Origin of the sequence: Arthrobacter sp. GMC3, assembly GCF_002929305.1 — a bacterium.
Lineage (GTDB): Bacteria > Actinomycetota > Actinomycetes > Actinomycetales > Micrococcaceae > Specibacter.
The window spans coordinates 57,672-113,481 of the sequence record NZ_PJIO01000010.1 but is presented as its reverse complement, the minus strand read 5'-3'; the positions used below and the strand labels follow the sequence as shown (position 1 = coordinate 113,481).

Annotated in this window: 54 protein-coding genes (2 of these 54 only partly in view); 29 read left to right on the top strand and 25 right to left on the bottom strand. The window is 62.4% G+C overall.

What is annotated here, in order from left to right; genetic code table 11:
* The 3 genes in view from CXQ94_RS16275 to hrpB are tightly spaced (at most 24 nt apart) and all read left to right on the top strand, a layout consistent with a single transcriptional unit that may run on beyond the window.
* A protein-coding gene (locus CXQ94_RS16275) for an MBL fold metallo-hydrolase (protein ID WP_104091621.1) crosses the window boundary here: on the top strand, positions 1–550 show its 3' portion. 128 nt of this gene lie to the left of the window's left edge; the window shows 550 of its 678 coding nt (coding positions 129–678); the start codon falls outside the window, past its left edge; the stop codon is at positions 548–550.
* A 24-nt stretch (positions 551–574) separates the two neighbouring features.
* Entirely contained in the window at positions 575–898 is a 324-nt protein-coding gene (locus tag CXQ94_RS16270; RefSeq protein ID WP_104091620.1) for a putative quinol monooxygenase, read from the top strand.
* Between the two features lie 6 nt (positions 899–904).
* Positions 905–3,559, top strand: a complete 2,655-nt coding sequence (hrpB, locus tag CXQ94_RS16265) for an ATP-dependent helicase HrpB (protein ID WP_104091619.1) — start codon at positions 905–907, stop codon at positions 3,557–3,559.
* A 10-nt stretch (positions 3,560–3,569) separates the two neighbouring features.
* On the opposite strand, the gene CXQ94_RS16260 is transcribed toward hrpB, so the two are convergent.
* The 3 genes from CXQ94_RS16260 to CXQ94_RS16250 form a co-directional block, all read right to left on the bottom strand.
* Positions 3,570–4,394 carry an SDR family oxidoreductase gene (locus CXQ94_RS16260; protein WP_104091618.1) on the bottom strand — a complete coding sequence of 275 codons (825 nt, stop codon included), beginning with the start codon at positions 4,392–4,394 and terminating at the stop codon, positions 3,570–3,572.
* A gap of 73 nt (positions 4,395–4,467) precedes the next feature.
* A complete protein-coding gene (locus CXQ94_RS16255) occupies positions 4,468–5,028 on the bottom strand; it encodes a Dps family protein (protein ID WP_104091617.1) in 561 nt (186 codons plus the stop codon).
* Positions 5,029–5,130: 102 nt separating this feature from the next.
* Complete coding sequence (locus CXQ94_RS16250; protein ID WP_104091649.1) at positions 5,131–5,751, bottom strand: L-threonylcarbamoyladenylate synthase; 621 nt, start codon at positions 5,749–5,751, stop codon at positions 5,131–5,133.
* A 254-nt stretch (positions 5,752–6,005) separates the two neighbouring features.
* Here CXQ94_RS16250 and CXQ94_RS16245 point away from each other — a divergent pair, with 254 nt between their 5' ends.
* Complete coding sequence (locus CXQ94_RS16245) at positions 6,006–8,288, top strand: transglycosylase domain-containing protein (protein ID WP_104091648.1); 2,283 nt, start codon at positions 6,006–6,008, stop codon at positions 8,286–8,288.
* Between the two features lie 35 nt (positions 8,289–8,323).
* On the opposite strand, the gene CXQ94_RS16240 is transcribed toward CXQ94_RS16245, so the two are convergent.
* The 5 genes from CXQ94_RS16240 to CXQ94_RS16220 form a co-directional block, all read right to left on the bottom strand.
* Positions 8,324–9,937, bottom strand: coding sequence for a protease pro-enzyme activation domain-containing protein (locus tag CXQ94_RS16240; protein ID WP_104091616.1), 1,614 nt, complete (start codon positions 9,935–9,937; stop codon positions 8,324–8,326).
* A gap of 87 nt (positions 9,938–10,024) precedes the next feature.
* Positions 10,025–10,585 carry a hypothetical protein gene (locus tag CXQ94_RS16235; RefSeq protein WP_104091615.1) on the bottom strand — a complete coding sequence of 187 codons (561 nt, stop codon included), beginning with the start codon at positions 10,583–10,585 and terminating at the stop codon, positions 10,025–10,027.
* Positions 10,586–10,649: 64 nt separating this feature from the next.
* The gene (locus tag CXQ94_RS16230; RefSeq protein ID WP_258067133.1) at positions 10,650–12,497 is read right to left on the bottom strand and encodes an MFS transporter; all 1,848 of its coding nucleotides are present in this window, start codon (positions 12,495–12,497) and stop codon (positions 10,650–10,652) included.
* Positions 12,498–12,752: 255 nt separating this feature from the next.
* A complete protein-coding gene (locus CXQ94_RS16225) occupies positions 12,753–13,124 on the bottom strand; it encodes a DoxX family protein (RefSeq protein ID WP_104091614.1) in 372 nt (123 codons plus the stop codon).
* A 156-nt stretch (positions 13,125–13,280) separates the two neighbouring features.
* Positions 13,281–14,309, bottom strand: a complete 1,029-nt coding sequence (locus CXQ94_RS16220; RefSeq protein WP_104091613.1) for a LacI family DNA-binding transcriptional regulator — start codon at positions 14,307–14,309, stop codon at positions 13,281–13,283.
* Positions 14,310–14,561: 252 nt separating this feature from the next.
* Between CXQ94_RS16220 and CXQ94_RS16215 the strand changes: the two genes are divergently transcribed.
* Genes CXQ94_RS16215 through CXQ94_RS16205 form a run of 3 tightly spaced genes read left to right on the top strand, consistent with a single transcriptional unit; the run spans position 14,562 to position 17,832 of the window.
* Positions 14,562–15,695 carry a Gfo/Idh/MocA family protein gene (locus CXQ94_RS16215; protein WP_104091646.1) on the top strand — a complete coding sequence of 378 codons (1,134 nt, stop codon included), beginning with the start codon at positions 14,562–14,564 and terminating at the stop codon, positions 15,693–15,695.
* 2 nt (positions 15,696–15,697) lie between these two features.
* Positions 15,698–16,927, top strand: a complete 1,230-nt coding sequence (locus tag CXQ94_RS16210) for a dihydrodipicolinate synthase family protein (protein WP_104091612.1) — start codon at positions 15,698–15,700, stop codon at positions 16,925–16,927.
* The gene (locus CXQ94_RS16205) at positions 16,924–17,832 is read left to right on the top strand and encodes a sugar phosphate isomerase/epimerase (protein WP_104091611.1); all 909 of its coding nucleotides are present in this window, start codon (positions 16,924–16,926) and stop codon (positions 17,830–17,832) included. Before CXQ94_RS16210 ends, CXQ94_RS16205 begins: the two co-directional genes overlap by 4 nt.
* A gap of 97 nt (positions 17,833–17,929) precedes the next feature.
* Here CXQ94_RS16205 and CXQ94_RS16200 read toward each other — a convergent pair whose 3' ends face one another.
* A complete protein-coding gene (locus CXQ94_RS16200) occupies positions 17,930–18,991 on the bottom strand; it encodes a sorbosone dehydrogenase family protein (RefSeq protein WP_258067132.1) in 1,062 nt (353 codons plus the stop codon).
* Between the two features lie 133 nt (positions 18,992–19,124).
* Positions 19,125–19,760 carry a hypothetical protein gene (locus CXQ94_RS16195; RefSeq protein ID WP_104091610.1) on the bottom strand — a complete coding sequence of 212 codons (636 nt, stop codon included), beginning with the start codon at positions 19,758–19,760 and terminating at the stop codon, positions 19,125–19,127.
* A 235-nt stretch (positions 19,761–19,995) separates the two neighbouring features.
* Here CXQ94_RS16195 and CXQ94_RS16190 point away from each other — a divergent pair, with 235 nt between their 5' ends.
* The 6 genes from CXQ94_RS16190 to CXQ94_RS16165 all read left to right on the top strand — a co-directional run bounded on the left by CXQ94_RS16190 (position 19,996) and on the right by CXQ94_RS16165 (position 25,792).
* The gene (locus CXQ94_RS16190; protein WP_104091609.1) at positions 19,996–20,373 is read left to right on the top strand and encodes a PadR family transcriptional regulator; all 378 of its coding nucleotides are present in this window, start codon (positions 19,996–19,998) and stop codon (positions 20,371–20,373) included.
* Complete coding sequence (locus CXQ94_RS16185; protein ID WP_104091608.1) at positions 20,370–21,281, top strand: permease prefix domain 1-containing protein; 912 nt, start codon at positions 20,370–20,372, stop codon at positions 21,279–21,281. Before CXQ94_RS16190 ends, CXQ94_RS16185 begins: the two co-directional genes overlap by 4 nt.
* A 165-nt stretch (positions 21,282–21,446) precedes the next feature.
* A complete protein-coding gene (locus tag CXQ94_RS16180; protein WP_104091607.1) occupies positions 21,447–22,487 on the top strand; it encodes an ATP-binding cassette domain-containing protein in 1,041 nt (346 codons plus the stop codon).
* On the top strand, positions 22,484–23,278 hold the full coding sequence (locus CXQ94_RS16175; protein WP_104091606.1) for an ABC transporter permease: 795 nt from the start codon (positions 22,484–22,486) through the stop codon (positions 23,276–23,278). Before CXQ94_RS16180 ends, CXQ94_RS16175 begins: the two co-directional genes overlap by 4 nt.
* A 105-nt stretch (positions 23,279–23,383) precedes the next feature.
* A complete protein-coding gene (locus tag CXQ94_RS16170; RefSeq protein WP_104091605.1) occupies positions 23,384–24,622 on the top strand; it encodes a pyridoxal phosphate-dependent aminotransferase in 1,239 nt (412 codons plus the stop codon).
* 126 nt (positions 24,623–24,748) lie between these two features.
* Positions 24,749–25,792 carry an LLM class flavin-dependent oxidoreductase gene (locus tag CXQ94_RS16165; protein WP_181034255.1) on the top strand — a complete coding sequence of 348 codons (1,044 nt, stop codon included), beginning with the start codon at positions 24,749–24,751 and terminating at the stop codon, positions 25,790–25,792.
* 98 nt (positions 25,793–25,890) lie between these two features.
* Here the strand turns inward: CXQ94_RS16165 and CXQ94_RS16160 are convergent, their stop codons facing one another.
* The gene (locus tag CXQ94_RS16160) at positions 25,891–26,895 is read right to left on the bottom strand and encodes a pirin family protein (protein WP_104091604.1); all 1,005 of its coding nucleotides are present in this window, start codon (positions 26,893–26,895) and stop codon (positions 25,891–25,893) included.
* Positions 26,896–27,205: 310 nt separating this feature from the next.
* On the opposite strand from CXQ94_RS16160, the gene CXQ94_RS16155 reads away from it, so the two are divergent.
* Both CXQ94_RS16155 and CXQ94_RS16150 read left to right on the top strand, forming a co-directional pair.
* Entirely contained in the window at positions 27,206–28,585 is a 1,380-nt protein-coding gene (locus tag CXQ94_RS16155; protein WP_104091603.1) for an inorganic phosphate transporter, read from the top strand.
* Entirely contained in the window at positions 28,582–28,836 is a 255-nt protein-coding gene (locus CXQ94_RS16150) for a hypothetical protein (RefSeq protein WP_104091602.1), read from the top strand. Before CXQ94_RS16155 ends, CXQ94_RS16150 begins: the two co-directional genes overlap by 4 nt.
* Before the next feature lie 75 nt (positions 28,837–28,911).
* Here CXQ94_RS16150 and CXQ94_RS16145 read toward each other — a convergent pair whose 3' ends face one another.
* On the bottom strand, positions 28,912–29,385 hold the full coding sequence (locus tag CXQ94_RS16145; RefSeq protein ID WP_104091601.1) for a hotdog fold thioesterase: 474 nt from the start codon (positions 29,383–29,385) through the stop codon (positions 28,912–28,914).
* Here CXQ94_RS16145 and polA point away from each other — a divergent pair.
* Together polA and CXQ94_RS16135 are read left to right on the top strand one after the other, a co-directional pair.
* Positions 29,384–32,146, top strand: coding sequence for a DNA polymerase I (gene polA / locus CXQ94_RS16140; RefSeq protein ID WP_104091600.1), 2,763 nt, complete (start codon positions 29,384–29,386; stop codon positions 32,144–32,146). The genes CXQ94_RS16145 and polA overlap by 2 nt on opposite strands.
* Before the next feature lie 76 nt (positions 32,147–32,222).
* Positions 32,223–33,554: a GNAT family N-acetyltransferase gene (locus CXQ94_RS16135; protein ID WP_104091599.1), complete on the top strand. Its 1,332-nt coding sequence runs from the start codon at positions 32,223–32,225 to the stop codon at positions 33,552–33,554.
* A 68-nt stretch (positions 33,555–33,622) separates the two neighbouring features.
* Here CXQ94_RS16135 and murQ read toward each other — a convergent pair whose 3' ends face one another.
* The 5 genes from murQ to CXQ94_RS16110 all read right to left on the bottom strand — a co-directional run bounded on the left by murQ (position 33,623) and on the right by CXQ94_RS16110 (position 38,846).
* Positions 33,623–34,531 (bottom strand): N-acetylmuramic acid 6-phosphate etherase, encoded by a 909-nt coding sequence (murQ, locus tag CXQ94_RS16130; protein WP_104091598.1) that lies wholly within the window; start codon positions 34,529–34,531, stop codon positions 33,623–33,625.
* Complete coding sequence (locus CXQ94_RS16125; protein ID WP_104091597.1) at positions 34,531–35,421, bottom strand: MurR/RpiR family transcriptional regulator; 891 nt, start codon at positions 35,419–35,421, stop codon at positions 34,531–34,533. The genes murQ and CXQ94_RS16125 overlap by 1 nt, the downstream gene beginning before the upstream one ends.
* Positions 35,418–36,623 carry an anhydro-N-acetylmuramic acid kinase gene (locus CXQ94_RS16120; RefSeq protein WP_258067131.1) on the bottom strand — a complete coding sequence of 402 codons (1,206 nt, stop codon included), beginning with the start codon at positions 36,621–36,623 and terminating at the stop codon, positions 35,418–35,420. Before CXQ94_RS16120 ends, CXQ94_RS16125 begins: the two co-directional genes overlap by 4 nt.
* Positions 36,624–37,940, bottom strand: a complete 1,317-nt coding sequence (locus CXQ94_RS16115; protein ID WP_104091596.1) for an MFS transporter — start codon at positions 37,938–37,940, stop codon at positions 36,624–36,626.
* 153 nt (positions 37,941–38,093) lie between these two features.
* Positions 38,094–38,846 carry an ABC transporter permease gene (locus CXQ94_RS16110; RefSeq protein WP_146070332.1) on the bottom strand — a complete coding sequence of 251 codons (753 nt, stop codon included), beginning with the start codon at positions 38,844–38,846 and terminating at the stop codon, positions 38,094–38,096.
* 248 nt (positions 38,847–39,094) lie between these two features.
* Here CXQ94_RS16110 and rpsA point away from each other — a divergent pair, with 248 nt between their 5' ends.
* A complete protein-coding gene (gene rpsA, locus CXQ94_RS16105) occupies positions 39,095–40,576 on the top strand; it encodes a 30S ribosomal protein S1 (protein ID WP_104091595.1) in 1,482 nt (493 codons plus the stop codon).
* Positions 40,577–40,739: 163 nt separating this feature from the next.
* Complete coding sequence (locus tag CXQ94_RS16100) at positions 40,740–41,411, top strand: DUF805 domain-containing protein (RefSeq protein ID WP_104091594.1); 672 nt, start codon at positions 40,740–40,742, stop codon at positions 41,409–41,411.
* 3 nt (positions 41,412–41,414) lie between these two features.
* Here CXQ94_RS16100 and CXQ94_RS16095 read toward each other — a convergent pair whose 3' ends face one another.
* Positions 41,415–42,146 carry a YigZ family protein gene (locus CXQ94_RS16095; protein ID WP_258067130.1) on the bottom strand — a complete coding sequence of 244 codons (732 nt, stop codon included), beginning with the start codon at positions 42,144–42,146 and terminating at the stop codon, positions 41,415–41,417.
* Between the two features lie 22 nt (positions 42,147–42,168).
* On the opposite strand from CXQ94_RS16095, the gene coaE reads away from it, so the two are divergent.
* The gene (gene coaE / locus CXQ94_RS16090; protein ID WP_104091593.1) at positions 42,169–43,386 is read left to right on the top strand and encodes a dephospho-CoA kinase; all 1,218 of its coding nucleotides are present in this window, start codon (positions 42,169–42,171) and stop codon (positions 43,384–43,386) included.
* A gap of 58 nt (positions 43,387–43,444) precedes the next feature.
* On the opposite strand, the gene CXQ94_RS16085 is transcribed toward coaE, so the two are convergent.
* Entirely contained in the window at positions 43,445–43,918 is a 474-nt protein-coding gene (locus tag CXQ94_RS16085) for a DUF4190 domain-containing protein (RefSeq protein WP_104091592.1), read from the bottom strand.
* Between the two features lie 150 nt (positions 43,919–44,068).
* Between CXQ94_RS16085 and uvrB the strand changes: the two genes are divergently transcribed.
* Complete coding sequence (uvrB, locus tag CXQ94_RS16080; protein WP_104091591.1) at positions 44,069–46,150, top strand: excinuclease ABC subunit UvrB; 2,082 nt, start codon at positions 44,069–44,071, stop codon at positions 46,148–46,150.
* 35 nt (positions 46,151–46,185) lie between these two features.
* Here the strand turns inward: uvrB and CXQ94_RS16075 are convergent, their stop codons facing one another.
* Positions 46,186–46,728, bottom strand: a complete 543-nt coding sequence (locus CXQ94_RS16075) for a CGNR zinc finger domain-containing protein (RefSeq protein WP_104091590.1) — start codon at positions 46,726–46,728, stop codon at positions 46,186–46,188.
* A gap of 26 nt (positions 46,729–46,754) precedes the next feature.
* On the opposite strand from CXQ94_RS16075, the gene CXQ94_RS16070 reads away from it, so the two are divergent.
* From CXQ94_RS16070 to CXQ94_RS22240, 4 genes are all read left to right on the top strand, one after another.
* Positions 46,755–46,973, top strand: coding sequence for a hypothetical protein (locus CXQ94_RS16070; protein WP_104091641.1), 219 nt, complete (start codon positions 46,755–46,757; stop codon positions 46,971–46,973).
* Positions 46,974–47,040: 67 nt separating this feature from the next.
* Positions 47,041–47,973: a hypothetical protein gene (locus CXQ94_RS16065; RefSeq protein WP_104091589.1), complete on the top strand. Its 933-nt coding sequence runs from the start codon at positions 47,041–47,043 to the stop codon at positions 47,971–47,973.
* On the top strand, positions 47,970–48,323 hold the full coding sequence (locus CXQ94_RS16060; protein WP_104091588.1) for a GntR family transcriptional regulator: 354 nt from the start codon (positions 47,970–47,972) through the stop codon (positions 48,321–48,323). Before CXQ94_RS16065 ends, CXQ94_RS16060 begins: the two co-directional genes overlap by 4 nt.
* A 67-nt stretch (positions 48,324–48,390) precedes the next feature.
* Positions 48,391–48,618: a hypothetical protein gene (locus CXQ94_RS22240; RefSeq protein WP_146070331.1), complete on the top strand. Its 228-nt coding sequence runs from the start codon at positions 48,391–48,393 to the stop codon at positions 48,616–48,618.
* 86 nt (positions 48,619–48,704) lie between these two features.
* Here the strand turns inward: CXQ94_RS22240 and CXQ94_RS16055 are convergent, their stop codons facing one another.
* The gene (locus tag CXQ94_RS16055) at positions 48,705–49,304 is read right to left on the bottom strand and encodes a phosphotransferase (RefSeq protein ID WP_306418913.1); all 600 of its coding nucleotides are present in this window, start codon (positions 49,302–49,304) and stop codon (positions 48,705–48,707) included.
* 291 nt (positions 49,305–49,595) lie between these two features.
* Here CXQ94_RS16055 and CXQ94_RS16050 point away from each other — a divergent pair, with 291 nt between their 5' ends.
* Both CXQ94_RS16050 and CXQ94_RS16045 read left to right on the top strand, forming a co-directional pair.
* The gene (locus CXQ94_RS16050; protein ID WP_219817070.1) at positions 49,596–50,039 is read left to right on the top strand and encodes a MarR family winged helix-turn-helix transcriptional regulator; all 444 of its coding nucleotides are present in this window, start codon (positions 49,596–49,598) and stop codon (positions 50,037–50,039) included.
* Positions 50,040–50,134: 95 nt separating this feature from the next.
* Positions 50,135–51,577: an MATE family efflux transporter gene (locus CXQ94_RS16045; protein ID WP_104091587.1), complete on the top strand. Its 1,443-nt coding sequence runs from the start codon at positions 50,135–50,137 to the stop codon at positions 51,575–51,577.
* Positions 51,578–51,694: 117 nt separating this feature from the next.
* On the opposite strand, the gene CXQ94_RS16040 is transcribed toward CXQ94_RS16045, so the two are convergent.
* From CXQ94_RS16040 to CXQ94_RS16030, 3 genes are all read right to left on the bottom strand, one after another.
* Complete coding sequence (locus CXQ94_RS16040) at positions 51,695–52,180, bottom strand: GNAT family N-acetyltransferase (RefSeq protein ID WP_181034254.1); 486 nt, start codon at positions 52,178–52,180, stop codon at positions 51,695–51,697.
* Between the two features lie 68 nt (positions 52,181–52,248).
* Positions 52,249–52,671, bottom strand: a complete 423-nt coding sequence (locus CXQ94_RS16035; RefSeq protein ID WP_258067129.1) for a GNAT family N-acetyltransferase — start codon at positions 52,669–52,671, stop codon at positions 52,249–52,251.
* 290 nt (positions 52,672–52,961) lie between these two features.
* Entirely contained in the window at positions 52,962–53,630 is a 669-nt protein-coding gene (locus CXQ94_RS16030; RefSeq protein WP_104091584.1) for a TetR/AcrR family transcriptional regulator, read from the bottom strand.
* Between the two features lie 103 nt (positions 53,631–53,733).
* On the opposite strand from CXQ94_RS16030, the gene CXQ94_RS16025 reads away from it, so the two are divergent.
* Together CXQ94_RS16025 and CXQ94_RS16020 are read left to right on the top strand one after the other, a co-directional pair.
* Positions 53,734–54,645 (top strand): SDR family oxidoreductase, encoded by a 912-nt coding sequence (locus CXQ94_RS16025; RefSeq protein ID WP_219817069.1) that lies wholly within the window; start codon positions 53,734–53,736, stop codon positions 54,643–54,645.
* Between the two features lie 59 nt (positions 54,646–54,704).
* Entirely contained in the window at positions 54,705–55,283 is a 579-nt protein-coding gene (locus tag CXQ94_RS16020) for a GNAT family N-acetyltransferase (RefSeq protein ID WP_104091638.1), read from the top strand.
* Between the two features lie 280 nt (positions 55,284–55,563).
* On the opposite strand, the gene CXQ94_RS16015 is transcribed toward CXQ94_RS16020, so the two are convergent.
* Positions 55,564–55,810 carry the end of an AAA family ATPase gene (locus CXQ94_RS16015; RefSeq protein WP_104091583.1) on the bottom strand. The gene runs 347 nt beyond the window's last position, so 247 of the gene's 594 nt are visible here — the last part of the coding sequence; its start codon lies beyond the right edge, outside the window — the gene reads right to left on this strand; it ends in the stop codon at positions 55,564–55,566.

The window sequence follows — 55,810 nt, the reverse complement described above, 5'->3', positions numbered from 1 at the left end:
CGCCGCCGACGACATCGCCGCCATCAACTCCCTGCTTCTTGACGGGGCCGCCGACGCCCAGGTGCCGGCAACACTGACAACCATTGCCACCACACACCAGCACTGGGACCATGTCCGGGCGCTCGCAGACCTGGTTAAGGCAAGCGGTGCCACGACTGTCTCAGGGGTGGAGGATGCCTCGGGTATCCAGGCCGGAACGGGCGTGGCCATAGACCAGACGGTGGTTGACGGCGACGAACTCACCGCTGCAGGCGGGAGCCTGCGGCTTTCCTGCATCGGGTTGCGCGGCCACACCCCGGGCTCGATCGCGTACGTTCTGGCCGACGTCGGCGGTGCCACCCTAATTTTCAGCGGAGACTCGCTCTTCCCGGGCGGGGTGGGAAACACCGAAGGCGACCCGGCACGGTTCACCTCCTTGCTCGATGACGTCCAGGAACGCCTTTTTGACCGCTATGACGACGACGCGGTGGTGCTGCCAGGGCACGGGGCCGAGACCACCCTGGGCGCCGAGCGCCCCTCCCTGGGGCAATGGCGGGAACGGGGCTGGTAACAGCGCTTGCCATAGACTGATGGCATGTACTTCATCGTCGTCAAATTCCAGACCAAGCCCGAATACACCGAACAGTTCATGGACCTTGTGGGCCCCTTCACCGCCGCGACCCGCTCAGAGCCTGGCAACCTGTGGTTTGACTGGTCCCGCAGCGTGGAGGACCCGCGCGAGTTTGTCCTGATTGAGGCGTTCCTTGACGACGACGCCGCCGGCGCACACGTCAACAGCGACCACTTCAAGGCCGGCCTGGAATCCATGCGCCCGGCGCTGGTGTCAACACCGAAGATCGTGTCCCGCAAGGTGGACGGCGATTCCTGGGGTGAGATGGGCGAACTGCAGATCGGCTGACCGCTCGTGACAAGCCGCCCCCCTTTTGATCTGCGCACCATTGGTGCCGGGTTGGTTTTTGCCGACTCCCTCGACGCCCTCACGCAGGCGCTTAGTGGGCCCGGGTCCTCGGGAGCTGCCGTGGTCCAGGCGCCTCCCGGCACCGGAAAAACCACGCTGGTGCCGCCGTTGCTGGCCAATGTCCTGGCCGCGAAAACTGGGCAGGGACCGCACCAGCGGATTGTTGTCACTCAGCCCCGCCGGGTTGCGGCCCGGTCCGCTGCACGGCGGCTGGCCTACCTTGACGGCAGTCCGCTGGGGGAGAAGGTGGGTTACACGGTCCGCGGGGAGAGTCACAGCGGCCCCCAAACCCTGGTCGAATTCGTCACCCCCGGCATCCTGCTCCGGCGCCTCCTGGGCGACCCTGGGCTGGAAGCCGTGAGCGCCGTGGTGCTCGATGAGGTCCACGAACGCGGCCTGGAAACCGATCTGCTGGTGGGCATGCTCACCGAGGTCCGCCAACTCCGGGAAGACCTGACCCTGGTGGCGATGTCGGCCACGCTGGACGCTCACCGTTTCGCGGCCTTGTTGGGAACGGCGCCCACGTCCGACGCCGGGTCCCCGGCACCCGTTATTGACTGCCCGTCCGCGCTGTTCCCCCTCTCGATTCAGTGGGCGCCAGCGCCGCGGCCCCGACTCACTGACCGGGGTGTAGACAGGAACTTTCTGGACCACATGGCGGACACTGCCACGGCCGCCCACACCGCCGCCCTAGTGGCGGATCCCGGCGTTGATGCGCTCGTTTTTGCCCCCGGAGCATGGGAGGTGGGGCACATAGCCGCCAGGCTTCGTAGCAAGAACGCGGTGGCGCCCGGGTACCCTGGCGTCGAAGTTTTGGAATTGCACGGCCAAGTTGCCCCGGCGGAGCAGGATAAGGCTGTATCCGGACTTCGCCCGGGCGGTCAGCCACGGATCATCGTCTCCACCTCGTTGGCAGAGTCCTCGCTCACGGTTCCCGGCGTGCGGCTGGTCATCGACTCCGGCCTTTCTCGCGAGCCTCGCCGTGACGCGGCCCGGGGCATGCAGGGCCTTGTCACCGTCTCATGCTCGCGGGCGTCTGCTGTGCAGCGAGCCGGGCGGGCCGCACGGCAGGGACCCGGAACGGTGGTGCGTTGCTATGACGAAAAGTCGTTCGCTGCAGCCCCCGCCCACCCAACACCAGAGATTGCCGTGGCAGACCTCAGCGCCGCCGCCCTTACCTTGGCTTGCTGGGGTGCGCCGGAAGGGGCCGGACTGGCGCTTCCTGATGCGCCTCCGAAGGCGGCCATGGCCGCTGCTGTGGAGGTCTTGCGCGAACTGGGTGCCGTCGCATCAGACGGCCACGCCACGGAACTGGGCAAGACGTTGTCCCGCATCCCCGCCGATCCGCGGCTGGCCAAGGCACTCCTTGCCGGCGCGGCCGCCGTCGGCCCGCAGAAGGCCGCAGAGGCCGTGGCCCTGGTGCTGGGGGACCACCGCGCGCCGGGTGCCGACCTCACCAAATTGCTGGCTGCCATGCGATCCGGAAGGGACCCCGGCTCGCGGCGCTGGACAGAGGATGTTAAGCGCCTGAAGGTAATCGCGGGCCGGGAAGTATCCGCTGCCCGGCCCGGCAAGCCATCCGTTGACCAGTCGGCGGACGTGCCCGCGGGCGAGTCGCTAGGGTACGTCGTCGCCCTGGCCTACCCCGACCGCGTGGCACGCCGTGTCCCCGGCGCCGGCAATCAGTATCTGTTGACGTCCGGCACCCGCGCGGGCCTGCCCGCCGGCAGCGCACTGGCGGGGCATGAGTGGCTGGCGGTGGCAGAAGTATCCCGCGCCCACGGCAGGGACGCTGCCGGGACGGGCGCCGTGATCCGATCCGCGGCGCCCACCAGTGAGGAGTCCGCCCACCAAGCCGCCATCCACCTGGCCACCGACTCCGTGGTGGCAACTTTTGCCCAGGGCCGGGTCACTGCACGGCAGGAGCGACGGCTCGGTGGCATCGTGCTGGCCTCAACCCCCGTCAAGGCCACCGCACAGCAAGGCCGCAGCGCTGTAGCGGCGGCCCTCACGGCGCAGGGTTTGGGGCTTCTGCACTGGTCTGCGGCTGCCGATTCCCTTCGACGCCGGCTGGCGCTTGTGCACCGTGAGCTGGGGGCGCCATGGCCCGACGTCAGCGATGCCGCCCTCTTGGGGCGCCTCCAAGACTGGTTGGCCCCCGAGCTCGAGGCGATTGCGGCGGGCAAGGCCGCCACCTCGGTGGACCTCACCGAGCCCCTGCGCAGGTTGCTGCCGTGGCCCGAGGCCAGCCGTCTGGGGGAATTGGTACCGGAGCGCCTGGCCGTGCCCAGCGGCTCGCACGTGCGCCTTGACTACCCTGAGCTGGGCGACGACGCCGGCCGCCCGGTGGTTGCCGTGAAGTTGCAGGAGTGCTTTGGCTGGGCGGACACGCCCCGGCTTGTCAATGGCAGGGTGCCCGTGCTGTTCCATCTGCTCTCACCGGCCGGGCGCACCTTGGCCGTCACCGGTGATCTGGCCTCGTTCTGGGCGGGTCCTTACGCGCAGGTTCGCGCCGAGATGCGTGGACGCTATCCCAAACACCCCTGGCCCGAGGACCCCTGGACGGCTAAGGCCACCGCAAAGGTCAAGTCCAAGATGTAACCCCGCCGTGTCAGCGGCCCGCGCTGGTGCCCTTCGCAGTGGCGGTACGCCAGGCGTTGTCGGGCAGGTGCGAGCTGGCCTGCGCCCCCATTTGGGACATGCCGCCGTCTACCGCCCAGCTGGCGCCAGTGACATAGCTTGCCGCTGGCGAGGCCAGGAACGCGATCACGTCTGCCACTTCTTGGGCTACTGCCGCATAGCCCAGGGGGAGCCCGGGGCGGGGGATCTGGTGTGCATGCCGGGTTTCCTCCGGCGGCAGGTGGGTGGCTATTTCGCCAGGGGCAACCGCGTTGACCGTGATCCCGTGCCCGGAGAGTTCAAGCGCCAGGGTCCGGGTGAGGCCCTCGAGCCCAAACTTTGAGGTGCTGTAGGCGCCGAAACCGAATCTGGGCTGCTGTGCGTGAATACTTGTCACCACCACAATCCGGCCACCGGTGTTCCCCGCAATCAGGAGTTTGGCGGCCGCCTGCAGGCACAAGAATGCGCCGTTGAGGTTGGTATCCAGGATCCGCTGCCAGTCGGCCAGCTCGGTGTCCACGACGGCGGCATTCAGGCCCACGCCCACGTTGTTGACGAAGACACCCAAACCGCCCAAGTCCCCGGCCAAAGTATTGACGGCCGGGGCGCAGGTGGGCAGTGCGGCGGTGTCCAGCCACACCGAAGGCGCTGCGTGTCCCAGCGCCTTGATCTGGCTGGCGGTGTCGGCGGCACCGGCTTCGTCGTCGTGCCAGGTGAAGCCGACGTCGAAGCCATCCCGGGCCAGTGCCAGGGCGGTGGCCTTGCCGATGCCACGATCGGCGCCGGTGACGATGGCAGTGCGCGGATAAGAGTTCATTGCCTCTCCAAGGTCATGAGGAACCGCGCACGGTCACCCCGTCGCAGGCAAAACCGGGTTCGTGCCGGGGAGACTACTTGGCCTTATTGGCCGCGGACCGCTCAGTCTTGGCACCCGCGGTCAGCAGGTCACCGTCGTCGTCCTCCAGGTGGGCGCGCATGAACCACTGGAACAATTCGAGCTTGCCACACTGGCCGATCAGCAGGTCTTCCGTGATGGGATCCAGGACCGACACCTCGGCCAGGGCCTTGCGGTGGCTGGAAAGGAAACCCGAGTAGACCACATCCAGGGCGGCAAGGTGGGCGGCCGTGCCGGCGCGCCCAATGGCGTAGTCGTCCCAAGACCGTGCGGTAACCAAGGCACCGGGCAAGCCGTTGGGGGACACTCCCAAGGTGGCGATGCGTTCGGCCGTCTCATCCACCATGGCACGCACAATGTCGATTTGGGGGTCGAGCATTTCGTGGACGCTGATGAAATCCCGACCCACCACATTCCAGTGCGCATGCTTGAGTGACAGTTGAAGGTCGTTGAGTGCGTGGAGGCGGGCCTGCAACAGGGCACCCACCTTGTGACCGTCCTGCAGCGTCAGGCCAGGAACTGTGTAGCCGGCGTGGTTGGTCCTTTTGACTGCCATGTGATGCTCCTTTGCCTGGTGGTCACCCGTGGCAGGTGACCCTGTCTACACGCTAGTCATTCAAGTGCACTTTGGTCTAGGGGCCAGCCGGGCCACGTACGTTTATTCGAAGCGGGAGGGATCGCCCATGCCGCGGCGCACCACTTCGGCGCTTCCACTGGAGAAATCGACCACGGTGGTGGGTTCGGCGCCAACTTCACCGCTGTCGATGACGGCGTCCACCACGTGATCCAGGGTTTCCTTGATTTCCCAACCCTGGGTCAGTGGCTCCTCCTCGCCCGGCAGCAACAGAGTGCTGGAGAGCAGCGGCTCGCCCAGCTCGGCCAGGATGGCGCTAATCAGGGTGCTGCTGGGAATACGCACGCCCACTGTCTTCTTCTTGGGATGCAGCAGGCGCTTGGGGACTTCCTTGGTGGCGGGCAGGATGAACGTGTAGGGGCCCGGGGTGACGGCTTTGATGCTGCGGAAAATGTCGTTGTCCACGGCCACAAACTGTCCCAGCTGCGCAAAATCCTTGCAGACAAGGGTGAAGTGGTGCTTGCTGTCCAGGTTGCGGATGCTGCGGATCCGCTCCAGCGCCTCCCTGTTGCCTATTTGCGCGCCCAGCGCGTAGCAAGAGTCGGTGGGGTAGGCGATCAAGCCGCCAGATTTCAATACCTCCACCACCTGGCTTATCAAACGCGGTTGCGGGTCATCGGGATGGATATCAAAGAATTTGGCCATGGTCGTAAGCATACGTCCGCGCCGTTCTGAGGGCACGCGCCGGGCAGACTCAAACGGGAATCATCCACATTTATGGGTTGTTGGCGGGCATCGTTCAGGTAATTCCCACCTTGGAGGCGCAAACTCTAGAAGTGCCTTGGTGGCATGAATCAGGACGGCGGCAACGCCACACTTACCAGGAAGGCACGCACCACATGCCCACGGGATCGCAAGGCGCAAAACCGAATTCAGGATGGCGGGACAGTGGCACTGCCATGGCAAACCTCGTCAAACTCTTTGTGATCTGTGGCCTGTGCGGGGTCCTTTTGGCGGCATTTTTGGTTCCCATGGGTGCCCTGGCCACGGCCGCCGTGGCAGGGACCAACACGGTGATGAACCAACTCCCCAGCACCCTTTCCACTGCCCCTCCGGCACAGACCACCAAGGTGTTGGCCTCGGATGGTTCCCTGATCGCTTCCTTTTACGCCCAGGACCGGCAGGACGTGAAACTCGCGGATATGTCCCCGTACATCAAGAACGGGATCGTCTCCATTGAGGACGCACGGTTTTACGAGCATGGCGGCATCGACATGACGGGCATCCTGCGGGCACTGGTGGCAACAGTGAAGGGCGGCCGCGAGGGTGCCTCCACCATCACCCAGCAGTACGTGAACAACATCATCATTGAACAGTTGGTGTCCAACGGAAAAACCGACGCCGTGAAACTTGGCCAGCAAAAGACACTGGGCGACAAGATCAATGAGATGAAGCTGGCCATCGGCATGGAAAAGGACATGTCCAAGGACGACATCCTTGCCGGCTACCTGAACATCATCTACTTCGGCAACGGCGCCTACGGGATCGAGGCCGCCGCGAAACTGTACTTCAACACCACCGCCAAGGACCTGACACTGGCCCAGGCAGCCGCGCTGGCGGGCGTGGTCAACAGCCCCAGCTACTACGACCCCATCACCGAGCCTGACCATGTGGTGACCCGCCGCAACGACGTCCTGGCCAACATGCTGACCCAAAAGAAGATTACCCAGAAGGAGTACGACGAAGCGGTGAAGGCGCCGCTGACCCTTGACGTCAACAAGCCAGCGCAGGGCTGCGTTGCAGCATCTACGGCCCCCTACTTCTGTGACTACGTGCAGCAGCTGATCCTCAACGACACCGCGTTCGGGGCCACCACGGAGGAGCGCACCAAGCTGTTGTTGCAGGGCGGACTGACCATCAAGACCACCCTGGATCCGGCCCTGCAGAACGTGGCCCAGGACCAGGTGAATGCCACCATTGCTCCCACAGACCCGTTGCAACGTGGTGCCGCCGTAGTCAGTGTCCAGCCGGGGACCGGCAAGGTCCTGACCATGGCCCAAAACACCATCTACAACCCGGCGGCGGCCCCCGGAAACTATATGGGCAATTTTGCCCTGCCCGTCAACGACGCCAATGGCCTGCCCCTCAACGGCGCCGGCGGCTTCCAACCCGGTTCCACCTTCAAGCCCATTGTCTTTGCCGAATGGCTTAATAGTGGTCACTCCATGATGACGGTGATCAATGGTGCCGTGCGGAAGTACCCGTTGGGCTATCCCTGGAAAAACTCCTGCGGCACCACGGGCGGGGCATACGACCCCGCGGCCGGCGGTGGGAGCTTGTTGCTGCCCAATGACGATCCCGACCACTACTACCCGATGACAGCCTTTGAAGGTCTGTACAACTCCATCAACACCATCACGTTCCAAACGGCTACGCAGCTGGATTTTTGCAACATCCAGAAAATGGCGACGGCCACCGGTATCAAGGACGGCCTCACCAACAAGCCCTATGACGTCTCCGATATCTCCAGTCTGATTGGTACCCACAACGTGGCACCCATCGACATGGCAACCATGATGGCAACCTTCGCCAGCGGCGGTACTCGTTGCGATCCCATCGCCTTGGTCTCGGTGACTGACGGTTCGGGCAAGGCGTACCCGGTTCCTGGCGCCAATTGTCAGCAAACCGTCAGTGCCAAAGTGGCGGCAGGAGTCACCTATGCGCTGCAGAACATGCTGGTGCGCGGTTCGGGCTACCAAATCCCGCTCAACGACAAGTCCAATTCCTTCGCCAAGACCGGCACCACCGACTACAACATCGACACCTGGACCGTCGGGGCGAACAGTGGGATCGCAACCGCTTCATGGTTTGGCAGCTACAAGGGCAATGGGCCCGCCTTCTATAACCAGAACATCACTATCAATGGCCACTACTGGGGTGTTGTGGACGGCGCCAACTTGGCCGGGACACAGTGGGCTGGCGTCATGAACGCCGCCGCCGGTCAACCGGGCATGGCACCGGGGTCGTTGACCCAACCACCGGCATCCATGCTCAGCCAGACGGCGCCACTGATCGCCGGTGTCAACAACCCGCTGGCGAATAGCGGTGCCGTAGCTCCCAGCCAGGTGCAGGCGCCAGCCCCGCAGGCTCCAGCTCAGCCTGCGCCCGTGGTTCCGCAGGCGCCTGCTGCCACGCAGGACCCGGCACCGGCGGCGACCTCCGAGCCCACCAGCGGCCCCTGACCGCAAGCTATGTGGCGGCCGCCACCTAGCTTGCGTTATGGGGTGGTAAGTCCCGTGAGCAGTGCCGTGCCCACCGGGACGCCAAGCCCGGTGCAGGCATCCCACCCAAGCGTGGCCTGGTAGCTGCCGTTGTTTCCCTTGGTGATGTCGCGGAACCCTGGCGCCGTGGCGCTGGCGGTCAGGCCCGCGTACAGGGCCGGTTGTATCAATCCCAGTCCGTGGCCCTGGTGCTGGGCCAGGCGGGCAATCAGGGCTGCCCACAAGGGGGCTACGGCACTGGTGCCGCCAATGACCATGTCCGTACCGTCCACCCTGACCTGGTAGCCGGTCTGGGGGTCGGCCACCGCCGCAACATCTGGCACGCCACGGCCCTTCGGGGCAGCTGGTGCTGTGCTGCCCGCCGCAACGGTGATGTGGTCCTGCCACGCCGGGAGCGGAAAGGTGTCGCTGACGCCGCCGCCGGTGGCGGAACTGGTGGAGTCGTTCCAGACGGTTTCGGCACTAACGGCGCCTGTTTTAGGGTTGGCCAACAGGCGGGTGCCGCCACACCCCACTGCGTGCGGGCTGGAGGCAGGAAAGTCCACGTGGTTCTTTCCGTCGGCCGTGGCGTCGGCGCTTCCGTTGTCTCCCGCGGCGACCGTCACCGTGACCCCCAGCAGGGTTGCATCGATGAAGGCGTTGTCCATGGCGGTGCGCGCCTGGGCCGTCCACTGGTCCTCGCTCTGCCCCCAGCTGATACTCATCGCGGCAGGGGTGGGCGTGTCATGGGCGGCTTGGTTGACGGCGTCCACAAACCCGGCGTCGGTGTTGGGGGCAAAATAGACTTTGATGGCGGCACGTGGGGCCAGAGCCCCCGCCACCTCAACGTCTAGGAGGACCTCGCCGTCGGCCCCTTGAGGGTCCCCTCCTGGCACATTGACCGCACCATCAACACCCACGGCGCTCACCGTGGGTGTGGTGATGCCCAGTTGCGCAAAGTAGGTGTCCAGATCGGCTTGGTCAAAGCCGCCGCCGAGTTCGATGATGGCGATGGTTTCGCCGCTCCCGTCGGTGCCCGCCGGGAAGCTGTAGATGCTGCCCAATTCCAGGGGCGTGTAGCTTACGTTGCCGGCCGCTGCGGGGGTGAGGTGAAACTGGGCCCGGCTGGCCGGCCTGTCGTCGAGGCCCAGCACGGCCGTGATCACCCCGTCCAGTGCTGCTGGCACGGTTAGCCCGCCGGTGCGTTCGCGGTGGGTGACGGTTTCCTTGTTGGGGGCAACGCTGGACACCCGTTGGAGGTGGGTGCCAAAGATGGCGGCGAGATCACCCGCACGCCCGGAGACCCGCAGGCGCCGTGTCAGTGGGTCTGCTTCGGTGACTGTGGCGCCCAGCGCCGTGAGAGTCGTGGTGACCAGCTTGATGTCTTCGGCACTGGCACCATAGCTGGCTGGGGTGGTGGTGGTTGGGGGACCGCCGGGCAGCTCCGCCTCCGGAACCTGCTGCTGGCGGCGCAGATAGACACTGATTTCCAACGTCTCATCTTCAACCGGGAGCGGGTGGCCCGTGGCGGCCGGTGAACTATGCGGGGCCGGCTGGCGTTCACTGCCGGCAAGTGGGACGTTGGCCGGGGAGTCCGCGGCAGGATGTGAGGGGCTGGTTGAACTGTTCATGGCATGCACCAATCAAGACGGCGTAAATGGATGGATACTTCCCCCGCAAGGTTCCATGGCAGCTCCGCGCCGTGTTGTTGGCTGGTGTCAGGTGGGATTGCTTGTCATGGCGGCCCGTTCGGCCCGCTCGAAGGCGAGCTCCAACAGTGTGATGGCTTCCTGGTACCCGGGTTCACCCAGTGTGTCGCGGCGTAGTTGTTCGGCCAGCGCGGCTGCTTTGACCAGGGCGGACGTCTCCGGAACCCGGACGTCACTCATGGCGGGGAAGTCGATGGCGGCCCCGGGATCCAGTTCGTAGTGGCTCCAGCGCGTCAGGATCTGGTGGTGCCGGGCGGTCAATGCGGCGTCCTCAGATGCCCGCAGTGAATATGCCACGGCGGCGATTCTGCTTGCCATGCTTCGCGAGACGATTTTGTTCGCCCAACAGCCGGTCACGACGGCGACAGCCGCCAGCGACGCCGCTGCCAAGGCGCTGGCTGAGGCAGTGATCAGGATGGTCGGCACCACGATGCACAGGCCTGCAAAGCCGTACCAAAATTTGCTGTCGGGATCCTGTTCTTGTGCAGGGCGGGTTTTGATAAGCCATACCGTAGCGCCAGTTGTCAGCGCCACGAGCACCACCAGAACGCCCAGGGTTGCAATGACCATGACGGCACCTCCCGATCAAACAGTCCGGGAACGTCCTGTCCGGGCGTTCACCGTGGGTCCGACATCAATCGAGCCGGTCCTCTACTTCCATTTCAGGCCCTTTGTGCGCAATGGTCAAGGGGTGGCTGGAAACACCGTGGGAATCGCTCCGTGCGTGTTTCCTGGCAGTGCTTGGCTGGGGGACTGTGACCGTTGCGGGTTCGGGGTAGGCGTACTTGCCACCGCGCAAGGCAGAGGCTGCCGCCGCCACCAGGCACGCAATGATCGCGAAGCCAAAAGCCACGGCGAGTCCGTCGGCGAACGGGCCGGAGATCAGCGTTGGGAAGAAGCCGCGGCCGGTGAGGTAGGCGGCGTCGGCCGGTGAAAGTTTGGCCAGTGCGGTGGGGCCAAGCAATGTTTGTACCGGGTTGTAGCCCAGCAGTGAAGAAAAGAGCACGGAGACTGGGGGCAGGTTAGCCACTCTTTCGGCGTCGACGGCGCTGACGCCATGGGCTGTCAGTCCAGAACTCAGGGTAGCTGGCAAGGATCGGGCCAGTCCGGTGATCATGAGTGAGAAGAAGATGCCGATGGAGAGCACCATGGCCGAATTTTGGAAGGTGGTGCTCATTCCGGCGCCCACCCCGCGACGGTTGGGGGGCAGGCTGTTCATGATTCCTGCCCGGTTGGGTGCCGCGAACAGGCCCATGCCAATACCGTTGAGCAGCAGCGCCAGGGCGAAGCTCCAGTAGTCGAAGTCCACCGGCAGCAGTAGCAGCCACACGAAGCTCAGGGCCGCCACCATCATGCCGCCGGTGGAGAGCAGCCTGGCGCCACGTCGATCGGAGATTGCCCCGGAGATGGGGCCGGCCACCAGGAACCCTGCGGTTAGCGGCAGCATGTAGATGCCGGCCCACAGGGGGGTGTCGGCAAAGCTGTAGCCGTGCCGGGGGAGCCAGATGCCCTGCAACCAGATGATCAGGATGAACATGAGCCCGCCGCGGCCGATGGCCGAGAGTAGGCTGGCAAGATTTCCCGCAGTGAACGCCCGTATGCGGAACAGGGAAAGCTCAAACATGGGCTCGGCAACACGGCTTTCCACAACCGCAAAAATCCCCAGGACCACGACGCCTCCCACCAGGGCGCCCAGCACCCACGGGTTCGTCCAGCCCATGGTGTGGTTCCCGTAGGGCTGGATACCGTAGGTGATGCCCACCAGAACGGAGACGAGTCCGGCAGCGAACGTTAGGTTTCCCCACCAGTCAAGCTTTGCCGGTTGCCGAATCCCGTTGTCGTGAAGGCGCAGGTACGCCCAGATGGTGCCGAAGAGACCCACAGGTACGGAGACCAGGAAGACCAGGCGCCAGTCGATGGGGCCCAGCAGCCCACCGATAATGAGACCCAGGAACGCGCCAGCAATGCCCGCCACCTGGTTCAGGCCCAGTGCCAGTCCACGTTGGTCAACGCTGAACGCGTCGGTGATGATGGCGTTGGAGTTGGCCATCAACATGGCCCCGCCCACCCCCTGCAGGATGCGCATCACGATCATCCACATCACCGCGGGGGTGCCTTGCATCCATGTCACGGCCAGCAGGATAGAAAACACCGTGAAGATAGCGAAGCCGGCGTTGTACATTTTGACCCGGCCGTACATGTCACCCAGCCGCCCAAAGCCGACAACTAGAACGGCAGTGGCCACCATGTAGCCCATGATGAGCCACAAAAGGAGGCTGGTATTACCGGGGGCCAGCGGATTGATGCCCACGCCGCGGAAAATATCGGGCAAGGCAATGAGCATGATCGAGGAATTGATCGAAGCCATCAGCACACCCAGTGTGGTGTTGGAAAGGACAATCCATTTGTAGTGCGGTTTGGCCAAGTCTCGAGTCCGTCGAATTGAGCCCTTCTCGCCAGCTTGTGCCCGTGCAAGGTTCACGCTTATCAGCCCCTTGGTAGATCATGGGGCAGGGGCATCTTGGTTACCTCTGTCAACTAACCATGCTAGTCCCGAAGCGGCACGGTGAGCCTGAAAGATTGCCACTTATGTTCGTTCGGCGGACCAAGCCGTGAGCCTCAAGGAAACCGACGCTTGTTCGAAGATATATTCGATCCATCCCCGAGGCGCTCCTCCCGGGGCGCGGCCACCACGCTGCAGCTATCCTCGCTGCGCTCGCAGGCCCCCGCGAAGGTCTTAGCCCGCGAGGCTCGCGAAGCGGCCCCAGGCCACAAAAACGGCCAGGACAAAAAGAACGGCGTTGATGCCGATGCCGCTGAACTCCTTGTGGATCAGGTGATAACGGGATGCGAGCACCATAACAACGGCAAGGGCCACGGCTGCAATAGGTGTGAGGATGGGGGCAATGCCTGTGGCCTGCGGCAGGATCAGACCGATGGCGCCCAGTGTTTCGGCGATTCCGACAAACCGCACCGTTCCGAGCTTGTAGTGGGTGACCCACGACATTTTTTCGGCCAGCCTCGCGACGGGCTGAGTGCACTTGATGAGTCCTGTCGAGAAAAACATGGCGGCCAGCAGGATTTGGACAATCCACAAAACAATGTTCACGGTGGCTTCTCTTTCATGGATCCAAGGCGGTAGGGCGGGCAGTCCACTTGTTGATACAGGGCTAACCTCCGCGGGGGACGATACATTCCACCGAGGCAACTATTGGAACGCCGAGGCGTGGAGCGGCATCCGGATATCCAGATGGTGCGGAGGGCGTCAAGGACGCGGTGGTGCTCCGGCGCTTTCGCGCAGAATAACTTCCCCGGTAACCTCAGCCCCTGCGCCGCCGTCGGGATTCAGGGCAAGTTCCGCCGCAAGCTGGCCAATCCGTTCCAGCGGAAGCCTGTAGGTGGTGAGTCCGGGTGCATGGTCGCGCAGTGTGGGGATGTCATCAAAGCCAGCCACCTGGACATCTTCGGGGATGCGTAGGCCCCGGGAACGCAGGGCCGTCATGGCACCCAATGCCATGACGTCATTGGCGGCCAGGAGGCATAGCGGTTCGGCGCCGGCCCCGGCCTCAATGCCCAGGGAATCTAGGCAGGCAAGAGTCGCCTCATAACCTCCCTGGCTGCCGAATGAACCATGAATGAGCGTGGCGGGAGACGAGCCAAGGTCCTGCAGGGCTGCAATGAATCCTTCCACGCGGGATCTGGCGGTGTTTCGTTCGGCCGGACCGGCCAGGATGGCAAAGCGGCCGATCCCACGTTGGGCCAGTGCATGGACCAATTGGCGTGCACCGGTGAAGTTGTCAACGTGGACAGATTTGGCACCCGGAATGCTTGTCTCGCCCAGGGTCACAACGCGCCCGCCGTTGGTTATGTACTGGGCCAGGGCCCTGCTGAGTCTGGGGTCCTCGGTCTCCAGCCGGGACGCCGCCAAGACAATGGCATCGGTGCGATAGGAGATGAACGCGTTGACGGCCGTCAGTTCCGCATCCTCGCCCATGTCGGTGCTGGCCAGCAGTACCTGGCGACGTGCGCCCAACGCCACCTTCTGCACCCCGTGGGCTATGGCGGAAAAGTAGGGGTCGGCAATGTCGTGCACCACCAGGCCGAAAAGTCCGGTGGTGGAGCGGGCGAGTGCCTGTGCCTGCGCGTTGGCCACATACCCGAGCTCAAGTGCCGCCGCCTGGACACGTTCGGAAATCCCGGCGGCAGGAGTGCGCGCGGAGCCGTTGAGTACGCGTGATGCCGTGGCCAGGGAAACGCCTGCATGGCGGGCGACTTCTGAGAGTTTGACGGGCACTTTGCAGTTCCTTGGGTTTGACGGTGGCAGGCATGACGGTGGTGTGGGGCGGATCACGAGCTGCCCTTGACCTGTGGTGAATCTTCAGCATATATTGGAAAGCGCTTTCCAAACGACAAACCACGCCGGGCTCCCTGGCACGCACTGACAACCACTTCGTAGGAGAAGACCGTGACTCTGACAGCCACCTCCGAGCAAACATCCGCTCAAGCCACTCCCGCAGCTGCCAAGCCTGCCGTCATCCGCATTGCCATGAACGGCATCACCGGGCGCATGGGCTACCGCCAGCACCTGCTGCGTTCCATCCTGCCCCTGCGCGATTCCGGCCTGACCCTGGAAGACGGCACCAAGGTTGCCATTGAACCGATCCTGATCGGCCGCAACGCAGCAAAGGTTCGCGAGCTGGCCGAACTGCACAACGTTGAGCACTGGTCCACTGACTTGGACGCCGTCATCGCCGACCCCACCGTCGACGTCGTTTTTGACGCATCGATGACAAGCCTGCGCGCCGCCACGCTGAAGAAGGCCATGGCTAACGGCAAGCACATCTTCACGGAGAAGCCCACGGCCGAAACCCTCGAAGAAGCCATCGAGTTGGCCCGCATCGCCCAAGACGCCGGCATCACGGCCGGCGTGGTGCACGACAAGCTGTACCTGCCGGGCCTGGTTAAGCTGCGCCGCCTCGTCGAGGAAGGCTTCTTCGGCCGCATCCTCTCGATCCGCGGCGAATTCGGCTACTGGGTGTTCGAAGGCGACCACCAAGCGGCCCAGCGCCCCTCCTGGAACTACCGCAAGGAAGATGGCGGCGGCATGACCACCGACATGTTCTGCCACTGGAACTATGTCCTTGAAGGCATCATCGGCAAGGTCAAAAGCGTCAACGCCAAGACCGCCACGCACATCCCGGCCCGCTGGGACGAGCAGGGCGTCGAGTACAAGGCAACGGCCGACGACGCCGCTTACGGCATCTTTGAGCTGGAGACCCCTGCCGGTGATCCCGTCATCGGCCAGATCAACTCCTCTTGGGCCGTGCGCGTCTACCGTGACGAGTTGGTGGAATTCCAGATCGACGGCACCCACGGTTCCGCCGTGGCCGGCTTGCGCAAGTGTGTCTCCCAGCAGCGTGCCAACACCCCCAAGCCCGTCTGGAACCCGGACCTGCCCGTCACCGAACCCTTCCGCGAGCAGTGGGCCGAGGTTCCCGCCAACGCCGATCTCGACAACGGCTTCAAGCTGCAGTGGGAAGAATTCCTGCGCGATGTCGTGGCCGGCCGCGAACACCGCTATGGCCTGCTTTCCGCAGCCCGCGGTGTGCAGCTTGCCGAGCTGGGCCTGCAGTCCTCCGCCGAGCGCCGCACCCTGGACATCCCGGAAATCGAGCTGTAACCATGACCATTACATTGACGCTCCCGCGCCTGGATGGGGAGCTGGAAACGCTCGCGCTGAACGCTACCGGCCCGTGGCGCAAGCCCACCGCACTGATCACCTCCCGCAAGGTATACGCCGCAGCCCACGTCACCCCCAAGGTTCTGGGTAACAATGTGCCGGGCGCCCCGGCTGACATCGACTGGGACTCCACCCTGGCGTTCCGCCGCGAACTATGGAGCTGGGGCGTGGGTATTGCCGACGCCATGGACACCGCCCAGCGTGGCATGGGCCTGGACTGGGCCGCCACACAGCAGCTCATCAACCGCAGCGCCGCCGAGGCCGCACTCATCGCGACCCCCGAGCGCACGGTCAGGGACCTGCTGGCCTGCGGTGCCGGCACAGATCAGCTGGACCCCGCGACGGTGGAGCCCGGTGAAGCTGGATTGGCTGCCGTCCTGGCCGCATACCGTGAGCAGATCGCCGTTGTCGAGGCTTCCGGAGCGAAGGTCATCATCATGGCTTCTCGCGCCCTGGCCAAGGTTGCCTCGGGCCCTGCCGACTACCTGGCGCTCTACGGTACTTTGCTGTCCGAGGTCACGGAACCCGTGGTCCTGCACTGGCTTGGCACCATGTTCGACCCCGCCCTGGCCGGCTACTGGGGCAGTGAGGACGTCGCCGCCGCTACGGCCACGTTCCAGCAGCTCATCGAAACCCACGCGGCGAAGGTTGACGGGGTGAAGGTTTCCCTGCTCGACGCCGGACACGAGGTTGCACTGCGCGCCTCACTTCCAGCGGGCGTGCGTCTGTACACCGGCGACGACTTCAACTACCCGGAGCTCATCGACGGCGACGGCGAAAACTACTCTGATGCCCTACTGGGGATCTTCGCCGCGATCGCACCCGCCGCGTCCACCGCGCTGCAGGCGTACGACGCCGGTCAGCCCGCCGAAGCCCGGGCCATCCTGGACTCCACCCGGGATCTGGGCCTGCACATCTTCGAGGCGCCAACGTACTACTACAAAACGGGCATTGCGTTTCTGGCGTGGCTCAACGGCTTCCAGCCCGGCTTCCAAATGATCGGCGGTCTGCACGCCGGACGCGACCTGAACCACCTGGCTAAGCTGTTCCGTCTGGCCAATACCGCCGGTCTGCTGCTTGACCCGGAGCTGGCCGCCACCCGCATGGCCGGCTTCCTCAACGCCTCAGGTATTCCCTCCCAGGTCACCGTCGCCGAAGAGGTCAACGCATGAGCAACTTTGACAAGCTCTCCATCAACACTGCCACGATCAAAAGGGCCTCACTCGCAGAGGCCCTGGCCGCAACAAAGGCTGCCGGCCTGTCCCATATCGGGCTGTGGCGGGACAAGGTGGCCGAGGTGGGGCTTGAGGCGGCCGTAAAGATGGTGAAGGCGTCCGGCCTGCAGGTCTCCAGCCTGTGCCGGGGCGGGTTTCTAACCGCAGCGGACGAGGCGGGACAGGCTGCCGCACTGGCCGACAACAAGGCCGCCATCCTTGAAGCCAAGGCCCTGGGCACCACCGAGATCATCATGGTGGTGGGCGGGTTGCCCGACTTCAGTGTTTCGCCCGGGGCCGTCGACGGTGGCGGCGCTGCGGTTGCCGTGGCTGGCGGAAAGGATCTGGTGCTGGCCCGCCAGCGCGTGGCGGACCGTCTCGCAGAACTGGTTCCGTTCGCGCTGGAACACGGCGTGCGGTTGGTTCTTGAGCCGCTGCACCCCATGTTCGCAGCAGACCGTGCCGTTCTCTCGACGCTGGGGCAGGCCCTAGACCTGGCCGCCCCGCACCCGGTGGAGGCTGTCGGCGTCGTGGTTGATACCTTCCACGTCTGGTGGGACCCGTCCCTGCGCGAGGTGATTGCCCGTGCCGGTGCCGAGGGTCGCATTGCCTCCTACCAGGTGTGCGATTTCAACCTCCCCATCGCCTCCGACGCGCTGCTATCCCGCGGGTTCATGGGCGACGGCGTTGTTGACTTTGCCTCCATCGGTGCGTGGGTTGCCGAGACAGGCTACGACGGCGTCGTCGAGGTGGAAATCTTCAACGAGGACATCTGGGCCCAGCCTTTCGCAGACGTGATCGACACCGTGAAGGACCGCTACGCCGAACTCGTCGAGCCGTACCTCGCAGTCGTCAGCGTGTAGCTTCACCTTCGGCAGAGGACCGGTGGTCATCCAGGCGGCACTTCCACGATTCTGTCGTCGCCCTGCCTTGGGGTGCCGCGGCCGTCTGTGTTGTTCGTTAGGACAAGCAGGCGGCCTTGCGGCGTTGATGCCACATCGCGCAGTCTGCCCAGCTCGCCCACCAACTTTGCTTCGGCCCGGGGCGTTCCCGCCGGAGGGCCGCCATGTAGAGCGTGGTGCCGGCGATCGCGATGCCACTGGGGCTGGCCTCCGAGGTGGGCCACTGCAGCACGGGATTGGTGAATCGGCTGTCCGAGCCCATACCCTCGACCACGGGCCAGCCGTAGTTGTTGCCGGCCCTGATCTGGTTGAGCTCATCCCACGTGTTCTGGCCAAATTCGGAAGCCCACATACGGCCCTGGGCATCCCAGGCAATGCCCTGGACGTTTCTGTGGCCCAGCGACCAGACGGGGCTGTTGGGGAACGGGTTGCCGGAAGGGATGCCGCCGTCTCGGGTGGTGCGCAGGATCTTGCCGCCCAACGAGGCAGGGTTCTGGGCATTGTTGCCATTGCCGGCATCGCCTGTGCCCGTGTAGAGCAAACCTTCGGGGCCGAACGCGATGCGGCCGCCATTGTGGTTGCCAGCCTTCGGTATGCCGGTGATGATGGCCGTGGCCGGGCCAAGGCCACGGTTCCCGGACTCGCCCAGCAGCGGCATCCGCACCACTCGGTTGTCGTCAGCGGTGGTCAGGTACGCGTACACATCAAAGCAGGGGTTGTTGGGATCCAGCGGCTCCTGGCTGGGGCACGAGCCCACATGCAGGGCCAGGCCCAGCAGCCCGCCCTCGCCCTGGTGCACGACGCCGGCCACCTCACCCACTGTTCTTTTTGTCCCGTCGGCGCCCACCTCCAGGATGCGGCCGGAGTCCCGTTCACTAACCAGGAAGGTGCCATCTGCCAGGGGAACCATGGACCATGGGGCGGCGAGGCCGGTGGCGATGTCACCGGCTGCGGCTGGGCCTGCCGGGGGACTACTGGATACCGGCGGCGGCGAGGGGGACGGCGGCTGGCAGGAGGTCAGGGCCAATGTGCCGGCTGCAAGCGCGGCGAGCACCAACCAGGCGGGCCGGCGGCGAGGTTTTCGGCGGTTGGTGGATTGCGGGTCTGCGTCTGCATCCATGACCCCAGAGTAGCCGGGCGTAGAAAGTGGCGGGAGGGTCCGGCGTCGTTCCTTCCCAACGGGCAAAAGCGAAGGAGCCCGCAGCCACCGGCGAAAATACGCGGCTGCTGCGGGCCCCTAGGGGGATGTTGCCTTAGCGGCCCTTGACGGGGATGCCGTTGCGGGTCATTGACTCTGCGTAAGCCTTGGCGGATTCCAGCAGCCACTGCTCCTGGCGCTCCGGTGAACCGGCAAAGCTGCGCCCGCTCAAGGAACGGACCTTGTAGATGCCGAAACCGCGCTTGTAGAGCATGGGGCCCTGGGCCTTGAGCAGCTGATCGGCCAGGCGATGCGCCTCGGTGCCGTGGGCCACCAGGGCGGTGGCGCGGGGGACCAGGGTCAGGAACTTCACCAGCGGGCGCAGGCCCTGCTCGATCTGGGGCGCCGTCAAGCGGCCGTTAGGCTGTCCCGGGGTGAACCAGGGGTGCACGTTCCAGGGCATGACCAGGCTGGGGCGCAGCCCGATCTGCCAGTGAATGCCCAGCAGACGGGTTGCTGCCTGCTCGTCGCCGGCGGTAACAAAGCCCGAGGAGTCCATTTCCCCGACATTGGAGAACAAGCTGATGATGCGGCATTCGTCGGTGTCGTGAACCGGATCCACGTAAGCAACCTGCTGCTCGGGTCGAGCTTGAGCAAGAGCGTCGCAGAGTTCTGTGACGGGTGCAATGTTCTCGTCGTAACGACGGTTCCAGAGCTGTTCGCGCAGTGATTCAGTAGCCACGGATGTCATTGAAGGCTTGGTCTCCTTGAGGGTAAAAGTGTAGTGGACGGCGCTTCCCCGAATAGGCCTTGGTCCAGCGTTTCAGCTTACCAATCATTCTGCGTCCATGGGATTCCGAGGGGTGTGCTAGGGCTGCTTGCGGGCGCCGATTGTGAGAAATTCAACAACTCAATCCCACCCCTGGCTGGAAGCCAACAGGTTTTACCCTTCCGCATCAAGTACTTGATCTGATAAAGTACTGGTTATGGCAAGCAACCCAGTCGACAAGCAACCGCAATCCGAACCGTTTGCGGCGGACCTGCTGCGCGGCCACACGGACACCATCGTCCTGGGTGTGCTCAGGGATGCCCAACGGTACGGTTTTGAAATTTACAAGACCATTCGCGACGCCACCGGCGGCCTTTACGAGATCAAGGAAGCCACCCTCTATGCCACCTACAGGCGCCTGGTCAAGGACGGCCTGGTTGAAGCCAGTTGGGGCGATGAAACCCAGGGTGGGCGGCGCAAGTACTACCGCATCACCGATGCCGGCCGAGCCGTGTACAGAAAGAACGTCCAGGACTGGACGGCCACCCAAAACATCATTAACAAGCTCCTGAACGTGAAAGGCGGCACGCCATGAGCCACGCCGAATACACCAACATCCACCGCTACCTCGATGAGGCATTTACCGGGCTGGAGATGACGGCGGACCTGCAGGATCTGAAGGAGGAAATTCGCTCCAACCTTGCCGCCCGTGTTGCCGAGCTACAGACCGACGGGACATCGGCGGAACAGGCCGCGGCAACTGCCATCGAAGAACTGGGGGACGTTCAGGAGATCATCGGCGGTGAATCGGAGGTGCCCGTCAGCGTGCCGGCAACCCACGCCGGCGCCTTTGCGCTGAACAAGGTCACACCCCGTTCGGGATTCGTGATCGGCGCGGTCCTGTTGTCGCTGGTTGCCGTCGCCGCCCTGCTCTGGTTTGCCCTGGTGCTGGTTAGCGGCGGGTCCGCGGCCGCCGCGGTTCTGTCGACTGTCGTGCTGTGGCTAACTGCCGGCATACTCACTACCTGGAGCCTGCGGCAGGAAACGAGCCAAAACTATCCCGTTCCCCGGCGCCGAGCACTCGGCTACGGCGCCTCAAGTGCTGCCGCCGTGGCCGGACTCACCTTGATGGCCATGGTATCCACGGCCGGAATGGGTCTGGTGGTGGCCGGGGCGTTTGTCCTATTGGGCTCGGTGGTGGGATTCATCAAGCTCGGAATTTCGCAGACCAACCGCAAGAAGCCGTGGATACGCGCCGTGCAACGCGATTACCAGGCAATGGACAGGTTCTCCCAGGACCCCGTTGCCGCTGCCCGGTTCGGCATCTATACGGCCGTTATCTGGATCATCGCACTGGCACTGTTTGTGCTGCTCAGCTTCACGGTGGGCTTTGCCTTCTCGTGGCTGGCGCTGCTGGGCGGGTTAGTGGTTTTCATGGTGGTCCTGGCCCGCATGCTGTTTCCGGCCGGAGAAGGAGCGGCGCAGCAAACAAAACAAAAGTAGTCCCACGTTAAAGTAGGCGGCCCGGATGTTCGAGCATCCGGGCCGCCGTAAAACATCCAATGAGTCTCCCCGCAAAGGGAATTGCGCTAACAATTAACTCAAGGCACACCCAGCAGTTTACTGTAGCGACGCCCGCAAGGGAGGCTCCCACCCAAGGAGCCAGTCATGGCACATGCATCATCAGCACCCGCGTTGGAAGCCAGCGCGTTGGTGAAAAGCTATTCCGGCGGGCGCGGGAAATCGCGCATCCAGGCACTTCAGGGTCTCAGTTTCGCCGTGGAGCCCGGCACCATTTTTGGCCTTCTGGGGCCAAACGGGGCCGGTAAGTCAACGGCCGTAAGGATCCTTTCCACACTCTCACGGGCTGACGGCGGCACAGCGTACGTTGCCGGGTTCGACGTTGGACGCCACCCCGAGCGCGTACGTCGCGCGATCGGCTACGTTGCCCAAAAGCAGGTATGTGACCCCATGGACACGGGCCGGGAAAACCTGGTTCTGGCCGGCCGCCTCCAGGGCCTGAGCAGTTCTGACGCAAAGGCGCGGGCAGGGGATTTGTTGGAACGATTCTCGCTGGCCGACGCCGGAAACCGCCTAGTCAAGGGCTATTCGGGGGGAATGGCGCGCAAGCTCGACGTCGCCATCGGGCTCATGCACCGGCCCGAGGTGCTTTTCCTTGACGAACCAACCACCGGCCTGGATCCGGAAGCGCGCGCCGGGATGTGGGCCGAGCTGGAATCCATGGCCCGGACCGAGGAAATGACGGTTCTGCTCACCACCCATTATTTGGAGGAGGCGGATAGGCTCGCCAGCCGGTTGGCCATCGTCAACCACGGAAAGGTGGTGGTGGAGGGCACGCCCGAGGAACTCAAGGACGCCCTGCACGGCGACGCCGTCGTGATTGAACTTGCTGACCCGCCCGGCAGCCGGGCAGCCGAGGAAACCACGAAGGCCGCCCAAGGGATCGTTGCCGGTTTGGGACTGCTCCATGAAACCCTGGTCGATGGCAGGTTCCTGCGCGGGCGCGCCGATTCCGGGGCCACGGTCCTGCCCGTCATTCTGAGCCGGCTGGAGGAGGCCGGCATCACGGTCGCCTCGGCCACGGTGTCCCGGCCAAGCCTGGACGATGTGTATCTGCGGCACACCGGGCATGTCTACGCCGCCGGTGCGGCCCACGACGGCGCGGCAGCAGGGGAGCGTGTGTCATGAGCACCATGGTTCTCCCGCGGGCATTGACCCACACGTTCATTCTGACCGGCCGTGCGCTGCGGGGGTTTATCCGTTTTCCCATGTACCTGGCCATGAACCTCATCCAACCGGTCATCTGGCTACTGCTGTTCGGCCAGCTATTCAAGTCCGTGGTCAACATCCCTGGCTTCACCGGGGGCGGGGACTACCTGGTGTTTTTGACGCCGGGGATCGTGATGATGATGGCACTCTTTGGCAGTACCTGGGCGGGAACCTCCTACATCCAGGACATGGACAGGGGAGTCATGGAGCGCTTCCTGGCGGCCCCTACCAGCCGTGGCGCGCTCATCCTCGCCACCATGCTCTACCAAGCCGTGCTCACCCTCGTACAAACGCTCGTGGTCCTAGGTGTTGCCTGGCTGGCCGGGGCAAGGTTCCACGGCGGCTGGCTAGGCATTGCGGTCCTGTTGCTTTCGGCGGTGCTGCTGACTTTCGTCTTCGCCGCCTTCTCCAACGCCGTTGCCCTGTTAGCCCGAGCGCAAACGGCTCTCATCGGCATCTCCCAACTGATCTCCTTCCCGCTGATGTTTCTCAGCTCCGCCATCATGGACACCGGCTTGTCGCCCCAGTGGGTGCGCACCATTGCCAGATTCAATCCCTTTGAATGGGCCGTGGCTGCCGGGCGCGGAGCGTTGCAGGGCGCCCCGGATTGGGCGGCCGTGTGGGGCGACCTGGGGCTGTTGGCAGCGTTGGCCGTGGTGATGAGTTGGCTTGCCGTCCGCGCCTTCTCCAGCTTCCAGCGTTCGCTCTGAGTGTGGGGCCCGGGTATCCGGGCCCCACCAAGGCGGGCCTGCCGTGCTGCCCGATATTTGGACACCACGTCAAAACGATGCCGGCATTATGTGAAGATGGATCACATGCGTCCCATGCAACACTCCAGCAAATTGGCCAACGTCCGCTACGAACTTCGCGGCCCCATCCTTCACGCGGCCCAGAAGATGGAGGCGGAGGGGCACAGGATCCTGCGCATGAACCTGGGGGACACCGCCCCGTTTGGCCTGGAGGCCCCTGAATCCATTGTGGTGGATATGATTCACCACTTGCGCGGCGCCCAGGGCTACAGCGACTCCAAGGGCATCTTCTCCGCCCGCACCGCCATCTCCCAGTACTACCAGACTCAGGGTTTGATGCAGATCGGGGTCGATGACATCTTTGTCGGCAACGGGGTCAGTGAACTGATTTCGATGACCCTGCAGGCGTTCTTGGAAAACGGTGACGAGGTCCTGATCCCGGCCCCCGACTACCCGCTGTGGACGGCCTCAGTCACACTCACCGGCGGGGTTCCGGTCCATTACCTGTGCGACGAGGACAACCAGTGGTGGCCGGACATGGCAGACGTCGAAGCCAAGATCACCGCCAACACCCGCGCCGTGGTCATCATCAACCCAAACAACCCCACGGGTGCGGTCTACCCCAAACACATCCTCGATGCCTTTGTGGAGCTGGCCCGCAAGCATGACCTCGTCATCTTCTCCGACGAAATTTACGAGAAAATCATCTACGACGGTCGACGCCACATCCACATGGCCTCACTGGCCGACGACGTCTGCACCCTCACCTTCAGCGGCTTGTCCAAGGCGTACAGGATGCCCGGATACCGCGCCGGCTGGGTAGCTCTCTCCGGCCCACGCGCCGCCATGGCGGGTTTCAAGGAGTCGCTGGAACTGATCGCTTCCCTGCGCCTTTGCTCAAACGTCCCGGCTCAGCATGCCATTCAAACCTCACTGGGCGGCTACCAGAGCATCAACGATCTCACCAAGCCCGGCGGGCGCCTGCACGACCAGCGGGACCGTGCCAGCGAACTACTCAACGCGCTGCCGGGCGTCTCCTGCGTACCAGCGGCCGGGGCCATGTACCTGTTCGTCAAACTCGATTCGACGATGTACCCCATCGAGTCCGATGAGAAGTTCGTGATTGACCTACTCCAGGATCAAAAGATTCTGGTCAGCCACGGGACCGCCTTCCACTGGCCCACACCGGATCACTTCCGTTTCGTCATTCTCCCCTCGGTCGGTGACATTGAGGAGGCGGTGCGACGCATCTCCACGTTCCTGGCCGTGTACCGCCGCAAGGCCGCCGCTATCCGGCAAGCTTAGGCGGCAGATGGGAGCGGGCGGGGAATAGAATCCGACCGCCCTCGGTTTTGAAAGTAGATGCAAACGCATATTAATTTCCGGGTTTTGAATATCCCGGACTTTCCGACAGAAATGGACGGCACTCCCATGACAAACGGCACCATCGAGCTGGGCTTGGACACCTTTGGCGACATCACAGTTGATGAGCACGGCGCACCCAAGCAGGCCGCACAGGTGATTCGCGACGTCGTCGAACAGGCAGTGCTGGCCGATCAGCTGGGGCTTGACTACTTTGGCATCGGCGAACACCATCGCGACGACTTTGCCATCTCGGCCCCCGACATGGTCCTGGCCGCGATCGCCGGACAGACCAAGCAGATTCGCCTGGGCTCGGCCGTGACGGTGCTCAGCTCCGATGATCCCATCCGCGTTTTCCAGCGCTTTTCCACCCTCGATGCCGTCTCCAATGGCCGCGCGGAAGTCACCTTGGGCAGGGGCTCCTTCACCGAGTCCTTCCCGCTGTTTGGACTGGATCTGGCTCAGTACGAGGAACTGTTTGAGGAAAAGCTTGAACTCTTTGCCGAGGCCCGCAAGCAGGGTCCGGTGACGTGGAGCGGAAAAACGCGCCCGGCACTGACCGAGCAGATGGTCTACCCTCACCTGGAGAACGGAAACTTGAAGGCTTGGGTGGCAGTGGGCGGCAGCCCTCAGTCAGTTGTCAGGGCTGCCCATTACGGCTTGCCGCTGATGCTGGCGATCATTGGCGGGGAGCCGCTGCAGTTTGCACCGTTCACGGACCTGTACCACCGTGCCCTGAAGGAATTTGGGATGCCGGAACAGCCCATCGGCGTCCACTCGCCCGGGCACATTGCCGAGACGGATGAGCAGGCCATGGAGGAGCTGTGGCCCCACTATGCGGCCATGCACAACCGGATTGGCCGCGACCGTGGCTGGCCGGCCATTACGCGGGGGCAGTTCAACGCCACTGCCGGGCCCAACGGCGCACTCGTGGTGGGGTCACCGGAAACGGTGGCGGCTAAGATCGTCAAGGTGTCCAAGGCGCTGGGGCTTTCCCGCTTCGATCTGAAGTACAGCCACGGCACCCTGCCGCACCAGCAGATGCTTAAGAGCATCGAGCTCTACGGCACCCAGGTGGCACCGCTGGTGCGGGAGCAACTGAGCAAAGACTAAAGGCCGCTTGGGACCTGCGCACCGTTCGTCGGCAATGCTGCGCCACTTTCATAGTGGCGCAGCATTGGACTTTAACGCGCCGCAGGCTTGAAGTCGCCTCAGCTTGGATTGACCCGGGGACGCAATCTGACAGTAGGAAGCGTCGGTGCCGGAAGTGGTGAGTCCGCCTGATGCGCCGGCAGACCAAACCGCGTTGCCGGCTCGGTGTCAGCTGGCAAGGGCGGCTGCCCGGCTGCTGCGCCAATTTCCGCCTGCCAGGCTGCCCGGAACGCCACAATCTCCTCGTGGCTTCGGCCCACAAAGTTCCACCACATGAGAATTGATTCACCCAGCGGAGTGCCGCCAATAAGCAGCAAGCGCACCGGCTCGTTGCCCGCCACGAGAGTAAGGGACTCGCTGCCGGGCCCCACGTAGCCCAACTCCCCATATGCCAGTTCCTGGGAAGCCACAGTGACCGATCCGGCGTCCACCAGGAAGCCGTGCTCAAATCCCGGGTCCACCTCAACGGTCAGCGAGGCTCCGGCGTCGAGCACTATTTCAGCCCCCAAGAGGGGAGAGTGCGTGCGCACGGGAGAGCTGGACCCGGCCAGGGTGCCCAAAAACACACTGAGCTGGCTGCCTGGTCCGTAAACCTGCGTTGGGCGAAAGTGCTCGAACGTTGGGTCCATGAAGCGGGCATCTTCGGGCAAGGCGACCCAGAGTTGGACGCCATGGAGCACGGTGGTGGCGCTCGTGGAATATTCAGAATGGCTGATGCCACGCCCTGCGGTCATCAAATTCAGTTCGCCGGGGCGCACGGTGGCGTGATATCCAGCACTGTCTGTGTGCTCAATTTCGCCGGAGAAGAGCCAGCTGACAGTTTGCAGACCCGTGTGCGGATGAGGCGGAACGGCCATGCCGCCGGTGCTCGAAACATCGTCCGGGCCGTAGTGGTCCACAAAGCACCAAGCGCCAATCAGCGAACGGCGTCGCTGGGGCAGGGTTCGCCGTACGGTCATGGCCCGGGGCCCGCCAAGGGGCACCAGCCGGGGCGAAAGCACCTCCAGCGTCCCCGGTTCACTGGGGCAAAGAAGCTCCTGCGGAGCGGCTTCCACATTGCTCACCACACACCACCGATTCTGTTCGCCATTCCCACGGCGTTGCGGCCCGCGGCGGTGGGAAATTCTTCCTAGGTGTTAGAAGCGTAGCCCGTTTTGGGTGCTCGGGGGTGGGCCCAACGTGAGCGTGCAATGCTGCCCACGGGGCAAGGCGGACGTTTAAAGATAACGGTGCATGCGGATTTCCCCGTAGGATCGTCAAGGTTAGGTTTCAGCCGGGACCAGGTGCTACCAGCGCCCGCAACGCCGCTAGCCGAATTTGTCCGACTAGACTCTTTGCAGTTTCGCAATTGCCCTCAATAGAAATGGATCTCGGGTGGATCTCACCTTCATGGTCGTGCTTGTCATAGCACTGGCCCTTTTCTTTGACTTTACAAATGGCTTTCACGACACAGCCAACGCCATGGCGACCCCCATTGCCACGGGAGCCATCAAGCCGAAAACGGCTGTGGCTCTTGCCGCCGTCCTGAACTTGGTGGGCGCCTTCCTTTCTACGGAAGTCGCCAAGACCATTTCCGGTGGCATCATCAACGAGGGCGGCCCCAACGGTGTCGCCATCACCGCCGACATGATCTTTGCCGGTTTGATGGGCGCCGTGTTGTGGAATCTGTTCACCTGGCTCCTTGGCCTGCCGTCCAGTTCCTCGCACGCCTTGTTTGGCGGTTTGATCGGTGCTGCCATTGTGGGCACCTGGTCCTTTGGCGCGGTGAACTTTGCGGTGGTGCTTTCCAAGGTCATCCTCCCCGCGCTCTTGGCCCCCGCCATCGCCGGTCTTGTCGCGTACCTGTGTACCAAGATGGCCTATGGGATCACCCGGCGCTCCGACCCGGATTCCGGTGACAAGCTGACCCAGAAGCGTGGCGGATTCCGCCGCGGTCAGGTGTTCAGCTCATCCTTGGTGGCCCTGGCTCACGGCACCAACGACGCCCAAAAGACCATGGGTGTAATCACCTTGGTCCTGGTGGCCTCCGGGTTGCAGACGGCTGGAACGGGACCCCATATTTGGGTTATCACCGCCTGTGCCATCGCCATTGCGGGTGGAACCTACGCCGGCGGCTGGCGCATTATCCGCACACTCGGCTCCGGCCTGACTGATGTGAAGCCCGCACAGGGGTTCGCCGCGGAAACCAGCACGGCCGCCGCCATCCTGGCATCCAGCCACCTCGGCTTTGCACTGTCCACCACGCACGTCGCCTCCGGTTCCGTGATTGGTTCGGGCCTGGGTCGCAAGGGCTCCACAGTGCGCTGGCGCGCCATCGGCAAGATCAGCCTCGGCTGGCTCTTCACACTTCCTGCCGCCGCCATTGTGGGTGGTCTTGCAGCGCTTTTGATCCGAACCGGAACCGTCGGAATTGTCATCGTGGCCGTTCTGGGTCTCGGCGCGATCTTGTACATGTTCTACATGTCCCAGCGCGACGCCGTCGATCACAGCAACGCCATCAGCGACGTGGACGCCGTGGGTGAAGCCATGCATATCCCCAGCAAGAAGGAACGGGACCGCCTGGCCGCCAAGGCCCGCGCCGCCGAGAAGCAGGCCGAGAAGGCTGCCAAGCGTGCCGCGGAGGCGGCGGCAGTTCGGGCGAAGGCTCAGGCCGCGCTGGACCGGGCCGACACGGCCGTACTCAAGGCCATGACAAAGGCCGCGGAGCCGCCTAAGGGCAAGGCGAAGTCGTCGGCGAAGAAGGGCAAGAAATGATTGACTGGATTGGTTTTGTCATCGTCGCACTGACCACCTTGGTCGGGGCCGGTTTTGTGGTTGTCATGTATTCCCTGGGTGTGCGCTTGACCGCCGTCAGCGGGGACGACGACTCACGCGTCAGCCAGGCCGCCAAGTGGGGCTCATATATCTGCTTCGGTTTCTGCATCCTGGCCGTAGCACTGGGCATCGTCTTGATTGTGCCGCATTTCAGCGGACCATTCCTGGACATGGTCGGGCACTGGTTCTAAGGACCTTAATTAACGTACGACGCCGGGCACCGGCCTTTCGCTTTGAGCGTTAGGTCGGTGCCCGTCGTCGTTCGTTTACTGTGCTGTTTTGCTGCTGTCCAGGATCATGTTGGTGATGCGGGCTGTGGAGAGCCTCCGGCCAGTCTCGTCGGTCATGACCACCTCGTGGGTGGCCAGTGTCCGGCCCAGGTGGATGGCGGTGGCTGCGCCCGTGACGAGTCCGCTTTTGGCGCCCCGGTGGTGGGTGGCACCGATCTCGATACCCACCACGGCGCGGCCGGGGCCAGCGTGCAAGGATGCGGCAAAGGAGCCCAGGGTTTCGGCCAAGACCAAGTGCGCGCCACCGTGCAGCAGGCCCGCGATCTGGGTGTTTCCGCTCACCGGCATGGTGGCCGTCATCAGCTCGGGGGTCATGTGGGTGAAAACGATCCCCATCTTCACCACCAGGGCGCCAACGCCAATGGTGCCAAGGTACGGATGGAGTGCTGCGGGGACTCCCGCTGTGACGAGTTCGTCAATAAAGGGCAGTGGTGTGATATTTTCGCTCATGATGACTAGGCTGGCACCTGTGAGTGAATCTGCCAAAACGGCCCCCAAGACACCTGTTCCCGCTGTTCCCGAATCCGGGGCCACGAATTCCGCGTCAACGCCCCGCCTGCTGGTCATTGACGGGCACTCCATGGCCTTCCGTGCCTTCTACGCCATGCCGGTGGATAAGTTCGTGACGCAGTCCGGTCAGCACACCAACGCCGTCCATGGCTTCACGGCCATGCTGCTGACCATGATCAAGGAACGGAAGCCCTCACATGTGGTGGTGGCCTTTGATCTGGACACCCCCACATTCAGGTCCTTGGAATACACAGAGTACAAGGGTGGGCGCAATAAGACGCCCGAAGAGTTCTACGGCCAGATTGACCTGATCATCAAGGTCATGGCGGCCATGAACATCCCCACGATCTCCGTTGACGGCTTCGAGGCAGATGACATCATCGCCACCCTTTCCGTCCAAGGGGAGGCCGCTGGCTGGGAAGTCCTGGTGGTTTCGGGGGACCGCGACGCCTTCCAACTCATCACCGACAAAGTTTCGGTGCTCTACCCCACCAAGGGCATCTCGGCCATACCGCCCATGGACGCGGCGGCCGTGGAAGCCAAGTACCTTGTGACCCCAAGCCGCTATTCGGACTTGGCAGCGCTAGTGGGCGAAACCGCTGACAACCTCCCCGGCGTGCCCGGCGTCGGGCCTAAGACTGCCGCAAAATGGATCAATCAATTCGGTGGGCTCGAGGGCATCCTGGAGAACCTGGATTCCATTGGCGGCAAGGTGGGTGAGTCCTTGCGGGCGCACGTGGACGACGTCAAGCGCAACCGCCGCCTGAACCACCTGCTACGCGACATGGAACTGCCGGTAGCCATCGAGGACACCGTACTGCAGGCCCCCGACAGGGAAGCCGTGGAAGAGTTGTTCGACTCCCTCGAATTCAACCAGCTGCGCAAACGGCTCTTTGACCTCTTTGGGGAAGAGGAGACGGTCGACGACGGGGCAGGCCACGAGGTGCCCACCCACCAGGTCGTAACGGAAGCCTCCGTTCTCAACGCCTGGCTAGCCGCCCCCGCACCTAAAACCGCCGTTGACGTGCTGTCGCGCCCTGTCGGCCTCCTGCGCGAGGCCACGGCCGTGGCGCTGGTGCGTGTGGACGGGGCCGTCGTGATCGATCTGGGCACCGCCGACGCCGCTCTGGATGCCGCGCTGGGCTCGTGGCTGGCATCGCCGGAGGCCCCCAAAGTGGTGCACGAGTACAAGGAGGCGCTCAAGGCTCTGTCCCCGCGCGGCCTCACTTTGGGCGGAGTCGTCGATGACACCTCGCTGTCCGGTTACCTGATTCAGCCCGACCGCCGCAGCTATGACCTGCCCGAGCTGAGCCAGGTCCACCTCAAGGTCACCTTTGCAGCCGCGGGGCAGGAGCCATCCGGCCAGTTGGACTTGGGCCTTGACGGTGATGCCGGGTATGCGGACGCCGTGCAGCACGGCTATGTTGCCTTGCTACTTAGCGATCATTTTGCCCCCATGCTTGCCGAACGTGGTGCAGCGGCACTGCTCACCGAGCTGGAGCTCCCGCTGGCGGCCGTTTTGGCCGAGATGGAGCTGACGGGCATTGACGTGTCCGCAGAGCGTCTGCAGACGCTTCTGGCCGACTTCACGGCCATGATGGACGCGGCCCAGACCGCGGCGTTTGCCGCGATCGGCCATGAGGTCAACTTGGGTTCGCCCAAGCAGTTGCAGGAGGTTCTCTTTGAGGAGCTCCAGCTGCCCAAAACTAAGAAGATTAAGACCGGCTACACCACGGATGCCGCGTCGCTGAAGGCACTGCTGGAGAAGACCGGACACGAGTTCCTGGCTCAGCTCATGGCGCACCGCGAGGCGTCCAAGCTCAAGCAAATGGTGGAGACGCTGAAGAAGTCGGTGGCCGCCGATGGCCGCATCCACACCACCTACGCCCAAAACGTGGCTGCAACCGGTCGCTTGTCCTCCAACAACCCGAACCTGCAAAACATCCCCATCCGCAGCGAGGAAGGCCGCCGCGTGCGGGACATCTTCGTTGTCAGCGAAGGCTATGAGTGCCTGCTGGCCGCCGACTACTCGCAAATCGAAATGCGCATCATGGCGCACCTCTCCGGCGACGCCGGGCTCATCCAGGCCTATGCCGAAGGTGAAGACCTGCACCGCTACGTGGGCTCGCACGTGTTTGGTGTGGCGCCCGAGGAAGTCACCTCGGCCATGCGCTCCAAGGTCAAGGCCATGTCCTACGGCCTGGCCTACGGGCTGACCAGCTTTGGCCTGTCCAAGCAGCTGGAAATCTCCGTTGACGAGGCCCGCACCCTGGTCAAGGACTACTTTGACCGGTTTGGCGGCGTACGCGACTACCTGCGCGGCGTCGTCGAACAGGCCCGAATTGACGGCTACACCTCCACCATTGAGGGCCGACGCCGTTACCTGCCAGATCTCTCCAGCCCCGACCGGCAGCTGCGTGAGCTTGCGGAGCGGATCGCCCTCAACTCACCCATTCAGGGATCCGCTGCCGACATCATCAAGCACGCCATGCTGGGTGTGGACGCGGAGCTCAAGGCGCAGGGACTGAAGTCCCGCATGTTGTTGCAGGTCCATGACGAACTTGTCCTGGAAGTCTGGCCGGGGGAGCGCGACGCCGTCGAAGCCCTGGTCGTGGCCCAAATGGGCGCTGCGGCAGAGCTCAAGGTTCCCCTGGAAGTCCAGGTGGGTGTGGGCACCAGCTGGAACGACGCCGGACACTGATCCCCATTTGCCGGCCCAACAACATGGACCCAACAAATTGACCCCCGGTTTTCTCACGCTAGGTTAGGACTTCTCCATGAGTACCGCACGCGAATCCACGATCCGCAATCCCCGTTCATTTCCCTACGAGCTAAGGACCTTCCCGTCGCGCCTGGTGGCAGGGGAAGTTCCCGACGAGGTGGCCAAGTGGCAGCAGGCGGTGTCACTTGGCTTCTACGGCGATGTGACAACACCTGAAATTGCTAAAAAGTTCGTTGAGTGTGAAGAAGTCGACGGGCGCATGGTCACGGGGGCCTATCTGAAGGATTCTGCGGCGCCCGTGGGAGCGTGGGGTGTTGAGTATCCTGTAGCCACGTTCGCCTACCACCGCAAGACCCTGAACGTGGGTGGCGGAACGCTGCTGCCCGTTCACCAGATCACCGCAGTGACGGTGCGGCCCAGCCATCGGCGTCGCGGTTTGCTGCGTGCCATGATGGACTCCGACCTGGCTCAGGCCAAAGCCGCCGGCGTCCCCATGGCGGCGCTGACGGCATCGGAAGCTACCATCTACGGCCGGTTTGGTTTTGGGGTTTCCACCCATGCTTGCGATATTGGGGTGGCGAGCAAGAGCGGCCTTGAGTTCATCGTCCCTGCGGCAGCATCGCTTGGCGTGGTGGAAGTGGCTGATGCGCAAGTGGTCCGCGATCTTCATGACGACCTGTTCGCACGCGTCCATGCCAAGACTTTTGGCTCCATTGGCCGGCATGACATGTATCGACTGTCGGCGTCGGGGCAGGGTAACTACGAGTCAATGGACCCCGTGAAAAATGTGCGGGCAGCCCTGCACTATGACGAGAAGGGCTCCGTTGACGGTTACGTCAGCTACAAGCCCAAAGACTCGTCTGTGGAGATTGTAGATCTGCTCGCCGCAACTGACTCTGCCTACCTGGCACTGTGGAACTACCTTGGTTCCCTTGATCTCATCGAGTCCGTCAAGTGGGGTATGGCGCCAGTGGTGGACCCGCTGGAATGGGCCATGGCCGCCAAGCGCGATTACAAGCGCACAGCCACCGAAGACCATTTGTGGCTGCGCATCCTTGATACCCCGGCTTCACTGGCCGCCCGCGACTACGCAAGCGACGGGAGCCTGCTCTTCCACGTAGGCGATCCGCTGGGCCACGCCTCGGGCATCTTCAGCATCGAGGTGGTCCACGGCAAGGCGACTGTCACACGTTGTCCCGAAGACGGCTCCGTGGAGGCAGAACTGAGCATGGGCGTCAGCGAACTTTCCAGCCTCTACCTTGGCACCGTATCCGCCCGAACTTTGGCTGCCGCTGGCCGGCTGCGTGAGGAGGCACCCGGCGCCGTCGAACGCTTTGACGCGTTGTTTGCCACGTCCATTTCGGCGCACTGCCTGACAAGCTTCTAGCCCTGTTGTCAGCTACGTGAGGGGCCAAACGGCGTACCGTTTGGCCCCTCATCAGTTGTACGGGAGTACTAGAAACTTCCCGCGGTGATCCCGGACGCGGCCCTGACATTACCTGCGCTTGCTGTCAAGAGATCCGCTGCCTGCGCGGCCGAAACCTTCCTGGCCAGCATGACGATGGCGGTTTTGACTGATCCGCCCGCCTGGTGGAGGGTCGCCTCGGCGTCGGCCTTCGTTGCACCGGTTGCGGCAGCGACGATCCTTTGTGTGCGGTCAAAAAGCTTGACGTTGGTCGGCATAACGTCAACCATCAAGTTGCCCAACACCTTTCCCGTGCGGACCATGCTCGCAGTGGAGAGCATGTTGCACACCATCTTCTGGGCTGTGCCGGCCTTCAATCGCGTTGATCCGGTAAGTACCTCGGGTCCCGTATTGACCTCAATGGCGACGTCGGCGTGGCCCGATACTTCCGAGCCAGGATTGCAGGAGACGGAGATGGTGGCGGCGCCCAGCCCCTGAGCATAGTCCAGGCCGCCCATCACATACGGTGTGCGGCCGCTGGCGGTCAGGCCAACCACCACATCCTGCGGGCTGAGCGTGATGGCTGCCAGATCGGCGGCTCCGGCCTCAATCTGGTCCTCGGCACCCTCGGCGGCGCGAATGAAGGCACCCTCGCCGCCGGCCATAAGCCCCTGGACTTCCTCCGGCAGTGTGCTGAAGGTGGGAGGGCATTCCACGGCGTCCAGGAGACCAATGCGCCCGCTGGTTCCGGCTCCCATGTAGATCAGCCGGCCCCCCTGCCCGCGTGCCTTGACGATCAGCTCCACGGCGCTGGCAATATGCTGGACCTCGGCCCGAACAGCGGTGGCTACCAGCGCGTCTTCATCATTCATTGCAAAGAGAATCTCGGGAACACTCATGGTGTCCAGGGCTGATGTGCGCGAATTTGCTGACTCCGTGGTCAGGGACTGCAGGTCCATCAGTGGTTTTCTTTCTGTTGGGGACGCCGGGTGTGGTCGGCGTTGATGACGTCGTAGGTGCGTTGCAGGGCCGTCCTTGCGGAACTGGTCTCTGCGGCTATGGAAACAAAGAGGGCATCAACCATGAGCAGCTGGCTGATCCTGCTGGCCATCGCGGCTGACCGGAAACCCATTTCCTTGCCCGAGGTCAGAAGTGTGTGGTGTGCCTCGTGCGCCAGTGGTGAGGTGCCGGCTCCCGTAATCGCGGTGGTCACCGCACCGGAGGACGTTGCCCGCTGGAGCGGAAGCAACGTTCCGGGTGTGCGTCCGGAGTGGGAAATTCCAATGGCAACATCTCCCTCGCGCAGAAGTGCAGCACTCACCAGCGAGGCTTCCTGCTCGGTGTGGGCGATGCAGTACAAACCAATGCGTTGGAGCTTTTGGGCCAGGTCCATGGCAACCAGCCCGGAGGCGCCGATCCCATAGACGTCAATCCGCCTGGCCATGGCCATAGTGTGCACCACGGTGGCGAGTGTCTCCGCAGAGACCAGGTCAACGGTGGCCGAGATGGCTTCGCGTTCAAAGGCCGCGAGCTTCATGAGCACTGTGGCTGGACTGTCGCCACGCTCAACATTTGCCACGAGCGGTGACTCGCCACTTCCGCCGGTCGTGTTCTGGGCGGCAAGGGCGAGCCGCAGTTGCGGGTAGCCGGCAAAGCCCAGACGCTTGGCGGTGCGAACCACCGTTGCCGTGCTGGTTGAGGCGGCAGACGCCAATGCCTCAATGGTCAGTTGCGCACTTGCTTGCGGGTCTGCCGCCAGGACGGACATGACACGGCCTTCGGCAGGCCCAAGGTCGCCGATGAGGGTATGCATCCTGGCCACCAGGCCGGTGCTGGCAACCTGGCTCATACGGTTTCCCGGTTTGTGATCCGCAGGGCAAGCGGCGTGCTGGGCTGCTGGGTACGGAACGGCAGGCCGTTGTTCCCGGGCGTGATCGATCCCAGAATGCTTGGATGCCGCGCGCCCGTGGTCCCGGCTACTGTCCCTGACAAGTTGTTCAGTGTCAGGTAACCAAGAACCGCAAAGGCGTAGGCCTCCTTGGCCATAACATCGAGCCCGAGGTCATTGGATGTTTGCAATCCAATGGTGCCAAGTTCAAGACGCAGCGCCTTCATCAGCGAGGGATTGAGTGTGCCACCGCCGGAGGCAATGACCTCGGTGCCTTCCGCCGCTGCCACTGCATTGGCAACCGTCCGGGCCGTCAGGGTTGTCAACGTTGCAACCACGTCGTCATCGGCTATGTCTCCCAGACCCTCCATGGCCTTCAGAACATAGGGCAAGTGGAACAGTTCCTTGCCTGTCGTCTTGGGGGCGGGCAAGGCGTAGTACGGTTCATCCAAAAACCGCCCCAGAAGTTGCTGGTGGACTGTGCCACGTGCGGCCATGGCGCCATCGACGTCGTAGTTCGCACTGCCTGCGCTAAAGTGGCGTACCGCGGCGTCAATGAGCGCATTGGCGGGCCCCGTGTCGAAAGCCGCTGGTTTTTGCCCCCCAACGGTGATGTTGGCAATGCCGCCGAGGTTCAGGGCCACAGGATTGCCAGGCAGGTTGCCGAGCCACAGGGTGTCAAAGTAGCCCACCAGGGGTGCGCCCTGGCCACCGGCGGCAATGTCACGAGGCCGGAAGTCCGAGACTACGGTGCACCCGGTTGCCTCGGCAATCCAGGCGGGCTGTCCGATCTGCAGCGTGCCCATGGCCTGGCCAGACTCGATCCAGTGGAACACCGTTTGCCCGTGAGAGGCGACAGCGTCGGCCTGCCCGTCACAAAGTTCGGTGTTGGCACGGGCGGCCAGCCGGGCGAACGCCTGACCAATGCCTGTATCGAGGCGACAAACCTGTTCCATGGTGGTGACCGCCGGGGGGAGCTGGGCTGCCAGCTCGCCAAGCAACTGCTCCGGGTAGGGCTCACTGACGATCCCCAGGGGAGTCAACACCAAGGTGCCATTGTCCATGCTGATGTCTGCGGCAGCGGCGTCGATGGAATCATAAGAGGTTCCGGACATCATGCCGATGATGCGCATTGCTGCTGGCTGGTTGGTACTCGAGGGCATTTAGTCCTTCAATTCCTGTTTGTGGGCGGAACCGCGCAGGGTGGAAAGGGCGAAGACGCTCACGAAACACACCGCCATCACATAGTAGGCGGGAATGTCCTTGTTGCCGGTCGAGGCAATCAAGGCGGTGATGATCAGACCGGCACTGCCGGAGAAGACGGCGTTGGAGAGCGAGTAGGCCAGGCCCAGGCCTGTGTAGCGGACGGTGGTCGGGAACATCTCGGACAGCATGGCCGGGCCGGGTCCCGCGATGAGACCAACAATGGCACCGGCTACGAAGACTGCGGCCCCGGTCAGAATGGGGGAGTTGGCAGGGTTCTGCAGGATCCACAGAAGCGGGAGTGCGAACAAGATGATCAGGATTGTTCCGGTCAACATCACGGGTCGGCGTCCCCAACGGTCGCTCAAGATGCCTGCGGGAATGATGGAAAGGGCGAAACCTGCGTTTGCCATCACCGTTGCAATCAGCGCGGCCTGGAATGTTGCATGCAAGCTGACCTGCAAGTAGGACGGGAGTACCACCAAGAAGGTGTAGCCGGCTGCGGACCAGCCCATGAGGCGGCCGATGCCGAGCAGGATCGCCTTGGTTGTCTCCATGGCGGAGGGACGAACTACCGCGGTGACGGTTTCTGAGGGCTTGACGGCGGCACGCTCAAAGTGCGGTGTTTCCTCGAGCTTCAGTCGCAGGTACAAGGCGACCAGACCCAGCGGCAGGGCAAAGATGAAGGGCAGACGCCAGCCCCACTCGGTCAAGGCCTGAGCGGATAGTGCCGAGGAAAGGATTGCGGCAACGCCAGCACCGGCAAGAAGGCCCAGGGCCACCGTGAAGGACTGCCATGATCCAAAGAATCCGCGCTTGCCCTTGGGAGCAAACTCGGTCATAAGGGAGACGGCACCGCCGAACTCGCCACCGGCGGAGAGACCCTGCAGGATTCGCACCAGCGTCAAGAGTATGGGGGCAATAACACCCGCTGTTGCGTAGGTGGGGAGCACACCGATCAGGGCCGTGGCAACTGTCATCATCACCAAAACGATGATCAGGGTTGGGCGGCGGCCAATCCTGTCACCGATCCGGCCGAAGATTGCCGCGCCAACGGGCCGGAAGAAGAAAGCGATGGCAAAGGATGCGTAGGTCTTGATGAGCGCTTCAAAGTCGGAGGCGCCGCTGGTGGTGAAGAAGTTGGCCGAAATGATGGTGGCGAAGGAACCGTAGATTCCGAATTCGTACCACTCAATGAAGTTGCCGACGGATCCGGCGACCAAGGCCCTCCGGGACTGCTTGGCAGCCGACGGCTGAACTTGTTGCTTGACGCTCATGGGGGTCCTTTGGTGACGTGTTGTGAATCTCAATGAATAATAGTTTCGTCCCAAGGTGGGAAGAAGTCAATTCTTTTCATCACCATGGCTGGCGCCGGCACTTTTTGACCGATGGGGCAGCGTCAGAACCTGAGGCGAAACCGAAAATGGCTCCTAGGAAGCGGGCCGGCTCCAGGCTCCGCGGCAACTCAGCCAGAGCGTGACGGTGGCCGCACTGGAATTGACCAGGAGCAAGGATATGAGCACCAGCAATTGAATTAGGCCAGCGTCCAGGGGGCTTGCTCCACCTAGGATCATCCCCACAAAAGCACCAGGCAGGGTCACCAACCCGGCCGTGCGCGTCTGATCAAGGGTGGGGAGGACGGCTTCGCCCGCAACAGGTTTTGCCACCATGGAGCGGGCTGGTGGCCATTCAAAGCCCAGCGCGACGGCGGCTTCCACCTCGCCGTTGCGCAGCGCCAATTCGTCCCGAATTCGACGCCCACTCAAGGTGACAGTGGACATGGCGCCACCAATTTGCTGGCCAATGACCGCAATGATCGCCAGCGCGTTGAAGGGCAGGACGCCAGCGGCAAACATCATGGCCGCTGGCGGGACAACACCGGCGGCAATGGGTATGGCGGCTATCCACCAACGCCCCTTCGGGGCAACCCGCCGCCCCGAGGTCCATGCGCCCACCACGAACATCAGCGCAACAAAGGCAAACGCCCAGGCGCCACGGTCGGATAACCAGGCGATGATGAGCGCAACGGCGGCAAGTTGAATCAGGGCCCGCAACCCGGCGACCAGCATTTGTGCCGGGTGGCGATCGAGGGCTGAACGCCAGACAACGGCAGCCAAGACCAGCATGACCGCCAGTAAAACCCAAGCGTTTGGCCCCAGTACCAGGAGGGTTGAATTGTCCACAAACGCAATTATCGCCGTCGAACACAGCTTTTGCGCTCCAAGGCCCGAACAACTAGACTAAATGGGCATGTTGTGTGTGAACTGGGCTGGCCAAAAACCGGCAGGAAACACGCGGCACGCGCACTTGTTTCATCCGCAGGAACCCCTGCAACCATAATAATTCCGGCCCCTGTCTGCCAAGGTGCGATTCATTCGTGCATTTGGCTGGGGTCGGCGAATCCAACTATCCACATCGGAGCCCCTACTACATGACCATCACGACCCCCGAGAAGACTAGTACCACTCCCGTTGTTGCCATCAACGACATTGGTACTGCTGAAGAATTCCTCGCCGCAGTAGATGCAACCATCAAGTACTTCAACGACGGCGACCTCGTCGAAGGAATTGTTGTCAAGGTTGATCGCGACGAAGTTCTGCTCGACATCGGTTACAAGACCGAAGGCGTCATCCCCTCCCGCGAGCTTTCCATCAAGCACGACGTTGATCCCGGAGACGTTGTCTCCGTTGGCGATCAGGTCGAAGCTTTGGTCCTCACGAAGGAAGACAAAGAAGGCCGACTGATTCTCTCCAAGAAGCGCGCACAGTACGAGCGCGCCTGGGGCGACATCGAGAAGGTCAAGGAAGAAGATGGTGTCGTTACCGGTACCGTCATCGAAGTTGTCAAGGGTGGTCTTATCCTCGATATCGGCCTGCGCGGCTTCTTGCCCGCATCGCTGGTCGAGATGCGCCGTGTGCGCGACCTGGCTCCCTACATCGGTCAGCAGATCGAAGCCAAGATCATCGAGCTGGACAAGAACCGCAACAACGTTGTTCTTTCCCGCCGTGCCTGGCTCGAGCAGACCCAGTCCGAGGTTCGCTCCACGTTCCTCAACAAGCTGGAAAAGGGCCAGGTTCGTCCCGGCGTTGTTTCCTCCATTGTCAACTTCGGTGCATTCGTGGACCTTGGCGGCGTAGACGGTCTCGTCCACGTTTCCGAGCTGTCCTGGAAGCACATCGACCACCCCTCCGAGGTTGTCGAAGTTGGCCAGGAAGTCACCGTCGAGGTTCTCGAAGTGGATCTGGACCGCGAGCGTGTATCGCTCTCGCTCAAGGCTACGCAGGAAGATCCGTGGCAGACCTTCGCCCGCACCCACGCCCTCGGGCAGGTTGTTCCGGGTAAGGTCACCAAGCTGGTTCCGTTCGGCGCGTTCGTTCGCGTTGAAGACGGCATCGAAGGCCTGGTCCACATCTCCGAGCTGGCAGTCCGCCACGTTGAGCTGGCCGAGCAGGTTGTCTCCGTTGGTGACGAGCTGTTCGTCAAGGTCATCGACATCGACCTGGAACGCCGCCGCATCTCGCTGTCCCTCAAGCAGGCCAACGAGGGTGTCGACGTCGACTCCACCGAGTTCGACCCGGCCCTCTACGGCATGGTTGCCGAGTACGACGAAGAAGGCAACTACAAGTACCCGGAGGGCTTCGATTCCGAGTCCAACGAGTGGCTTGAAGGCTACGAGGCACAGCGCGCCGTTTGGGAGCAGCAGTACGCTGACGCTCAGACGCGCTGGGAAGCTCACAAGAAGCAGGTTGCTCAGCACGCCGCAGAAGATGCAGCCGCTGATGGCGCCGGTGAAGGTGGCGAGTCCGCAGGGACTTCCTACTCCTCCGAGCCTGCTGCAACCGACGCTGGTGCCGGCACCTTGGCTTCTGACGAAGCACTTGCCGCACTGCGTGAGAAGCTGACCGGAAACTAATTTCCGAAAGCGCTTTCTCGCAATAGCGTTGAACGGGTCCTCCACCTTCGGGTGGGGGACCCGTTCTCGTTGGATCACAGCACACCTTTGCTCACCGGCAAGCGACGCAGGTGCGCCTTGCTAGAATCAACTCTTTGAACATCACAAACCCGGGGGACATCGCATGGATCAGAACAACCGCCAGAATGAATCAACTGCTGAGCAGGCTCCCTATGCGCCGCCGCAGTACGACGCCGTTCCCGCACCTTACGCTGCACAGCCGCCTCACCAGAGTCAGCAGCCTTTCGCCTCTCCATACCCGCAGCAGCAGTTTGGTCAGCCACCGTACGGGCAGCCCTTTGCCCAGCCGAACCCTTACTCGGGGGCGCCGCTTGGCAAAGACGGCCAGGTACCGTTAAGCGCACCCCTGTACGGGGCCAGCCCTGTGCAGGCGATCGCCCGCTTCTACAAGAAGTACGCGACCTTCAGTGGCCGGGCCAGCAGGAGCGAATACTGGTGGATCTCACTGACCTTCGTGGTGGGATTCATAGTGTTGGGCCTTCTCGCCTTGCTACTGGGCACCCAGCCCGGAACGGACCAGCCCAATGCGTTCGGGTCGGTGCTGTCCACCGTGATGGGCCTGGTCATGTTCGGCAGCATCGTGCCTGCCATCGCCCTGTCGGTGCGGCGCCTGCATGACGCTGACATGAGCGGCTGGATGTACCTGTTGAACTTTGTCCCCGGCGTGGGTGGCATCGTCATGATCGTATTGATGTCGATGTCCAGCAATCCGCAAGGTGCACGTTTCGACAAATGGCCCAACCCTCCCATGGGGTTCGGCCCCAACGGGTTCTAGACGCTAACGACGGGCACGGGGAGCCACTGGCACATCCACCCAGTTGCTCCCCGCGTCCGTGAGCACACCGCGACCGGCGGTCAGGGAGGCCAGCCGTTCGACGGCGGCCGTGATGATGGCATCGTCGTCGGCCAGGGCCAGGCCCACCAGGGTCTCAACGGCGCCGTAGCTGTTGCCCGTCATGAGGTAGCCAGCCGAGCGGAGATCGTTCTCCAATCGGCCGGCGTCTGCAGGGGGGACGCTCACGGTAAACTGCCTCAGCCGCTCCCGGCGAACCAGCGGAGCCAGTTCCAGTGCGCCGCTGACGGACTCCGAGTAGGCGCGCACCAGTCCGCCCGCTCCGAGCAGGATCCCACCAAAATACCGGACGACGACGGCGCACACATCACTCAAGTCGGCCGCCGGTACGCCGCCGGGCCTGGTTTCACGTTTCAGCACGGCATCGAGCATGGGCGCGCCGGCTGTGCCGGAGGGTTCGCCGTCGTCGTTGGAACGCTGGATGGCCCTGTCGGGGCCGATCACGAAAGCGCTGCAGTGGTGGCGGGCATCGTAGAATTCACGCCGGAGTTCGGCCACCAAGGTCCGGGCACCCGCCTCGTCACCCACACGGCGCAATACTGTGACGAATCGTGAGCGTTTGATCGCGATCTCGTGACGGAAGTCGGGGCCGTCGGTCAAGGTTGTGTAGCTGTTCGCGCCCGGCGAAGCGAGTAGTGGTGGGGGTGTTTGGCTCACCGATTCAGTCTAGTGTGGAGGAATGCTCTCGATCGGTCTCACTGGCGGTATCGCCTCAGGCAAGTCCCTGCTCTCCGTCCGTTTCCGCGAGCTGGGCGCCATCGTCATCGACGCCGATCAGCTGGCCCGGGACGTCGTAGCCCCCGGCACTGACGGTCTGGCGGCCGTGGTGGACGCGTTTGGAACGGGGATTCTGCGTGCGGACGGCAGCCTGGACCGACCCGCCCTGGGCACCATCGTCTTCGGTGCTCCCGAACAGTTGGCCACCCTCAACGCAATTGTTCACCCTCGCGTCCGAGCTGCCGCACAAATGCTGGAGGCCGACGCCGGCACGGGAACCATTGTTGTCCAGGACATCCCCTTGCTTGTGGAGACCGGCCAGGGGGCCAACTTTCACCTGGTGGTGGTTGTGCAGGCACCGCGGAACGAGCGGATTGCCCGGATGGTCGCCAACCGCGGTATGGCTGAAGATGATGCGCTGGCCCGGATGGCAGCGCAAGCCAGTGACGAAGATCGGGCGGCCGCGGCCGACGTCGTGATTGTCAATGACGGGACCCCGGAGCAGGCTCTCGCAGAACTGGACTCCTTATGGGAAGACCGGCTAGTGCCCTTTTCTAAGAACCTGGCTGCGCGGCGCCCCGTGTTGGTGGCCGGCCCAGCCAGCATTATCCCGGCCGATCCCAGCTGGCCGGAACAGGCATCACGTTTGATGGCACGGCTGGAGGCTGCCGTAGGTGAATCGGCCGTAGCCGTGGACCATATTGGTTCCACCTCTGTTCCGGCGCTGGCCGCCAAGGACGTGATCGACCTGCAGCTTCGTGTCCGTTCGCTCGAGGAGGCAGATAATCTGACCACAGTGCTGGCCGACGCCGGGTTCCCGGCGCGTACGGGCGGCTGGTGGGACACAGGGCATGACTTTGGCGGCGGGCGTGCGGGGGAGCGGTGGGAGAAGCGCTTTCACAACGCGGCCGATCCCGGACGGCCCGTCAACCTTCATATCAGGGTGGACGGCTCACCTGGAGCGTTGCTGGCTCTGGCGTTCCGCGACTGGCTGCGCTCCGATGCCGGGGCCCGGCAGAGCTACGAGTCGTTCAAGCAGTCAGTGGCGCACAGTCACCAGCACGAAGCGTCTACCGACGGCTATGCACAGGCCAAGGAACCATGGTTTGCCCACGCCATCCCTGAGCTGAATGTTTGGATCGAGCAATCCGGCTGGCAAGGTTCAGCACAAGAGCATTAGATAGGCATTAAAGAACAGGCCGGCACCCGTGGGTGCCGGCCTGTTCTTACGGCGTGGACTACGGGTTGACTGTGGTGCAGTCAACAATCTGGCCGTTGACTGTGACGGTCCCTACCCCGTCCTGGCAGGCCTGGGTGATCTCGTTGGCGAGGTTACCGAGAAAGACGATAAGAATGATGCCGCCAATAATGCTGACAACGATTGCCACGGCGCTGATGATGATCGCGACCAGGGCAAGCGTGTTCTTGTAGCCGGCCTTCTTGGACTTGACCTTGGCAATAATGCCCAAGATCAACCCGACAAGGCTGAATCCGACAAACGGCAGGATGACGGCAATGATCGCCATGGTCTTTCCCGGGTCAGTGGCCGGGGCGGGAGCGTAGCCGCCAGGCTGCTGGACGTACTGGCCCGGCTGCTGACCGTACGGTGCAGGCTGAACGGGCTGGGCGTAGGGGGCCGGCGGCGCAACGGGCGCAGGCTCGGCCGGCTGTACAGGCTTGGCGTACGGGTTTTCGGGATTGTTCTCAGACATAGTTACCTTCGTGGGTGAGACCAGTGATGAATGACTATTCCATTTTCACATGTGATGGACTAAATAGGGGGGTCATTACATGGGGAGTCCTCCCCTCACAGTTTTCGATCAGGTGTTCTAATCGGTTCCATCGGGGGTAGCGTTAACCCCATGAGTCTTGCCCAAGAGATAAATCGCGTTGTCGCCCCTTTTGAGGTCATCAGTGACTTCCAGCCAGCAGGTGATCAACCGGCAGCCATCAAGGAACTTACCGAGCGCATCAACAATGGCGAAAAAGACATCGTCCTGCTTGGTGCCACGGGAACAGGAAAGTCGGCCACTGCCGCGTGGCTCATTGAACAAGTGCAGCGGCCCACGCTGGTCCTGGTGCAAAATAAAACACTCGCCGCCCAGCTGGCCAATGAGTTTCGGGAGCTGCTTCCCAATAACGCCGTTGAGTACTTCGTCTCCTACTACGACTACTACCAGCCCGAAGCGTATGTGCCACAGTCGGACACCTTCATCGAAAAGGACTCCTCCGTCAATGAGGAGGTCGAGCGCCTGCGCCACTCGGCAACCAATGCGCTGCTGACCCGCCGCGACGTCATCGTCGTCGCCACCGTCTCCTGCATCTACGGCCTGGGGACCCCGGAGGAATACGTTGCCGGCATGGTGACATTGACCCGCGGTGACCAGATGAACCGTGACGACCTGTTGCGCAAGTTCGTCAGTATGCAGTACACCCGCAATGACATTGACTTCCACCGTGGCACCTTCCGGGTCAGGGGAGACACCGTTGAGATCATCCCCATGTATGAGGAACAAGCCATCCGGGTGGAGTTCTTTGGCGACGAGATCGAGAACATCTACACCCTGCATCCCCTGACCGGAGAGATCATCCGGGAAGAAAACGAGATGTACGTTTTCCCGGCCTCGCACTATGTGGCCGGACCCGAGCGCATGGCCCGAGCCGTCAAGCAAATTGAGGACGAGCTGGCCACGCGAACCAAGGAACTGGAAAGCCAAAACAAGCTTCTTGAAGCCCAGCGGCTGCGCATGCGCACCACCTATGACCTGGAAATGATGGAGCAGATGGGCTTCTGCAACGGCATCGAGAACTATTCGCGCCACATTGACGGGCGGGAACAGGGGAGCGCACCCCACTGCCTCATCGACTACTTCCCCGACGACTTCCTGCTGGTCATTGACGAATCCCATGTCACGGTTCCGCAGATTGGGGCCATGTATGAGGGCGATATGTCCCGCAAGCGGACCCTGGTGGACCACGGCTTCCGGCTGCCCTCGGCCATGGACAACAGGCCCCTGAAATGGGACGAGTTCCTGGAACGCATTGGGCAGACCGTCTACATGTCCGCCACGCCTGGCAAGTACGAGCTGGCCAAGGCAGACGGTTACGTGCAGCAGATCATCCGTCCCACGGGTTTGATTGACCCGGAAATCATCGTCAAGCCCTCAAAGGATCAGATCAACGATCTCCTCGGAGAAATCCGGAAGCGGACTGCCAAGAATGAGCGCGTCCTGGTCACCACATTGACCAAGCGCATGTCCGAGGACCTCACCGACTACCTGCTAGGCAACGGCATCAAGGTCCAATACCTGCACTCCGACGTCGACACACTGCGGCGCGTTGAACTGCTGCGTGAACTGCGCATGGGAGTCTTTGACGTGCTGGTGGGTATCAACCTTCTCCGTGAGGGCCTTGACCTTCCGGAAGTATCCCTGGTGAGCATCCTGGACGCCGACAAGGAAGGCTTCCTGCGCTCGGCCACGTCCCTAATCCAGACCATCGGGCGTGCGGCTCGTAACGTCTCCGGCGAGGTGCACATGTACGCGGACAGGATCACCGCGTCCATGCAGTTCGCCATCGATGAGACCAACCGGCGCCGCGAAATTCAGGTCGCCTACAACACCGAACGCGGCATTGATCCGCAGCCACTGCGCAAGAAGATTGCCGACATCACCGATCAATTGGCCAGGGAGGATGCCGATACGGCTGCACTACTGGAGGAGGCACGCCTCAAACGCGAAGGTGCAGGGAAGAAGAAGGCAGTGCGGGCCGACGGCCTGGCCGCCCGCCCGGCCGAAGCACTCGTCACCTTGATCGAGGACCTGACCGCGCAAATGCATGCCGCGGCCTCCGATCTCCACTTCGAGCTGGCCGCCCGTCTCCGCGACGAGGTCCAGGATCTAAAGAAGGAACTGCGCCAAATGCGTGAAGCCGGCCACGCCTAGCGTTACTCAACTGCGGCGAGGATACCTGCGATCGGCTACGCCGAAGAGGAAGTCCGTGCCCGATGTCGGCGGACAGCGGCGCGGTTGGCGCATCGCACGGAGCAGTACTGTTGGCGCCCGTTGCGAGTGACGTCAACGACCACGGCGTTGCAGGGGTCCCCGGGTGAGTCACCGGCCGCGCAACGCCCAAGCCGGTGCATTCCGCGCGTGGTCAGGTGGAGTGCCGTGCCTACGCTGAAGATTGCCAGCAGAACTGTTGGCAGGCCCTGATCCTGGTCGCGGTAGTGCAGGTGCCAGCCTTCGCCATTGTGCTCGGTGAGCCGCGGATAGGCGGCGGCCGTGGCCATCTGGGCGTTGAGGAGAACTGCACGCTCTTGCGGGTCGCGAGCGTCAACGACGGCGAGCCAGTCATCGATGACCAGCCGCACCAAAGCGTGGTCATCGGGTGAAGACGCAAAATCCATGGTCATGCCAAACTCACGTGTGCGGGCCACCAAACCCGCCCGATCCGCCGGAAAATTGTTGGCCAAGGAAGCCGCAAGCAGAACAGCGTATTCGCCGTAAGGGTTGAGATGCATAAGACCATTACAGCATAGTGGTCACCATGACACTTACAACTGCCACAGGCGATCAAGAATTCACTGCCACGACCATCACCCACGAACACAGCTGGCTGGTCGAATCTGCCCACACCACCTCCGAGGGGCGGGTGGTCTACCTGAAATGCAGCACCGGATGCGGTTCACGCCAAGTCGCCATTCGGGCTACTCAACGGAGCCCGATGGCACCACTGAGCGGAGAACTTGGCTCCGGGAGTTTGTGAAAACAGCCGATCGACACAGATCTTTTGTAATGCTACATTGATACAAAGGTCAAACAAAGGGATTCGCATGACACTAGAACCCGGAATCACGTGGCTAATCCTTGGTGGGCTGGCGCTGCTTAATGTCGGCATGATTGTGATGGTGCAGACGGAACGGTCTCAGCAGAAACAGGTGCTTCGATTCTGGCACCACGTTGGCTTGCCGATGGGCTCTCAAAAGGTGGCTGATTCGCTACGACGCAGGCTCAGACGGAGTGCGATTGCTGCTTCGACCGGGGCCTTGGCTGGCCTGGTGGTTTCAGCGGGCATTCTCTTCTTCAGTCCTTCCTCGTTCACCGTGACGTTTGCGTGGACGGTTGTACTGCCTACAGTCTTCATAGGGACAACTGCCTTTGATGTTTGTGTTGCTTTGCGGGACACCCTATTTCGGCAGCCACCGGGTACTCCAAGGTTGGCCCGAGCGGAGGCGGTTTCCCTTGGCGACTACATCAGCCCTGTGCGCTTGTGGGTGCCCCCAGTGCTTTTGCTGCTGGCAGTCCTGTTCGGCGCGCTGGTCTTGGCCCTTGGCCTGTTTGGCGTGATTGAGGTGGGCGCCTTCGGTCAAAGCCAAGAACTGCCAATTCTCCTGATCGCCTTGTTGGTGTTGTGCGGCTCCGCCGTGCTGGCCAGCCGGGCTCTTCAGCAGCCTCAACCCGTTACGGACGTTCTTGAGCTCGCTTGGGACGATGCCTTGCGGGCCGAGACCCTTCGGAAATTGGCGTTGCTTGCTACCCTCACCTCATGGCTCGCCATCGCTGCCGTGGGGAATGGACTCATCAATGCGTTTGACTCTACGGGCAGCACGGACGGGAGTTTTATTGCTCCGCAATTGTTCAATTGGGGTTACATTGCGGCGTTGTATCTCTTTAGCTTTGGCGGTGCCTACAGCTACTTCCGCTACCGCTTGTGGCCCAACTTCACCTTCTCAACGGTCGACGCCACAGGAACCGGGTCGGGATGATCCTCATCAATCCCCGCTCCGCGGTGCCGCCGTTTGAACAAATTCGAGTCCAGGTGATCGAACTCATCCGGGCCGGAGGTCTCTTGCCACAGACGCGCCTGCCCACCGTTCGAAAACTTGCAGCCGATCTTGGACTCGCGCCCAACACCGTGGCACGCGCGTATCGTGAACTTGAACTGAACGGTGCCGTAGAAACCCGCGGTCGCCACGGCACCTTCATCGCAGACCACACGACCGATCGGAGCCGCGGCCAGAAGGCTGCCGAAGAGTATGTCCAGCAGATTCGGGCGCTGAATCTTAGTGACATCGATGCGATCACGCTTCTCAAGACCGCGCTCCAAGCTAACTGACGACGTCGGCGCACTTGGACCGCCAGCTTCTCTTCAGCCAAGAATCCGTGTCTGCTAGGCTGCGGTCATGACTTGGTTTAGGAGGCGGGCCCGCAGCTCAAGGGACCTTCGAACTGAGCGCAATTGGTCTATTGCGGTCACCGTCTACTGGCTGGGATGGGCCGCCCTGCGTATGAGCGAGACTGGCAACCGGCCAATACTCAGTTTCTGGCTGGCCCTTGTTGGCGCCCTGACCTTTGCCGGCAACGCCGTGTACTGCCAGATTCGCCTGCGGCAGTTGCGGCATGGGGCCTGAAGTGTCACCGTGCCCGTGCGGCATGGGCCAGTAATGGTAGGTGCCGTTTGCTCGCTCCCTCAATCTCATTCGCTCAATTGCAACCTCTAGGTCCGCAGTGCCGCCATCCAAAGTGATTGGTGTTTCCGAACGAACTTTGAGGCCTCGTCCCAATGGTGACCATGTCCGTTCAGGAACATTTCACCCCATGGCTGGAAGTCATCGCGGTGCGCCGCGCCCAGGAAATCGTACATCGCCTGAGTACGCTCGCCCATGGCGACAGGGAGCCCCGATCGCAGTCCGGCGTCGGCCTTGTAGCCATCAACAACCAATGTCCGCAGACGTTGGGCGGCTTCGTAGGGATCCTGGCCGGCTACGAGAAAACCGAAGGATTGGGCAGCATACGCGAGGTCCCAGAGCCGGGTGCTCGGTCCTGCACCATCCCAGTCGATGAATGCTTGTCGGTCGCCCATGATGAAATTCCAGGGCGCCAGATCGTTATGGCAGATGAGGTCCGCGTCTGGTGCCGGAATCAGAGTGGTCCAGGTTTCTTCTGCGGCTGTTGAGAAACCGCTTGCAATGTCGTGGATTTGGCGTATTTGTTCGCCAATTTCCGTCAAGTCCTTCAACGCTAGCGGCCTGTCGTCGGGGGCAAGCCTGCCAGGAATGAACTCAGTGATTTGGCGACCCTGTGGATCCCGACCCATCGGGCGGGGGATGCTACTGAGCCCATTCTCGTGCAAGTAGTGCATAAATCTATGGACGGATGGCGTGCTCTTCAGCCAGGGTTTACGGACGGTCATACCAACGCGCACTACCGCCTCGGAGGCATTGCCCCCTGAAAGAGGCTCTTCATTGTGGGCCATCCGCCCATAGTAGCCCGAGCCACAACTCAAGGCTGGATCCAGCATCAGGGAAAGACCCTGACTATTCATCCATGCGTCTGGACTTCAGTTAGAACATTGACAGTTTGAGTTCTAATGGTTACAGTTCTAATTATGGAAACAGATGGCGCGCCAATCACAACAACCCTTGAACTCATGCGCTGGGTGGGTTGGGCGCAGATGAAAGCGGGGGAGGAGTGGATCCGTGAACGCGAGCTGACCCACCCCCAGAGTTTCGTTCTCGGTTACCTGGTCCAAAACCCGGGCACGATCCAGCGTGAAATCGCAAAAGTGACCCGCACGACGGCGGCGAGTGTCTCGAGTCTCCTGCAGGGACTCGAGGCGCGTGAACTCATTGAACGCCGCACCGAAGCGGGCAATGAGCGCAGCAAATTCGTGTACGCCACAGAATCCGGCGTCGAGCTCATCAGCGGGTTCGACACCGCGATGGCCGCCACCGAGCAAACGATCCTCGCTCCCTTGAATCAGACTGAACGGGCCTCGCTCCACGCGCTACTTGTGAAGATCACCGCGGAACTCCCGCAGCCGATCCGGTAGCAAACAGGGCACGTCTGCCCACCAAACAAAAAGTATCTCTTCGTCGTGCCGGCGACCGTCGGCGCGTGCTCAAACCTGCCTGGAAAGGAACGGTCATGAGAGCCGCAACCATTCAAGAACCCCCACCCGGAGGCGTTGGCAGCAACCGCTGGTACCTGTCTAACGCACCTATCGTCCGCGCACTCCTACATCTGTGTGTACCCATGGCGGCCGCGATGATCGTCGGAGCCATCTACAACCTCATCAATGCCGGTGTCATCGGTTCGCTGCACAACACCGCCCTGCTTGCCGCAATCACACTTGGTTCCCCGATCCTGGGCCTGGTCATGGGGATCGGCAATGTGTTCGGTGTCGGAGGCGGTGCGCTCATCTCGCGTCTGCTCGGCACAGCCGAGCAAGACCCAGCCAAAGCCGGCGAGATCAAGCGCGTTGCATCGTTCTCTTTGTGGGGCGCCATTGGGGTGGGGGCCGTGATCGGCGGCGTCGGCCTGGTGCTACTGAACCCGATTGTCTCCTTACTCGGAGCGAACGGCGCCACGGTGCCCCCGACTAGCGCGTTCGTGGGTGTCTTGTTCGCCTTTGTACCCGTGCTCGCAGCAGCAGTTTGTCTGGAACAGTTGGTCCGTGCCGAGGGGGCGTCCCGACAGGTAATGAACGGGCTGATCGCTTCCACGATCGTGAACCTCCTACTGGACCTCTTGTTCATCCTCGTGCTGCACTGGGGAGTTGCCGGAGCCGCACTGGCAACGGGACTGGCAAACCTTGGCATGGTTCTGTACTTTGCTATCTGGCTGACCAAAAACAGCGAACACGTTAGCCTGGCTCCGCGCTGGTTCACACTCTCACCCACCGTACTGAAGCCGGTCCTGGGGGTGGGAATCGGAACCCTGCTGCAGTCCGCTTTCCTCATTGTCACCGCTCTGATACTCAACAACCTCGCTGCCGCCTACGGCGACGGCCCGCTGGCGGCCATGGGTGTCGCCGTTCGCATCGCCCAGGTCCCGGAGTTCCTCATTATGGGCGTCACTTTCGGCGTCCTTCCTCTGCTCGCCTACGCCTACGGCAAGGGGGACCGGGAACGCCTCTCCTCAGCTCTGCGCATATCCGCCATCACGGTTGGTGGCATCGCCGTGGTCGCTTCGGGGTTCATCTTCATTTTTCGTGACCAGGTATTCACCATGTTCGTGGCCGACCCGTCAGTTCTCCCGATCGGCGTCGTCGTCCTCACAGCCCAGCTTGTCGCGATGATCGCCAACGGATTCACAGGCCTCATTACCTCGCTCTTCCAGGCCACGGGACGTGCCATGGCAGCAACCGTAATGTCGGTGACTCAGGGCATCCTGTTCATCCCCGTAGTGCTCCTGGGCAACCTCTGGTTCGGCCTTGCCGGCATCATTTGGGCGCTGACAGTGACTGAGGTTGCCGTGCTCGTCACAGGACTCGCAATGTGGCTCGCATCCCGACGGTCAATCGACCGTGGCCTCGCCGAGGGTAGCCCTGAGCGGGCGGAAGCAGTCCTTGAGGATGCAGCAGCCTAGTGCGCATCGCAGGTCATGATGTCTGCTGCCTCTCGAGGACGCACTCCTGGCAAGAATTGCGTAGTGGACCCTCAGCGAGGGAGCGCCGGTGAAGCCAATGCAGCAACGGATCAAGAATCAGATTTGCTTGACTAGTCGTCGTTCGATTCGCCCAGAAGATTCGTCAACCTTCGCCTCCTCGGTGTCCACAAAACCAAACCGTGCATAGACATTGAGGGCACGCTCGTTGTCATCAATAACCCACAGTTCCAGAGCGGCCCGACAGATACCTCGGGCATAGTCTTCCGCACCGAAGAGCAAGGTACTTGCCACGCCGCTGCCCCACGAATCTGGATCCACGGCGAGATAGAAGATTTCCAGACTTTTTTTGCGCGGGGCAAATAGTGTGAATGCAACGCAGGTCTCGTCTCGTCTGGCAATGAGCAGCTTGGACCCTTCGATGTCCAGGCGCCGTTTGATCCCAGGCACTTTTTCCTCACCTGTTGCTGGCGCCGGCAGTTCATCGCGTAGGGCTGTGGCGCGGGCCCAAATCAGCGCGGCCTCACTGACCGCGCTGGGCTCAAGGCTTACGACCAGCTGGAAGTTGTCATCCAAGTTCTTCACCCCAATATCCTGCCATAGCTCCCTTCTGCGGCTGAGGAATGCCTTGCACTGCAGAGACGGAAGGTGTGTCAGAGCTGCCTGGTCCAGGCAACTTCACGTCCGAGTTGGCCAGTTTCAGTAAATAGTTGGACCTGGTGAGTTGAGACGAGTGCCTCCGCTAGGTCTTTGGTGTCTGCTGTCGTGAATCCGACCTTCTGCCAGAACGGGCCAGATCTGCGGCTAAACAGCCAGGCCCGTTTGGCGCCAGCCTCCAGTGCTCGTTCCATCGCGAAGTGGGCAAGTTCTAACCCAATTCCTGAACCGCGAAGTCCCGGATCAACGGCAACGCTTCGGATGAGGGCATGGCCGCCATCCTCGCTGCTTTCATACCCAGTCGTTGCGAAGATATGTCCCGTAGTTTTATCCCGGCAGATCCACAGGTGCACCGACGGCGAATCGAGACCACTCAGTGTCAGATCAGCGACGCGCAGGAACTCTGAAGTTTCAGCCATATCAGTGGTAGTTGCGCGCGACGGATTGATCATTCCCCAACCGTATCCACCAGGCATCAAATTCTTAGAATGCAACAGGGGACTAGCACCCACCTCAACGCTCCTCCCGCATAGCGTCCTTCAAGAGGCGCCCTTTGACGGCGCGGAGTCCACCAATTTAGCCTGATGCTTAGCACGGCGTGTCCGCGGCCGGAAATCTGCAAGGCCGGAACTGGACATCGACCATGGCGGGTAAATGGACCGGCTGCGTGGTCGTTTCAGGTCGGGCCGAACTGCTTGCGCTACCCGGTTCAGCGGCCGCAGTATCCCGCGAGTAGGCCTTCGAGTATGTTGGCCAATCGGGGCTCGACATCGATGCGGGCGTGTGCGAGTTCCGGGTCGCTGTCGTAGAGGCTGCGGAGGGCGGTGCCAGGTGCCGCCATCTGCCAGAGGGCTCCAGTCATCGCGGTCGCAGTCGCAACGACGTTCCCGGCCTGGACGGAATCGAGGGGGAGTAGCCCACGGAGCCCCGTCGCGACCCGAGCGGCCGCGTCAATCGCGATGAGTTTGAATTCCTTGACTACCGGGAGGGACACGCCCCTTTCGAGGTTGAGTGGGATGTGGGCGAGCAACTCACAGAACAGGGGCTGAGCGATCAGCGTCGAAGCAAGGATCGCCGCTGCTTCCTGGGGCGTGCAACCGATACCCTCACCTACCTCGATGCCGTCCAGTTGAACGGTGACGGCGGCAGACCATTCGATCCAGCCTCTTGTCGCCAGGCGCAGGAAGATCTCCTCGCGGGTTTCGAAGTAGCGCAGCATGGTCGACTTATGCATGCCGACGCCGGTGGCAATGTCCGTCAGCGTGACGTTGCGGATCCCATGACGAAGGGCCAACTCCGCGGCGGAGCCCAAGATCGCTTCCTCACGCTCCTGCTTTGCGGAGACGGAGCGCGCTCGCTCGAAGGTGTTTATCGCCATATTGCAAGCATACTGCAACAGGGTTGCGCTATTGCTGGTCGTGCGCTGTACTGGTAGTGCAACACCGTTGCACTACCAGTACATGTTCACCGAAAGGCCCGCCATGCAAACGCCCACCATTGTCATCACCGGCACCTCCAGCGGATTCGGACAGCTCGCCGTAGCCCGATTCGCCCGCTCCGGTTGGAACGTCGTCGCGACCGTTCGCAAGGAATCCAACTTGACTGCACACCACCCGTTCCCGAACGTTGCGACGTTGTTGCTTGACGTCGACGACGAAACGGCGGACTCTGAATTCGGTGAGCTGGCGCTGTCGCAGTTTGGGCGCATTGACGCGGTCATTAACAACGCTGGTTACTTCCAGGGTGGACCGTTGGAGGCCAGCACCATGGACCAGGTGCACCGTCAGTTCCAGACCAACGTGTTCGGCCTGATCGCCGTCAATAGGGCATTCATCCCGATTCTCCGTGAGCAGCGCTCCGGCGTCATCGTGAATGTTAGCTCGATCAGTGCAGACGGCGGATACCCGTACACGTCCGTGTACCAGGCATCGAAAGCAGCCGTCGCGTCGCTGACCGAGGGGCTGCATGCGGAGCTCGCGGAGTTCGGCGTCCAGGTCAAAGCACTTCACCCGGGTAGCCACGAGACAAAGATCTTCAGCAAAGTTGACCCCGCTGAGAATGTCCCAGCTGACTATGAGTCCGGCTGGGCCTCCTTCGCCTCGCTCAACCTCGTCCGCTCCGACCCTGCCGGTACTGCCGAGGTCATGTTCCAGATGGTCACCGACGGCAACCGGAAGCCGGAAGAAGGTGCACTATTACAGTGGCCCCGACGGCGAGGCCGTTCCCCCGGGTCAAGCAGCTCCTCGGCCAAGACTGGTACCTCGAAGAACTCAGTGCCCGCAACCGCGGACACGCCAGTTCGCTCTGGAACACCGTCATGCCTTCCCCCATGGCCGCCCTCACACAAGCGGTATGAGTGCATACCGCCGATCAATTCCCATTCGCCCCTTTGAATGCACTTGCCTCAATGATGTCAATGGATGTTTGCGGGAACGTTGATAGGCTGCATTTCATGCTCAAACTTGTCGAACCGACCGTCACCTTTCATAAGTCATGGGTTGAAGCTAAGAGAGAGTGGCCCGACGGTCACCAGGACGGCTCGGGCATCCGCCCTGGCGACCGGTTCGAAACGACTAAGGACTTCGAGGCCTGGATCGAACGCCTGACTATGCCCGCTGATCCTGCGATGCTGTTCGGTGGCGTGCAAGTGACCGCGAGCAGATTCTGGATAGTGAAGCACGACACTTACCTCGGAGCTATCGAACTCCGGCACGTTCTAACACCTTTCATGCTCGAAGCAGTCGGCCACATCGGCTATAACATCCGGCCAACAGCTCGCCGGCGTGGCGTGGCGACCTGGGCCCTCAAAGCTATCCTCCCTCACGCCAGCAACATCGGCCTGAGCCGGGTATTGCTTACCTGCGATGAGGGGAATCTGCCCTCGGCACGAACAATTGAGATAAACGGTGGTGTCCTTGAAGACATACGCAGCACCGAACTAGGCGTCAAACGCAGGTACTGGATTGACCTGTCAGGCTACCCCAGCGATCAAGTAAGCCAGGAATCAAGTCGCGGGGGAGAGGCCCATTAGACCAGCGCCGCTCGATGGCGCTACTTCAAGTGGGACAAGGTTGAGTGGACGCAGATCGGACCACCGATCGCACACGCAAGTTCACGGATGGGTCCTGATCCTGCGACGTTTAGACGGAGATGCAGGGTGGATGCAAAATCATCCCGGTAGGATCGGGCGACGGCGGTAGCCGGCTATCCAGCGCACACTGGCTACGTAAACGGAATTCAACTCGCCGACTCACAAACAGTTCCTGCCGGCTCATGCGCATAGCAGGGCCCGCCGGGCAGTCGAATTCCAGTCACTTGACATAATGTAGATTATCGGCGCTTTTGGGAGTCGAGTTCAGTAACTCAACACTTGCCGGAATTTCGCCCAAAAGATGGGTGGAAATTTGGCGGTTCAGCTTCTCAAGATCCACAGGCACATCCGTCCTTACCGTAATGACTGAGCCCAGGGCAAGTGGTTCTGCATTTTCCACCCATTCGTTCCATCGGGTACCCAAAGCATCGTCTGCTGGGTGGATGGGGTGCCGACTTCGTGCCTGA

What these genes read in the sequence shown, in the direction of transcription:
- CXQ94_RS16270 (WP_104091620.1), top strand. Translation starts at nt 575, where the DNA reads ATGTACTTCATCGTCGTCAAATTCCAGACCAAGCCCGAATACACCGAA.
- CXQ94_RS16260 (WP_104091618.1), bottom strand. Translation starts at nt 4,394, where the DNA reads ATGAACTCTTATCCGCGCACTGCCATCGTCACCGGCGCCGATCGTGGC.
- CXQ94_RS16255 (WP_104091617.1), bottom strand. Translation starts at nt 5,028, where the DNA reads ATGGCAGTCAAAAGGACCAACCACGCCGGCTACACAGTTCCTGGCCTG.
- CXQ94_RS16250 (WP_104091649.1), bottom strand. Translation starts at nt 5,751, where the DNA reads ATGGCCAAATTCTTTGATATCCATCCCGATGACCCGCAACCGCGTTTG.
- CXQ94_RS16245 (WP_104091648.1), top strand. Translation starts at nt 6,006, where the DNA reads ATGGCAAACCTCGTCAAACTCTTTGTGATCTGTGGCCTGTGCGGGGTC.
- CXQ94_RS16240 (WP_104091616.1), bottom strand. Translation starts at nt 9,937, where the DNA reads ATGAACAGTTCAACCAGCCCCTCACATCCTGCCGCGGACTCCCCGGCC.
- CXQ94_RS16235 (WP_104091615.1), bottom strand. Translation starts at nt 10,585, where the DNA reads ATGGTCATTGCAACCCTGGGCGTTCTGGTGGTGCTCGTGGCGCTGACA.
- CXQ94_RS16215 (WP_104091646.1), top strand. Translation starts at nt 14,562, where the DNA reads ATGAACGGCATCACCGGGCGCATGGGCTACCGCCAGCACCTGCTGCGT.
- CXQ94_RS16210 (WP_104091612.1), top strand. Translation starts at nt 15,698, where the DNA reads ATGACCATTACATTGACGCTCCCGCGCCTGGATGGGGAGCTGGAAACG.
- CXQ94_RS16205 (WP_104091611.1), top strand. Translation starts at nt 16,924, where the DNA reads ATGAGCAACTTTGACAAGCTCTCCATCAACACTGCCACGATCAAAAGG.
- CXQ94_RS16200 (WP_258067132.1), bottom strand. Translation starts at nt 18,991, where the DNA reads ATGGATGCAGACGCAGACCCGCAATCCACCAACCGCCGAAAACCTCGC.
- CXQ94_RS16195 (WP_104091610.1), bottom strand. Translation starts at nt 19,760, where the DNA reads ATGACATCCGTGGCTACTGAATCACTGCGCGAACAGCTCTGGAACCGT.
- CXQ94_RS16190 (WP_104091609.1), top strand. Translation starts at nt 19,996, where the DNA reads ATGGCAAGCAACCCAGTCGACAAGCAACCGCAATCCGAACCGTTTGCG.
- CXQ94_RS16185 (WP_104091608.1), top strand. Translation starts at nt 20,370, where the DNA reads ATGAGCCACGCCGAATACACCAACATCCACCGCTACCTCGATGAGGCA.
- CXQ94_RS16180 (WP_104091607.1), top strand. Translation starts at nt 21,447, where the DNA reads ATGGCACATGCATCATCAGCACCCGCGTTGGAAGCCAGCGCGTTGGTG.
- CXQ94_RS16175 (WP_104091606.1), top strand. Translation starts at nt 22,484, where the DNA reads ATGAGCACCATGGTTCTCCCGCGGGCATTGACCCACACGTTCATTCTG.
- CXQ94_RS16170 (WP_104091605.1), top strand. Translation starts at nt 23,384, where the DNA reads ATGCGTCCCATGCAACACTCCAGCAAATTGGCCAACGTCCGCTACGAA.
- CXQ94_RS16165 (WP_181034255.1), top strand. Translation starts at nt 24,749, where the DNA reads ATGACAAACGGCACCATCGAGCTGGGCTTGGACACCTTTGGCGACATC.
- CXQ94_RS16150 (WP_104091602.1), top strand. Translation starts at nt 28,582, where the DNA reads ATGATTGACTGGATTGGTTTTGTCATCGTCGCACTGACCACCTTGGTC.
- polA (WP_104091600.1), top strand. Translation starts at nt 29,384, where the DNA reads ATGATGACTAGGCTGGCACCTGTGAGTGAATCTGCCAAAACGGCCCCC.
- CXQ94_RS16145 (WP_104091601.1), bottom strand. Translation starts at nt 29,385, where the DNA reads ATGAGCGAAAATATCACACCACTGCCCTTTATTGACGAACTCGTCACA.
- CXQ94_RS16135 (WP_104091599.1), top strand. Translation starts at nt 32,223, where the DNA reads ATGAGTACCGCACGCGAATCCACGATCCGCAATCCCCGTTCATTTCCC.
- murQ (WP_104091598.1), bottom strand. Translation starts at nt 34,531, where the DNA reads ATGGACCTGCAGTCCCTGACCACGGAGTCAGCAAATTCGCGCACATCA.
- CXQ94_RS16125 (WP_104091597.1), bottom strand. Translation starts at nt 35,421, where the DNA reads ATGAGCCAGGTTGCCAGCACCGGCCTGGTGGCCAGGATGCATACCCTC.
- CXQ94_RS16120 (WP_258067131.1), bottom strand. Translation starts at nt 36,623, where the DNA reads ATGCCCTCGAGTACCAACCAGCCAGCAGCAATGCGCATCATCGGCATG.
- CXQ94_RS16115 (WP_104091596.1), bottom strand. Translation starts at nt 37,940, where the DNA reads ATGAGCGTCAAGCAACAAGTTCAGCCGTCGGCTGCCAAGCAGTCCCGG.
- rpsA (WP_104091595.1), top strand. Translation starts at nt 39,095, where the DNA reads ATGACCATCACGACCCCCGAGAAGACTAGTACCACTCCCGTTGTTGCC.
- CXQ94_RS16100 (WP_104091594.1), top strand. Translation starts at nt 40,740, where the DNA reads ATGGATCAGAACAACCGCCAGAATGAATCAACTGCTGAGCAGGCTCCC.
- coaE (WP_104091593.1), top strand. Translation starts at nt 42,169, where the DNA reads ATGCTCTCGATCGGTCTCACTGGCGGTATCGCCTCAGGCAAGTCCCTG.
- CXQ94_RS16085 (WP_104091592.1), bottom strand. Translation starts at nt 43,918, where the DNA reads ATGTCTGAGAACAATCCCGAAAACCCGTACGCCAAGCCTGTACAGCCG.
- uvrB (WP_104091591.1), top strand. Translation starts at nt 44,069, where the DNA reads ATGAGTCTTGCCCAAGAGATAAATCGCGTTGTCGCCCCTTTTGAGGTC.
- CXQ94_RS16075 (WP_104091590.1), bottom strand. Translation starts at nt 46,728, where the DNA reads ATGCATCTCAACCCTTACGGCGAATACGCTGTTCTGCTTGCGGCTTCC.
- CXQ94_RS16070 (WP_104091641.1), top strand. Translation starts at nt 46,755, where the DNA reads ATGACACTTACAACTGCCACAGGCGATCAAGAATTCACTGCCACGACC.
- CXQ94_RS16065 (WP_104091589.1), top strand. Translation starts at nt 47,041, where the DNA reads ATGACACTAGAACCCGGAATCACGTGGCTAATCCTTGGTGGGCTGGCG.
- CXQ94_RS16060 (WP_104091588.1), top strand. Translation starts at nt 47,970, where the DNA reads ATGATCCTCATCAATCCCCGCTCCGCGGTGCCGCCGTTTGAACAAATT.
- CXQ94_RS22240 (WP_146070331.1), top strand. Translation starts at nt 48,391, where the DNA reads ATGACTTGGTTTAGGAGGCGGGCCCGCAGCTCAAGGGACCTTCGAACT.
- CXQ94_RS16055 (WP_306418913.1), bottom strand. Translation starts at nt 49,304, where the DNA reads ATGGGTCGGGATCCACAGGGTCGCCAAATCACTGAGTTCATTCCTGGC.
- CXQ94_RS16050 (WP_219817070.1), top strand. Translation starts at nt 49,596, where the DNA reads ATGGAAACAGATGGCGCGCCAATCACAACAACCCTTGAACTCATGCGC.
- CXQ94_RS16045 (WP_104091587.1), top strand. Translation starts at nt 50,135, where the DNA reads ATGAGAGCCGCAACCATTCAAGAACCCCCACCCGGAGGCGTTGGCAGC.
- CXQ94_RS16035 (WP_258067129.1), bottom strand. Translation starts at nt 52,671, where the DNA reads ATGGCTGAAACTTCAGAGTTCCTGCGCGTCGCTGATCTGACACTGAGT.
- CXQ94_RS16030 (WP_104091584.1), bottom strand. Translation starts at nt 53,630, where the DNA reads ATGGCGATAAACACCTTCGAGCGAGCGCGCTCCGTCTCCGCAAAGCAG.
- CXQ94_RS16025 (WP_219817069.1), top strand. Translation starts at nt 53,734, where the DNA reads ATGCAAACGCCCACCATTGTCATCACCGGCACCTCCAGCGGATTCGGA.
- CXQ94_RS16020 (WP_104091638.1), top strand. Translation starts at nt 54,705, where the DNA reads ATGCTCAAACTTGTCGAACCGACCGTCACCTTTCATAAGTCATGGGTT.